We start from the raw sequence: 57,671 nt of genomic DNA, 5'->3' as shown, positions 1-57,671 counted from the left end.
TCTCAAAGCAATCATACAATCCTTACCCAGAACCAAAATAATCACCGAAACAGAAGATTATTTATATGCCGAATTTAAAAGTGCTTTAATGGGATTTGTCGATGATGTAGAATTTTATCTAGACCGTCAGGCTAATGTCATCCAAGTGCGTTCAGCCTCACGCTTAGGTCAAAGCGATTTGGGTGTTAATCGTCAAAGAATAGAAACAATTCGCGCCAAATTCAAATAATTTGCTTGTCCATTGCTAGGTAATTGGTAATGAGTTCTATCAGTTCCCCATTCTCAATTACCTATAAATATTACTTAAAATCAAGCATCTCAGGAATTACTACTCATTCCTAGACTAACCACATCTTGGATATAAGCATTTTTAGCAGATTGTGCTGTGAGAATTTGCTGATAAACCGCCTCATAACCATCAGTCATATGTTGCAGACTAAAGTGATTTTTGACATACTCTCGGCAAACATCACGGTCTAACTGGCTTACCTGATCAATAGCAGTCACAAAATCTGCCACATTATTGCAAAGAAAACCCGTTTTTCCGTGTTTAATCACTTCCACAGTAGACCCTAGTTTCATGGCAATCACGGGTGTACCTGCTGCCATTGATTCTACCATAACTAACCCAAAAGGCTCACGCCAAGTGATGGGGAAAAGAGTGGCGATAGCACCTCCCATCAGGGCATTTTTTTGGACATGATTCGCTTCACCTAAATACTCAATTTGCTGACCATCAATTTGGGGCTTGACTTGTTGCTCAAAGTATTCTGTGTCAACCACATCTACTTTCCCGGCAATTTTTAAATGATAACCTGTTTGTTTAGCAATGGCGATCGCTAAATGTGTACCTTTCTCTGGAGATATCCGCCCTAAAAACGCCAAGTATGGAGGATTATCAGGTTGGGGATGAAATTTATAACTGTCAACATCAATGCCATTGTAAACCGTTGCTACATAGTTTAACCCTAATCTGAGTTCTCTCTGGGCGTTGGAAATACTCACAAAAGGTTGATGTTTAGCATATTGAAATATCTTTTCGTTATCAGGGGTAAAAACACCGTGTAAGGTGTGAACCGTCGGTGTTTTAGTCAGATTCGCGTAGGGTAAAGCCGGACAGCACACATGGGAATGAATAATATCAAATTCCTCCGCCCGTTCATAGACAAAGCCTAGTTGTAGCATTTCATATATGTTATGTTCCTTGACATCTGGATCGAGACGTAAAGCACGGGGATGAACGGATACAAGCTTTGCCAAACTAATAGAATCTCCTGAAGCAAATAGCGTGACTTCATGTCCCCGTCGAACTAATTCATCAGTTAGTAATCCTACAACTAACTCAATGCCCCCATATGCTGGAGGCGGTACTCTCTCAAGTAATGGGGCAATCTGAGCAATTCGCATTACAAAACTCCTGCAAAATAAGCTGAAAACGAGATATATGTCTGCTGTTTCACTAAGTGCCTGTGAAGGATTTAATTAGCACTTTGAAATCAAAAACAATACCAATTTCATAAACACTTTCCTTTAAATTTTATTACGTATCTCCCATATAAAGATATTCCTCTCAAGAAGTAAATCCCCAATTCCCACTCTTGACAATATTAAAATTTTAAGTTATACAGAACACGTTCATCAGTTATAAAAAATCACAAACATCATAAACGTGCATATTTCTCCATCTAAAACAAAACCGCGTGTCTCCTGGCAGGCGGTTTTCACAGTAATTTTATCTATATTTATGTATTTGCCTATACTGGTGCTTGGCTTTTATAGCTTTAACCAGTCGCCCTACAGTGCAACCTGGCAAGGATTCACCCTCGATTGGTACTACAAATTATTCAGCGATGAGCGAATTTTATCAGCTTTGAAAAATAGTTTGATAGTGGCTTTTTGTGCGGTGGGTATTTCGGCTGTGTTGGGAACCTTAATGGCGGTAGGATTGGCACGTTATCAGTTTTTGGGGAAGAATTTGTATCGCGGTATTTCTTACCTACCGTTAATTATTCCAGATATTGCGATCGCAGTTGCTACTTTAGTATTTCTAGCAGCCTTTGCCATCCCTTTGAGTTTGTGGACAATTATTGCTGCTCATATAGTATTTTGCCTAGCTTATATTGGAGTTGTGGTTTCTTCCCGACTGACAAATTTAGACCCCAACTTAGAAGAAGCAGCACTAGATTTAGGCGCTACACCAATACAGGCATTTATTCAAGTATTACTACCGCAGTTAACGCCTGCTATTATAGCCGGCTGCCTACTAGCCTTTGTATTGAGTTTAGATGACTTTCTCATTGCCAGTTTCACATCAGGTAGCGGTTCTAACACCCTACCAATAGAAATTTTTAGTCGCATTAGAACAGGAGTCCAGCCTGATGTTAATGCCCTGAGTATTATCCTAATTACAGTCTCTGCAATTGTCGCCTTTATCGCGGAATTTATTCGTGCTTTTGATAACAATAAATAATCTGGATAATGTACACAATTAACAGGATAAAAAACCCTTGACAAATTCCAGAGTTTCACAATATTATTTCTCTTGTGATCAAAATATATAATCTCAGAAGTACTCCTATTTAAATAGTACCTAGAACAGAAAAATCAATAAAATGTCTGCATTAATCTTTTCCCCTATAAGTATATATGCAGATTTAGCCTTGTTCAGGTTTATTTGTCTAGATATGTATTCTGAATTTGATATTATTGGGGCTAACTTTGGATAAGATGCTATTTCCTCCTCATTATGCAAATTTGCCAAAATCCCAATTGCTCGAATCCATTCAACCCTGAAGGGAATATATTTTGCATGAGTTGCGGACAAAGCAACTTTGGCAAATTCCTGAGAAATCGCTATCGCGTATTGAGGCTTTTAGGTGAAGGCGGATTTAGCAGAACTTATGCAACTGAAGATGTAGATAGACTGAATGCTCCTTGCGTCATCAAACAATTTTTTCCTCAAGTTCAAGGAACAATTCAACGAAATAAAGCCGCCGAATTTTTCCGAGAAGAAGCATTTCGGTTGTATGAACTAGGAGAAAATCATACTCAAATTCCCAGATTATTAGCTTATTTTGAACAAGGTTCCAGCTTGTATCTTGTCCAAGAATTTATTGAAGGAAGAACCCTTTTACAAGAAGTTCGACAAAAACCCTTTACTGAAGAGCAAATTTATCAACTTTTAACTGATTTATTACCAGTTCTCCAATTTGTTCATGCTGCTAAAGTTATTCATCGGGATATCAAACCAGAAAACATTATTCGCCGTGACAGTGACGGTAAACCAGTATTAATTGACTTCGGGGGTGCAAAACAAGTAACACAAACAACTTTAGCCAGACAAGCTACAGTTATTTATACGATTGGTTATGCGCCATCTGAACAAATGGCGGGATTTCCTTGTCATGGAAGTGATTTATATGCATTGGGTGTAACTTGCGTGCGTCTGTTAACGCAATGTTTACCAGTACAAAATACTTATGGAGAAATTAATGATCCTCTTTATGATGCCATGAATGGTAATTGGTTATGGCAAGAAGAATTACAGAAAAAGGGGATTACTATCAGCGAAGAATTAAGCCGAATTTTAAATAAATTATTAAAACATTTAGCGAGTGAAAGATATCAAACAGCAACAGAAGTAATTAACGATTTAAATTCTCTGAAAAAATCGGTATTTGAACCAAAAATTGTCGATATTTCTGTACCTAAATTAATCAAATTACCACCACCAAAGAAAGTCACACCTCCATTACCCCCCTTAGAAACCTTTGAATTTGAAGTAGTTACAGTAGACACAGCAGGTAGAGAAGTTAACCGTGATTTCCCTACAGCCAAGTTTTTTGCCGAAAAATTGAGCCAAACCGTAACACTAAAAATGGTATCAATTCCCGGCGGTAGTTTTATGATGGGTTCGCCAGAGTTTGAAGGAGATGCTGACGAACGTCCTCAACACGAAGTGATTCTCAAACCATTTTTTATGGGTAAATATCCCATAACTCAAGCTCAATGGAAAGCCGTAGCCGCTTTACCTCAAGTTAAACAACCTTTAAATCCTTATCCCTCAAAATTTAAAGGACATAATCGTCCTGTAGAAAATGTATCTTGGTACGAAGCTGTAGAATTTTGCGCCAGACTCTGGGAAAAAACCGGACGTGAATATCGTTTACCCAGCGAGTCGGAATGGGAATATGCTTGTCGCGCCGGAACTACGACATCTTTCCACTTTGGCGAAATGATTACTACTAATTTAGTTAATTGTAGTAGTGATACTTATGGAATGGATGTCAAAAGCAAATACCGCAAAGAAACAACCGATGTCGGCAGTTTTCAGGTAGCTAATGCCTTCGGATTATATGATATGCACGGGCTGGTGTGGGAATGGTGTGCTGATACTTGGCATAATAATTATCATGGCGCACCTTGCGATGGAAGCGCTTGGGAAGTCGGGGGTGATTTTTATCGGCGGTTATTACGTGGCGGTTCTTGGAGTTTTAGTGCAGAGCTTTGTCGTAGTGCTAGCCGTAGTTGGAATGAGTCTGATGGTGGTTTGAGAATATGCGGTTTTCGGGTGGTATTTTCCGCAGCTTCTTAGTACCGGAGTGAAGTTAAAAGTTAAACATAAACAATACCTATTTTGTTTGTCAGAGTATATTTTTTGAGAAGAGAATCATGGTCAAGAATGTGCGGGTAAGGGCATATACCAAAGTTACCAAATGGTACAATTTAATCTACGTATCACTCATTACTGTAAGTTCGATCATTGTTTTGATATGTACCGCATTAGGGATATATACAGATGTCTCTGTTGTCGAAGTATTACGTTTAGTTACGGTTATATTAGCTGGAATCCTTGCAGTATTAGGAATAGCTCGGCAGAAGCTATGGGCAAAATGGTTAGCGATTGCCATCTATGGTTTATATATTTTCTTAGCAATCGAAGGCTTGGTGAATTCGTTTTTAGCAGAGGCTGCCTTTAAACTGTTCATAAGCTCCAATATATTGGTGGTTTCAAGGGTAGGGCGTGTAGTTGCAATAGTTACATCATTAATAGGAGTTGTACTGTTACTGAAAAAAACACGACCAAAAGAAGGTTTAGAAAAAACAGAGTGAAGTTAATCAATATTTGAATCAAAAGATACTGAACTTTTACAACCACTCGTCCCAATTTGTCCGCCAATGTAAGGGAATCAATACCAACACCTGGTGTTTTGCGGCAGTGGCTGTTTTATTCTAGAAATTGTGGTAGAGCTAGGTTGATGGGGAATATGTTAACTAAACGCAAAAGTCGCAGTATTGCAGCAATTTTAGCTTTATCCGGGACGGTGACTATTTCCGGGTTACATAAGTTTTATTTGGGACAACCTTTGTGGGGTGTGTTATATGTTCTGCTGTCTTGGACTCCTATCCCCAAGGTAGCCAGTGCTATTGAGGGAGTTTGGTATCTAGCGCAAGATGAAGCGGCTTTTGATCGTCATTTTAATTTGGGTAAGTCCGCAGTTAAGCACTCACCCCAAACGAGTCATCAGGTGGAGGCGATCGCTAAGGCTGTGCGTGAGTTGGATACTCTGCGTCAAGATGGATTGATTTCTGAGTACGAATTTGAGCAAAAGCGCCGCCAGCTGCTAGACCAAATTTCTTGATGTCAGCAAAAAATATGAATTGGTTACCTTTAAACCCCAAGTTGCAAAAACTCCGCGCTAAACTCCTCAATGACCCTTATTATCGCTTACAGTCTGGGGAGGAAATTCAATTGGCGGTAAAGTTGGGGATGCGGATTGATGCTAATCAGGCGACTGTGGATGATTGGTTACGGCTACCTGGTTTGTCAATTCACCAAGCGCGATCGCTTGTGGAACTTTCTCGCTCTGGTGTTAAATTTTACTGTATTGAAGATGTGGCGGCGGCTTTAGCTCTACCGACTCAGCGATTAGCACCATTACAGCCTCTGCTCAATTTTATTTACTATGACAACGAATCTCTCGATTATCCTAGTCAGTTAGTTAACCCGAATACGGCTACGGTTGAGCAATTAGTGCAAATTCCTTTTATGGATGTGTCTCTGGCGGAAGCTGTGGTACAAAATCGGCTATCAGCTGGGAGTTACCGTAATTTGGCTGATTTCGGGCGACGGTTGGATCTTCCTGGGGAGGCGATCGCCCAGCTGATGTATTTTTTACGCTTTTGATACAATACACCAACCTCACCCCCGACCCCTCTCCTTACTAAGGAGAGGGGAGAATTGGACATTTTTCGGAATCTCAGGGATTTACTGGAATTTTAGCAAATAAACAAATAAACGAACCACAGAGGCGCAGAGAACACAGAGAAATCAGGAAGAGAGAGGTTTATTTTGTTTTATTTGTCAATCCTAAATAAAGCCTATGCGATCAGGAGGCCAAAAGCGAAATGCTGCCCGACCAATGATATTTTGTCTCGGTAAAAATCCCCAGTAGCGAGAATCGTTACTGTCGTTGCGGTTATCTCCCATGACAAAAAACTGCTCTTCTGGGATTTGGACGGCGGGAAATGGTTGATTTGGCGGTTCGGCTATGTAGTTTTCTTCTAAGGCTTCTCCGTTCAGGTAAACTTTACCGTTAGTCACGTTGAGGATTTTACCTGGGAGACCAATGACGCGTTTAATAAAGGCTTGGTCTACTGGATATCCCCGGCGTTGCAGTTCTGCGGGAGGCTGAAAAACAATAATATCTCCAGCTGCGGGGGGGTGAAAACGATAGGAAACTTTTTCTACTACCAAGCGATCGCCTGTGTGTAAAGTCGGTAGCATGGAGTCTGATGGGATATACCGGGGTTCGGCGATAAATGTTCTAATTAGGATTGCTAAACATAAGGCGATCGCAATCAAAGTTAGATTTTCTTGCCAACTACTCCATCCTTTAGATGAGGTAGCAGCTGGTTTTGCATCACTTTCGTGAGGAGTCATAAAGATTTCAGCCAGTTCAAACAGTGGGACGAATACCTTGATTATTTTGACGCTAAAGGTATGCTTTTGACATTCTCACCCATTCCCAGGGTGAATATTTGCTTTGTTTACACTTTTGTGTGAATGAAAGCGTCTGTTAATTAGTGAAATAGATAGTGCTGATACTTCTAGGTGAAAACAGAATTAAATCTCAGCAATTGTTAGCATTTTTGAGTTGATAAGAATCAGATGACCACTATGCAATCTACGTTCTGGCGTTTTTCCTCCACTGTACTGACAACATTTTGCTTGTTGGGGTTGACAGGTGCTTCATCTGTTGATGGCAAAAATCAGGATGTAGAACTGAGAATTGGGATTGTGCAACGATTTGGCGAAAATCCCCAAGTCAAGTTGCAACTTGAACCCACAGCAGGCGATCGCTTACAGTTAAAATTTACAGCAGATAATCAGCAAAAAACCTTAGTCACCCAAAACCCCGTCAAGCTAGAAACAGTCATGGAACCTTTACCCAAACTGGAGGTAGAGGAGGTAGTGGTTTTAGGTACATACCGCACCTTTGAAACGGCGGAAGACAGCGCCAAAAATTGGCGTTCTCAGGGAATCGAGGTAGAAATAGCCCAACCAGAACGCTGGCAAGTTTGGGCGAAACGGGATGTTTATAATACTCCCTTGCTGCGGCGCTTGCTATTTGAGGGCGTACAAGCGTCTGGAAAGGACATGGCGTATATCGATACCAAAATTTTGTCAGAAGTGCCACGAGTCAGTTGGGAAGTGAATGGTAAGCGTTATAGCCCCAATAATTTAGAAATTAGTACAAGTAAAAACTTAATTCGAGTCAAAAAAGGCGAAAAACTCGAAAATAATCGTTTGTATCCAGGACGGTTGACTTTACAGCCCAATGCCTATGGTACATATACTTTAGTCAATGAAGTACCTTTAGAAAGCTATTTGCGGGGAGTTGTACCTCATGAAATTGGCACAAGTGCGCCCACCGCAGCCGTGGAAGCCCAAGCAATTCTCGCCCGGACTTATGCTTTAAGGAATTTGCGGAGATTTGTAACTGATAACTATCAGTTGTGTGCTGATACTCACTGTCAAGTTTATTATGGTTGGAGTGGCACAGTTCCCCGTACCGACCAGGCGATCGCTGCAACTAGAGGTATGGTTTTAACTTATAATAATCAGCTAGTCGATGCTTTGTATTCTTCCACCACAGGCGGCGTGACAGCTTATTTTAGTGATGTTTGGAATGGTGAAGATCGTCCTTATTTACGCCCAGTCGTAGACGCTGCTACTAACTTTTGGAATTTATCTGATCTGAGTTTAGCAGATGAAACCAACTTTCGGAAATTCATTAATCGGCGGGAAGGATTTAACGAAAGCGCCTGGAATACCTTTCGTTGGAACCGGGAAACTCCCATTGATGATATTAACCAACTCTTAAAAAGATTCCTGGAAATCAAAAATAGCCCCTACGCTAAATTTAACACTGTTGAGGCCATGTCTGTAGTCAAACGGAGCAAAAGTGGACGGATTCTTAAACTGGCGGTGAAGACAGATATTGGTATTTTCACTCTAGAGAAAGACGAAATTCGCAGCGCCTTTGCAGCTCCTAGAAGTACGCTGTTTTATATAGAACCCCTCAACAAAGGCACACCAGATTTGTGGGGATATGCTTTTATTGGTGGTGGATTGGGACATGGAGTTGGCTTAAGTCAAACTGGGGCGCAAAATTTAGCTAAACTCGGTTGGTCCAATTCCCAAATCCTGCAATTTTATTATCCTGGCACACAACTTCAAAGTCTGGGCAACCAGATCAAGTTTTAGAATTGGATCAAATCTCAGAAACCGGGTTTTGGCAAATTGACACGAGGGAAACTTAGTCTTCCCAGGTACAAAAACCCGGTTTTTATCACTCAAGCAGGGGTGCAAGGGCTTACCCCCCCCGCTAGATTAGTATTAACTCTTGCCAGAAAGAGATTTTTAATTCAGACAGTGAACTCTTAGTAGAGTTCTTCTTCTTTGTGAGTTTCGATTGTACAGTCAGAAGTTGGGTAAGCAACACAGGTCAGCACATATCCGCCTCCAATCTGGTCATCGTCTAAGAATGACTGGTCAGATTGGTCAACAGTACCGCTAACAATTTTACCTGCACAGGTTGAGCAAGCACCAGCACGGCAAGAGAAGGGTAAGTCAAGACCAGCTTCTTCGGCCGCATCAAGAATATAGAGATCGTCGGGACATTCTATTGTTTGGTTTAAGCCTTCGGCTTCGCTAATTAAAGTGACTTTGTAAACAGCCATGAAGTAATCCTCTCTTGTTCAAACGGCAGTATAAGTTATTCTGAAGCAAAGCATAGGGCTTTCCTCATCAGGTTAGCAGGTACTTTTTAATTGCTTCACTTCTGATACTACGAGAAAAATTACAGCTTTTAACTGAAAATCAACCCCGATTAGTAATGAAGTTGAGTTAGTTGATAAATATAAGTTTATTTTATGTATTAAAGGCCTTGGGTATAAACCCAGAATTTCGCATATTCTAAGCGTGGAATGTTAAAAACAGAACTGGTGAGGATCATGTATAATTCAGAGGCAGCTTTGGAAACAGCAAAAGTGCGTGTAGGCTTGGTGGGTACTGGATATGCGGCAAAATTACGGGCTGAGGCATTGGTGGGTGATGAGCGATCGCATCTTGTAGCGATCGCCGGTCATCAGCCAGAAAACACAGCAGCCTTTGCCCAAGAATACCAGACATTCGCGTTAACTTCCTGGGAACAATTAGTAGAACGCGAAGATATTGATTTGGTGGTAATTTCCACAATTAACCGCGATCATGGGGCGATCGCTCGTGCAGCACTTTTACAAGGTAAACACGTAATTGTCGAATATCCCTTGTCTGTAGATGTCACAGAAGCTGAGGAATTAATCGCCCTAGCTAAGTCCCAAAATAAACTCTTACACGTTGAACACATCGAACTCTTGGGTGGCTTACATCAAGCCTTGCAGCAAAACTTAGCTCAAATTGGCAATATTTTTTATGTTCGTTACAGCACCATCAATCCTCAGCATCCCGCCCCCCGGAAGTGGACTTATAACCATGAACTGTTTGGTTTTCCTTTAATTGGGGCGCTGTCGCGATTACATCGGCTCACCGATTTATTTGGTAAAGTCTTTGCAGTTAACTGTCATCAGCGATATTGGGAAACAGAACAGGATTACTATCAAACTTGTTTCTGCATCAGTCAACTGTGCTTTGAAAATGGACTGTTAGCACAAGTAGTTTATGGCAAAGGCGAAACCCTGTGGCAACCAGAACGCAAATTTGAAGTTCACGGCGAAAAGGGTGGTTTAATTTTTGATGGCAATACAGGATCTTTGATTCAATCTGGGGAAACAACACCAATAGAGGTTGGTACTCGTCGGGGTTTATTTGCTAAAGATACAACTATGGTGTTAGATCATCTTTTTCATGGCACTCCTTTGTACGTCACCCCAGAGGCAAGTTTATATACCCTCCAGGTTGCTGATGCTATCCAAAGAGCTGCACAGACAGGTTTAACTATATTTATGAGCGATTCTGCCGCCGAAAGTTTATGAAAATCGAACCAATTGTAATTTTATCTACACGAGAACTCGACAAAATGCGTCAAGCCGGACGCTTGGCGGGGCAACTTTTACAACACCTGGAACCAATGGTAAAGCCGGGAGTGACAACACTCCAACTCAATGATGAAGCTGAACGTTGGACGCAAGCGCACGGAGCTAAAAGCGCACCTCTGGGTTACAAAGGTTATCCCAAATCAATTTGTACCAGTGTCAATGAGGTAGTCTGTCATGGTATTCCGAACGCCAAGCAGATTCTTAAGGATGGGGACATCATTAATATCGATGTCACATTGATTGTTGATGGCTACCACGGCGATACATCCAAGACATTTTTAGTTGGTACTCCTTCCCCCAAAGCCCAGAAGCTGGTAGAAGTAACCGAAGAATGTCGCCGCTTGGGGATTGCGGAAGTTAAGCCTGGGGCAAAAATTGGCGATATTGGCGCAGCGATTCAAGAATATGCTGAAGCACAGGGCTTTTCTGTGGTGCGCGACTTTGTAGGACACGGGATCAGCAATATTTTCCACACTGCGCCCGATATTCCCCATTATGGTACACGGGGCAAAGGCAAACGTCTCAGACCAGGAATGGTGTTTACTATCGAGCCGATGATTAACGTCGGGACTTGGGAAGTTGAGGTTCTAGCTGATGGTTGGACTGCTGTAACTCGCGATCGCCAATTGTCGGCACAATGCGAGCATACTTTAGCTGTCACCGAAACAGGCGTAGAAATTCTCACCCTCGCTTAAGTTCAGTTATCAGTTATCAGTTATCAGTTATCATCGGCTAACAAAGAATGTAGAAACATTCCAAACAACTGGGGCGGGGTACAAGCTCCCCCCTGCCCCCTGCACCCTGCCCCCCTGCCTCTTCCCCCCTGCCCCCTGTACCCTGCTCCCCTGCCTCTTTTCACCGTCCTAACTTATTGGGAATACCTTCGCAACCGCCGGGAATAGTGGCTCTAGTGTTTTCCCCACCCCAAGTACAGCAGTACTGACGAGTGATTTCAGGTAGACGCTGGACATTGGTGAAATCGGCATTTTCCACTACAGCGCCAGTGTATTCGCCTGTTTCGTAATTTGGTGGCTCGTTGCGACTGCGGGGTGATGCTGTTGCGACTAAACCATAGAAGAAACGAGTCCCATTTAAATCAGCCCCACCCAGATTAGCACTATATAAGATGGTGCGGGCGAGGTTGGCTTTTACTAAGTCACAATTGCTGAGATTAGCGCGAACAAGATTAGCTTCACTCAGGTCAGTCCAACGTAAATCGTTACTAGAAAGGTCTGCTGCGGCTAACATCACGCCTAAATCGATGACGCGTAAGCCTTCTAGCCGGTCTTCTTCGTAACCCCCCATACCGTCGAGAATGGCTCTTCCTAAACGGCGATCGCGTTTGAGGGGAGTGAGCAATTTAGAACGGGAGAGAAAACGGATAATTTTGGCTTTACCACTGCCATCTACACTACTAAATATCGCGGCGGTACGTCCTTCTGCGATCGCCCGTTCTTGCGGCCAATCTTCTAATAATCCTTCTTCATCTAATACCAAATCTGAGACACCTTGGAAATAGGAATCTATGGTTTGCTGCTGGGTAATAATATTTTGCTGCACTGTGAGCAGGTTTTGCTGAATTGTCAAGTCTTTGGAAATTACATATTGTCGCCATGCGACATAAACAGCAACAATCGCAATGGAAATTTGCCCCAAAGCTCCAAACCATTCTGCTAAAGTACCAGAAGCTTCCCAGCCAATTTGCTTGATCCACATCTGCAAGCGATCGCCTAAACCAGTAAACTTCAATAAGCCGATTATCCCGACTACTAGCCCCACAAAGGCGACAAACAGGGTTCTATCTTGGGACAAAAACCACTTTTGCAGCACATATTGCCACCAAGGTAATAACATTGTCAGAGATAATATTAAAGTGATCACTGTTCCCAAAATGCCCAGCAGCCAGTTATTGATTACCAGCCCGAAAAAAGTGATGGCGATCGCCACTAAAGTAAATAGTAATGCCCTCGGCTTGACTGTGAATTTACTAATAGTGTATTTCTTGATTTGAGAATGAGCCTGTTGTAAGGCATCTCGATTTTGCGGAGATTGCAAAGACGCGATTGTGGTTAAATATTCTTGGGCGGCTAGTGTTTCTGGGGTTAAGTGATTTTCATCTGTACCACTATCAAAATCCTCTGCGGGTAAAGGTTCTGGATTTGGTGGATGGGGGGAGTTAGATTCAGTCATTATGCTTACTATTTTGACCCAACAGGTTGAGATTTGTTGTTTGGGAAATTAAGATCAGATTGACATCAAGCCTTGTTGTCAAGTTTCTCTGGGAAGTTATTTAAATTGAACTTAAAATAAATGAATATATTTTGTTTCCCTAATTATGATGTTTTAGTTATTTAGTAACACAATTTACCATGTAAGGAAAACTTAATTAAAAAATCAAATATTTTTTGATAGTATGATAAAACTTCAAGACATTTGAACATTGTTGTATGAATTGTGTATGTATAGCATGGTTTTCTGGCGTTGCTTAATTGCCTCTAGTGTGATGAGTTTATTCATGGTTGGCTGTGGTGATGGGACAGGAACATCAACAAAATATGCTACTCAAGTAGTACAAGAAATTAATGTTGCCCAACTACTAACAGAAGCTGAGGCTAGTCAAAAAGCGCAAAAATTATTTGATCAAGCTAATGGTTTACTAGACACGCAAGACTACCAAGATGCTGTTCAAGTATATGACAAAGCCATAGCTGTGCAACCAAAGAATCCTGACACTTGGATAAATCGTGGTAATGCCTTAACATCATTGCAGCAATACTCAGAAGCATTAGCATCTTACGAGCAAGCGATCGCCCTTCAACCCAATAAAGATGAAGCTTGGTATAACCGGGGTAATGCCTTAACATCATTGCAAAAATACCCAGAAGCGTTAGCATCATACGATCAAGCGATCGCCCTTCAGCCAACCAAACATGAAGCCTGGATTAACCGAGGAATTGTCTTGACAAAAATGGAAAAATACCCAGAAGCATTAGAATCTTATAATCAGGCGATCGCGATACAGCCCAACAAGCATCAAGCCTATTACAATAAAGCTTGTGCCTATGCCTTACAAGAAAATATTAACTTAGCAATTGAGAACCTGCAAAAAGCCATAGAACTGATTCCTGGGAAGTATGAAAAATTAGCAAAAACTGACCCAGACTTTGATAAAGTGCGTCATCATCAGCAGTTTCAAACAATCATTCAATAATGTTTGCCATAGCAAGTATGCACTGCATATATAGCAACCGCCAAGGACGTTAGGACATAAACTGATCATAAAAGTTAGACAACGAAAGGTTTTTACCCTACGGACCACAGACCACGGACCACTCCCCAGCTATATTGGGCGAAGTTTCACGGTGCAACTACAACTTGATTGCGTCCGGCGGCTTTGGCACGGTAGAGGGCAGCATCAGCAGCTTGTATCAGGGCTATGCCTGTTGTGCCGTGCTTCGGGAAGCCTGCGATACCCAGTGATATAGTGAGTTTACCCAAATGCTGTCCGTTGTAAGCAAGAGTCAGTTGAGCGATCGCCTCCCGAATCTCTTCTGCCTTAATGGTGGTTTCCTCTAGAGAAGATTCGGGCAGAATCAGAGTCATTTCTTCTCCCCCATAGCGACAGGCAATATCTGACCCACGCACAGTCTCTTTGAGCATTGCGCCAATGGTTTGCAGCACATAGTCCCCCACATCATGACCGTAGGTATCATTGAACCGCTTAAAGTAATCCACATCAATCATCACCACACTGATGGGGTGTTGGCGACGTTGGCCACGGGCAATTTCTTGAGTCAAAACTTCTTCGAGATAGCGTCGATTATATAAACCCGTGAGGGGATCGCGGATGCTTTGATATTGTAAGGTTTCGCGCAGATTGAGATTGGCGATCGCCAGAGCCACCTGTTCGGCAACAGTGCGAGCAATTTGTAGTTTAGCATCGGGTAGGGCCGTAGAGTTATTGGTACTCAGATAAAACAAACCCAAAGTCTCACCCTGGGCAATCATCGGGATGCACAGAGTGGTGGCGATCGCCTCATCTGCCGGGATATGCTGACAGCGCAGCCCTGATTGATGGTGGTTACAAGTATGTAACCTGCCCCGCCGCAAAGCCCAGCAATCCTGGGGGTGAAAGTCCGGTGCAGATTGTAGGGAATCGCCCCAAGAGGACACCATCTCCACGCGGTTACGAGACGAATTGGTAATAAACACTGCCCCGGAACAGTCAGGAAACAAGGGTTGTAACAAACTGCACAGAGCATTACAGGCTTCTGCCACCGTCAGGCTAGCTTGGAGAAAATCGCTGATTTCGCTCAAGATCAACATTTCTGCATGGCGTTGGTCAAGGTCGGCAACCCGTTCTTGCAGTTGTTGATTCACTTGCTGAATCGCCTGTTCCGATTGTCTGATTGCCGTTATATCCCGGAAGGTGACAGCAAAACCATCTTCTAGTTTGACCGCAATATTTTCAAACCAAGACTCAATGCCATCGTGGTTGTAGTAGAATTCCCTTTTATAAGGTTTCTCTGATTCCACCACATTGACATACTCATCAAATAGTCCTTCCTTTCGGTTTCCAGGCATTTCCACCAGTAACCGTTTACCAATCAGTTGCTCCGATGACCGCCCCACCATTTGACAGGCGGCGGGATTACTTAACAACCATTCAAAATCAATAATTATCCCCTGGTCATCACGTACCGCCCGAAACGCCATAATCCCATCCAAAGAACTATTTAAAACACTCGTCAGTTGGATCTGGGAAGATTTGAGTGCCTCTTGAACAGTGACAAGTTCGGTAATGTCGGTGAGTAAGCCAGTTATCCCCATGAAGTTGCTTTGGTCATCTAACATCGGTGTAGCTGAGACAATCGCCCACAGAGGAGTTCCATCCTGACGCTGAAACTTGAAGGGATGCTGTTCCTGAATGCCCTGCTCTCGCTTTTCTAGATAGATTTGGGCTTGGGGGCGGTCAGCCAGAGCAATCAAATCCATCAGCGTAGTACCTGCCATCTGGGCCGCAGTGTAGCCCATCATATCTGCCATCCTCTGGTTTACAAAGGTGGTTTTGCCCTCTGCATCCAGCATCCACACCCCTTCCATAGTCGTTTCAATGATGTTGCGATAGCGGGCTTCGCTGGCGGCTAGTTGCTGTTCACTGTATTTGCGATCGCTGATATCTTTGAGAAAACAATAATGCCCGATGAATGCGCCCTGCTCATCGTGGTTTGTAATCATGATCACCTGCTTGTAAAACAGAGAGCCATCCTGACGCACCCCTCTGGCTTCAACATCTACCTTGCCCGTTTGCAGCATGGTTTCATAGGCCGATTCCAGAGCCTGTAAATCCTCTGCATAAACTGTCAGCGTCCATATCTGACCGATTAATTGATCGGGTTCGTAGCCGCAAATCGCCGCATAGGCGGGGTTAACGCTGATGTATCGCCCGGTAACATCTAAACGGGCAATGCCTTCCACAACGTTTTCCAATACCAGGTTAATGTGGCGGATGTTATTTTCTGCTTGTTTGCGATCGGTAATGTCAATATGACAACCAATCATCCGAATGGGATAACGACGGTAATCCCACTCAATCACCTGTCCCGAACACATCACCCAAACCGTTGAGCCATCCTTGTGACGATATCTGACTTCGTTGTAGTAGGGAATCTCCCCACGACTTTGAATATGTTCCTCAACACCGACTAATGCCCTGGTTAAATCCTCTGGAAAGATCAGTTTTTGCCAAGTGTCTGGTAAATTTGGGAGTTCGTGATCATCGTAGCCAAACATTCGTTTAAAGCCGGGGCTGAAGTATGCTTGATTGTCCCGAATATTCCAATCCCAATAGCCTGCCAAAACGATATCTAAAATATTCTCCAGGAATTTGAGTTCATGGCTGACTTGTTCAGCCTGGCGCTCCATTGCTTCTACACGCTGATGTTCAATTTCCAGTTGTTTGCGTTCACTAATATCTTGCACCGTATAAGAAAATTGCGATCGCCCACTGTTGGCAATGCCGATAAATTGAACTACAGCTGACAAATAGTAAGTGCGAACCTCGGTTTTATGTTCATATTCAAATTGAACCGGCTGTTGCATTTCCTGGCTTTGGTGGTAGTGAAACAACCAACGCTGTATATGTTCTGATGGAACTCCAATTTCACTAGCCCATTTGTGGTCGAGGGCTGCGGGAGAAACCCCAAAAAACTGGAGATTGGCCGGGTTATGGTGTGTATGGAGAATGTCATTGTCTGACAATTCCACCACTCCCAGAATTAGGGGGGACGACTCATAGAAAATGCGGAGAATCGTTGCTTGCTCTTGGAGAGTTTTTTCCACCCGGCGTTGGGCTGTCACATCCCGCAAGATGGCGCGGGTGGCAATGGGTATCCCTGCTTGATAGCGGACATTGATACTACCTTCGAGGAGAATCTTCTGCCCTGTTTTACTAACAAAGGCAATTTCCCATCGCTCAACATAGTCAACTGCTCCCGATTGCAATTCCTGGAAGATCCCTTGACAATCCCGGAGACAGTCAGGGGCAATCAGGTTAAAGATAGTCAAGGCGGCAAGTTCATCGCGCTGGTAGCCTAGAGTGGTGAGCCAGGCGCGGTTAACATAGAGAAACCGCCCATCCTGCAACGAGACGCTCTGGATCAGGTCGCTGGCATTGTCAAAGAAATCTTCCAGTTGGGCGTTGCTCTGGCGCTGCTGAAGTTCGGCTTGGTTTCGTTCAGCTTCCAGGCGTTTGCGATCGCGAATATCCCTGGCAATTTTCGATGCGCCAATTACCACACCGTTTTCATCCCGAATCGGGGAAATCGTTAACGCTACATCTACTAAGCTGCCATCCTTGTGTTGCCGTTGGGTTTCATAGCTATCAACTCGCTCCCCTCGGTGGATGCGCTGTAAAATCAATGCGGCTTCAGACTGGCGCTCTACTGGGATCAACATTGTGATTTGCTGACCGATGGCTTCAAAGGCCGTATAGCCAAGTAATTGTTCTGCTGCCTGATTCCAACTGGTGATCTTGCCATCAAGGGTTTTGCTAATAATCGCATCCTGGGACGATTCCACAATCGCCGCCAGTTGAAATTGTTCGTCTCGGCTTTGGCGCAAGGCGATTTCTGCTTGTTTGCGTTGGGTGATATCAACGCCGGAGGGAATCAGATGAGTGATCTGCCCGGTGGCATCACGCAGGGGTTTGAGGGAAAAGTCGATCATGATGCGATCGCCTCCTTGCACCTGCACCGGAATATCAAACCCCACGGATTTTCCTTGGCTAGCTTGGGCGATCGCCTCACGAATTTGTGCCTGTGCATCCGTTGAGTAGCTCCACCAGTAGGCATCAGCAAAGAACTTACCAATTACATCCTCACGGGTGAGTCCAGCGACATCCAGGGGAGCTTGGTTGGCCTCAATCAACACCCCATCCAAGGTTAATACCCCCACAAAGGTTAACAAACTATCGAGAACCTGGTGTGAAAAAATTTCCCGTTGGTGCAGTGCTGTGGCGACCTCGTTGCACTCCTCCACTTTGGCTAAAAGTTCCTGATTAGCCTGCTCTAATTCCTGCGTGCGACTTGCTACCTGGGCTTGCAAATCTGCCTTTGCGGCTTGCAACTGTACTACCAAGTCTGCTTGATAAATGGCTATCCCCACATGGACGGCAATTTGCTGCAACCCGTCCATTTCTTCAGCTAACCACGGGCGGGGACCCGTACAGTTATGGACAATCAGCAAGCCCCAAAGCCCGAATGTACACAGCACTGGAACCACCAGGTTGGCTTTCACCTGAAACCCTGCCAAAAATTCGGCATGGCAAGGTGTGAGGTTGGCAGTAGCAACATCGGCGATCGCTCGGATTTGCTTTTCTTGATAGGGTTCCAGCCAGGAGGACTCAAAGCACTCATCATGCACCACCCGATCCAGCAATGACCACTGGGGGTCAGAAATGGCTTCTACCACCACTTGACCGCTCCCATCTGGGTCAAATTGGTAGAGTAGCACGCGATCGCACTTAACAAGCTGATGCACTTCGTCAGCAGTGGTTTGTAAAATCGTTGCCAGGTCTAAGGATTGACGGATCTTGAGAGCGATTTTTGCCCCCAGGTTATCCCAATTCAAGTCAACTGAGAGAACACGGCCATTTGGGTCATGAATATTGAGATTCAAGTAATCTTTTTCACCTGTCATCTTCAGAGGAAGAAGCACAATATTGAGTCTTCATATCATTTGCAATTGTCCATCAAAAATAATGTTCCTTTCTTAATTTTTGCACATTTAGGATGCTCTTTCTCGAAATTTTCACAGAGTCTATGAGCCATTTTGCTTCAATCAGTGAAAAATTATGATTTATCAATTTATCAAAATTTATGATGGGGGGTTTAAATCCCCCACCAACGCTTACCACTTATCGGCTTTGGGTTATGAGTTTTCAGTGGTAGTTAACGCCGACATAGTAGGGGGGTTAAAACCAATTATCAATCTTAACTGATAACTGTTCACTGTTCACTGATCAGCCTCCATTGGCAGACAAGAACAAACAAAATTGCGATCGCCAAAAGCCGCATCAATTCTGCCCACATTCGGCCAGAACTTATGTTCACGCGTCCAAGGCGCAGGGTAAGCAGCTTGTTCACGAGAATAGCCATGATTCCATTCTCCCGCAATCAAACTTTCGGCAGTATGGGGTGCATTCTTCAAGAGATTATCTTGAATATCCATCTTCCCAGATTCAATGGCCGAAATTTCCCCACGAATAGCAATCAACGCCTCACAGAAACGGTCTAACTCTTCCTTCGATTCGCTTTCGGTTGGTTCCACCATGATAGTCCCCGCCACAGGCCAAGAGACAGTGGGCGCATGGAAACCATAATCTATCAACCGCTTGGCAATATCATCGATTTCGATACTCGCAGATTTTTTGAGCAACCTTAAATCTAAAATACACTCATGGGCAACTAAATCATTTTTCCCCTTATACAGCACCGGATAGTAATCACTGAGTCTGTGGGCGATATAATTAGCATTGAGAATTGCCACCTTAGTTGCATGAGTCAAACCCTCAGCCCCCATCATGGCAATATACATCCAGGAAATCACTAAAATACTAGCACTACCCCAAGGCGCAGCTGCCACAGCCCCAATCTGAGAATGCTGATTTGTAGGTACAACAGGGTGTCCAGGAAGGAAAGGTACAAGATGTGCCGCCACACCAATGGGTCCCATACCAGGGCCACCACCACCATGAGGAATACAAAAAGTCTTGTGCAGATTTAAATGACAGACATCAGCGCCAATATCACCAGGACGACAAATACCCACTTGGGCATTCATATTAGCCCCATCCATATATACTTGTCCACCGTGACCATGCACAACAGCGCAGATTTCCTGAATTCCTTCCTCAAACACACCGTGAGTTGAAGGATAAGTCACCATTAAAGCCGCCAATTGCTGACTGTGCTTTTCTGCTTTTGCCTTTAAATCATTCAGGTCAATATTACCAGATGTATCACAAGCAACTGCAACCACCTTCATCCCACACATCACCGCACTAGCAGGGTTTGTTCCATGTGCTGAGGAGGGAATCAAACAAATATTGCGGTGTCCTTCCCCACGAGTTTCGTGATATTGACGAATTACTAAAAGTCCTGTATACTCCCCTTGAGAACCTGCATTCGGTTGGAGAGAAACTCCTGCAAATCCCGTAATTTCCGCCAACCAAGCCTCAAGTTGCTGGAACAGAATTTGATAACCCCGTGTTTGGGATGGTGGCGCAAAAGGATGAATCTTACCAAATTCCTCCCAAGAAACCGGAATCATCTCAGCCGTTGCATTCAACTTCATAGTGCATGAACCCAAAGGAATCATCGATGTCGTTAAAGATAAATCCTTAGTTTCTAGCTGATGCAGATAACGTAACAACTCAGTTTCTGAGTGATAGCGGTTGAATACAGGATGAGTCAGATATGTACTAGTACGGGGTAAGGGAAGATGAGAAGATGGGGATAATTCTTCTATGCTAAACGGGAGATTGTCTGTACCTGCGAAAATCTGCCAGAGGTCAATTAAATCTTCTGGTGTAGTAGTTTCATCTAAAGAAATACCCACAGATGTAGCATCGAAAATCCGCAGATTAATATTTCGCCCTTGACAAGCTTCCAGAATAGCTTTGACCGATTGTGTACCTAAATCCACTCGCAGCGTATCAAAGAAATATTCAGAACTAATGCTGTAACCCAGTCGCTTCAATCCTGCTGCCAAAGTCACAGTTAACTGGTGAACATTTTCGGCAATATTTCTGATACCATCAGCACCATGATATACAGCGTACATACTCGCCATCACTGCCAATAACACCTGAGCAGTACAGATATTACTCGTGGCTTTTTCCCTGCGGATGTGCTGTTCACGGGTTTGCAAAGCCAGACGTAAAGCGGGCTTACCCTGAGCATCTTTTGATACTCCCACAATTCGCCCTGGAACTTGCCGTTTATACTGTTCTTTCGTAGCGAAGTAAGCCGCATGAGGTCCCCCAAACCCCAAGGGAATACCGAAGCGCTGGGTACTTCCCACAGCAATATCAGCCCCAAATTCTCCTGGTGGTGTCAGTAAAGCTAAACTTAAAGGATCGGCGGCTACCGTCACCAATGCACCCTCAGCATGGGCTTTTTCAATAAAAGCGCGGTAGTCGTAAATCGTGCCATCACTGGCGGGATATTGCAGAACAGCCCCAAAAATCGGTTCAGCAAAATCATAAGTCTGATGATCACCGATAATGATCTTAATCCCCAAGGGTTTAGCCCTAGTTTTTAAGACATCGATAGTTTGAGGATGGCAATTCTCAGAGACAAAATAAGCATTGGCATGATTTTTGCACACACCATAACTGAGACTCATAGCTTCGGCTGCTGCTGTCGCTTCATCAAGTAAAGAAGCATTGGCAATTTCCAACCCTGTGAGGTCAATAATCATCGTCTGGAAATTCAGCAGCGCTTCCAGTCTTCCTTGGGCAATTTCTGGCTGATAGGGAGTGTAAGCTGTATACCAACCTGGATTTTCCAGAATATTGCGTTGAATTACCGGAGGGGTGATACAGTCGTAATATCCCGTACCGATATATGAACGGCACACTTGATTTTTAGCAGCAATTTGTTTTAATTTTGCTAGTGCTGCATACTCACTTTGGGCTGCTGGTAACTTCAGAGTTTTTTGCAACCGAATACCTTGCGGTACTGTTTTCTCAATCAGTGAGTCCAAATTTTGTAAACCCAAAACCTCAAGCATTCGCTGGATGTCATCAGTGTTAGGGCCAATGTGTCTTTGGGCGAAATTACTTGACTTTGGACTCCCTTGATTAACCATTGGTAAATGGCTTGATTTAGGAACAGGCGGGTAATGTACCACAAGTTGAACTCCAAACGGAACTATTTCATATTTTGCAACAAATATTCGTAACAAGTGGGAGTCCGTGATTAATTCCTTCTCTTTCTTCACTTGGCGCACTTGGCGTACTTCTCCCAAAGGGAGAGGCTAGCGCCAAGGCGGTTCGTTTAAAAAAAATTGATTTTGACAAAGTGTTTGAATTATAACTGAACCATATTTTCTCAGGAATTAGGGATAATTAAGGAAAAACGTATAGCCTTCGGCATAGCTTCCGCTTAACGCGTAGCGTGCGCGTAGCGCATACCACAGAGGACACAGAGAACACGGAGTCATGAGAGTTTCACCAGAGTTTTCGCGTAAGTCTTAATTCTTTGACAGCAGATGTCTATTGTGAAGTGGGGGAAAGTGAGGACGTAGGGGGAGTAAATTCAAGAATTCTTCCCCCTGACTCTTCTACTCGCCTTCTACTAGGGCGCGATACTCATCGGCTGTCAAAGCATCCAGCACTTCATCTGCATCATTGACACGTACTTTTAAGAACCAAGCTTCCCCATAGGGGTCCTCTGCTACTTCTTCGGGAGATTCAATTAAAGCTTCATTGCGTTCTATGACTGTGCCGGTCACTGGTGAATTTAGGTCTTCCACAGCTTTCACAGATTCAATAGTGCCAAAAGTTTCTCCCTTGGTAACAAGTTCCCCAATGTCAGGTAATTCTAAAAATACGACATCCCCCATTTGGTCTACGGCAAATTCAGTAATGCCAATAGTGCCAATTTCACCATCTAGCCGCACGTATTCATGAGTATCCAGGTATCTAAAATCCTGCGGATATTCAAAAGACATATTTGTTTTCCTTCGGTATCAAAATAATTGAGATTGAGTAACTCAAAACACATTATCAGCTAGTGACACGATTTTTGGAGCGATAAAAGGGACGTTTTACTACAACACCTGGGTAAACTTTGCCACGAATTTCTACAGATAGCTGTTCACCCACCTTTGCAAGGGTCGTGGGAACGTAGGCTAAGGCTATGGGATAACCCAATGTAGGCGATAATGTACCACTGGTAATTTCTCCCACGACTTCATCGGCTGATAAAATTGGGTAGCCATGACGGGCGATATTACGCCCTGACATTTGTAAACCGATTAATCGCTTCTGCACTCCATCGGCTTTTTGCTGTGCTAAAACTTCTCGCCCGATAAAATCACCTTTGGTATCGAGGTGAACTACCCAACTCAAACCTGCTTCTAAGGGGGTGGTGGTATCGTCGATATCTTGTCCATAAAGCGCCATTGCTGCTTCGAGTCGCAGGGTATCTCTAGCACCTAGTCCGCAGGGGGTAACGCCAGCTTGATGGAGTTTTTCCCACAATTCTACTCCCACATCTGGATCTAGCATGAGTTCAAAACCATCTTCGCCGGTGTAACCTGTGCGAGCGATAAAGGCAGGTTTACCCAGTATTGACGCTTGGAGGTGTCCAAAGGCTTTGATTGGTTCTAAATCTTCTTTAACTAAGGGCTGGAGATATTTAACTGCCTTTGTCCCTTGCACAGCAATTAACACTTTTTCTGGTGACAGGTCTTGAAATTCCACCTGATTTAAATCAAGCTGTTGCAATAACCATGCTTTATCTTTAGCTGTGGTTGAGGCATTGACAACAATTACAGCCTGTTGTAAACCAGTGGTATTTTCACCCTGATAATAAACAATGATGTCGTCAATGATTCCCCCTTGGGGATTTAACAATACGGTGTATTGCGCTTGACCTGGTTGCAATCGATTCAAGTCTGAAGGTACTAAACGCTGAAGTTGGTCAATGAGGTGTTTCCCTTGGAGGGTAAATTTGCCCATGTGGGAAATATCGAACATTCCAGCAGCGTTTCTCACGGCTTCGTGTTCTTTGCTAATACCAGTAAATTGTACAGGCATTTCCCAACCACCAAAGCTGGTAAAGCGGGCTTTGAGTTCTGCACTCCTTTGATATAGGGGGGTTCGCGCTAGGGCTTGGGTGATATCTTGTTGATTAGCCACAGGTATTTTTGCGATCGCACGTCAATATCTATATATCCTAAGAGATGGTTGATAGTTTGACAGGCTGGTATATTTAGACGTTCACTATTGAATAGTGCAATTGTTGAGTTTTGTTAATAAAAGATTATGAAGTATAGGCAACTACTGGCTAGCTGTGTTTTAGCTATGGTTCTGTTTTTGTTTCCCCTCTCGGCGCAAGCTGCTAGTTCTTCTAGCGTTAACAGTTATATGAGTGAGGAAGGTGAGGTTAAAGATTACTCTGGTCAAAACTTGGTAGGATCTGAGTTTACCAATGTGATTTTAGAGAATACTAATTTTAGCAATGCTGATTTCCGTGGCGGTGTGTTTAACGGTTCTCGGTTGGAGGGAGTAAATCTGCATGGTGTAGATTTTAGTGATGGTATTGCCTATTTAACACAGTTTAAGGGTGCTGATTTAACTGATGCGGTATTTACCAACGCCATGATGTTACGTTCGGTGTTTGATGATGTTGACATCACTGGGGCTGATTTTACCAATGCAATTTTAGATGGAACGCAGATTAAAAAACTCTGCACTCAGGCTAGTGGGGTGAATTCTCAGACTGGTGCGGATACTCGCGAGTCTTTGGAATGTAGATAAAAATTCGGTTGAATACGGAACCAGGCGACTGGAAGTCGCAGCTACACAGACAAAACCCGCCTACGCGGGTTAAAAATACTTGATTTTTTCTTAGTCCGCGCAGGCGGACTTTGTTTGTATAGCCGCGATTTCAATCGCCGGGGCTAGGTACTTACAGAACCTGTTTTAAGAAGGATACTAAATCGTTAGGTTGTAATGATTTGAGGGAATATCCCATCTATTGCTGTGCCGTTGCATCAGATGGCGTGACAATTGTCGCGGGGGATAGTTCCGGTAGGGTGCATTTTTTGCGGTTAGAGAGGTGTAATTCGTAGTTCGTAGTTCGTAATTCGTAATTCGTAATGAAGAAACTACATAAGATTATGAATGAGCGATAATTTCATTGATGGTAATGTTTACATCGGGAAAGGCTGTAATTGATAAACTTTGACCGCAAGTGAATTTTTGCATTACTTGATAACCTGCGGCTGTTGGTTGTTGATAAACTTCGACAATTTGGGCGTTAATATCTATTAACCAAACTTCCATGATTTTGGCTTCTGCATATAAAGGAATTTTCTCTTCCCGGTCATACATCACAGTGGAATCAGCTACTTCGATTAATAAAAAAATATCCTGGGGTTGGGGGTGTGCAGTTTCATAAAAATCATCACGGGGTTTGAGTAATGCTACATCTGGCTGCGGTTCTGATTTATTGGTCAAAATTATCGGATCTTGAATAGCAATGAGAACTCTATCCCCTAACTTACTATACAAAAGTTTATTTAAACACTTCACGCAAGCTGCGTGTTTTGTCCCTATGGGTGACATTTCAATGATTTCTCCCCGTATTAGTTCCACTCGGTCATCTTCTCTGAGAATTCCCGACTCAAGCATCTGATGATACTGCTGGACTGTGAATTTCCGTCTTAGCAATTGTACAGACATGATTACCTCCACTGTTGCCTGACCCTTATAATTATGATCTAAATTATGAACTCACAACCCAAATCACCTACTTCTAATCATCCCAGAGGACAGCCAAGGGAGTTTGAGCAAATCATTCACGAAAAAAGCCACAATTTTGTCGGTCGTGATTTTGTGTTTACGGCTATTGATGAGTTTATTCACCGTTACAACCGGGGTTATTTCACCATTATTGGCGCACCGGGTAGCGGTAAAAGTGCCATCCTCGCTAAATATGCAATAGATCATCCTCACGCTGTCTATTACAATGCTGAAGTTGAGGGGAAAAATTCTGTTGATGAATTTCTCAGGGTTGTTTGTCAGCAATTAAGCCACTGGTTGCATAGTTTAAGAACCCCACCCCAGCCCTCCCCGCAAGGGAGGAGGGAGCAAGAAGTTGAGTTTTTGAGTTTGTCTGGTGTTCTCCAGGAAATTAGTGAGCAGTTGGACGCTAATCAAAAACTGATTATTGCTATTGATGGGTTGAATTGTATCAACCGTAATAGTCAACCCCCTGGGACAAATCTGTTTTATCTGCTATATAAAACCTAGACAAAACTAGACTTTACTTTCTACTTCAACGGGAGCATGGGAGCAGTTATCCCTCAGTAGACTTTCACGCCTTAGCCAGACGCGATTGTGTTCCAATTAAGTTTCTGAAAAAGACTACCACCATCATTGCTTGGTTTTCGCGTCGGCAATAGTCTCAATTCAATACTTGATATCACCGTATTATATATCAAGTAGTTGATTTTTTCCTAAAATATATATTGATTTTTGTCAATATAAGTATAGTTTTGTCTATGAAATTGTCAACTTAGGACTTGCTCCCCCGCTATCTCCCGGATGGGGTCTATTTTCTGCTGTCTCGTCGTCCTTTTTTACGGGAAAGGTCGGGTTTATTAATTGAAGCGCCTTCACAATGTCTGGATTTGGCAGATCATCCAGAGGAGAATGGGCGGGATGTTCAAGCTTATATTCAAGGGAACCTAACCCCCCTAACCCCCCTTCCCTACGAGGGAAGGGGGGGAAAAGATGATGAGAATGATCCGCGTTGTGTCTTTCCTTTCGAGGGAATGGGGGGACAAGAAAATTACTCCCCTCTCGTTGCTGGGGAGGAGTTGGGGGAGGGGTCAAATCTGAAATCTTGGCTGAGTAATCACCATATCACTGAGCGGGAATTTTGCGATCGCCTCACCACTTCCAGCGAAAATAATTTTATGTACCTAACTCAAATTATGGGTGCAATTACTGATAATCTTTACTCAGAACCCTTTGAATACAATCAACTTCCCCCGGCTTTAGCAGCATATTATCAGCAACATTTACAAATGATGCTTCCACCTGCACAACAGCAGGAATTAAGCCACGCCATTCTGAATATATTAGCAACACAACAGCAACCAATATCAGCAGAGGCGATAGCGCAAGCGCTGACTTGTCAGTTCGCTGACATTCTCGATATCGATGAATTTACAGTTGAGGAAATACTAGAAAATTGGCTGGAGTTCCTGCAACGCCGAAGAACCGGATATCAAACCCAGTACCAACTTTACCATTCCAGCTTTCGTGACTGGATTATTCAAATATGGAGCTAAGCGGATTCGAACCGCTGACCTTCTCAATGCCATTGAGACGCGCTACCAACTGTGCTATAGCCCCTCGGATTCTTATCTATATTCTCTTAATATTTTAACTTTGTCAAGCCTGATTTATTAAATGTAAAGTATATCTTCTGTTACACAGGATTTGTTAAGAGACTTGTAACAAATAGGTCATACAGTGTCCCATGAGGAAATAAACTACCAACATAGCAGCAGCTGCAAGGGCTACCAATGTCCCAGCCAGCATTAGAGAGAACTCTTTATGCTCTACGGCTTTTTCCATGAGGTGCAGCGACCATGCTACCAGCGCCACGTCAAATAGTAAAATAACAATCAACATAATATTTCTTAATATTTATTCATACTTGTAAACCAATTTTAACACTATTTTAGAGAACTGTATCTAACTGATGATGGATGTGGTTAAATTTTGATGCAGTTTTTCAAATCAAGCACACAACCGTACTGGTACTGAATGAGCGTGCAAATAGTTCTTTATTTCTGCAACGCTTAATTGTCCGTAATGCAATAGTGATGCTAGTAATGCAGCTTCGGCTTTACCCTCAGTTAATGCTGTATAAATGTGTTCACAATTACCAGCGCCGCCAGAAGCAACCACGGGAACTTGCACAGATTCAGCGATCGCTCTTGTCAGCCCTAAGTCGTAGCCAGCTTGAGTACCATCAGCATCCATACTTGTCACCAGTAATTCCCCTGCACCTCGTCTTTCCACTTCCTGCGCCCAACGTAAGGCATCTAAACCAGTATTTTCTCTACCACCTCGCACATAAACATCCCAGCCTGGATTGTGAGGATCAATCCTGCGTCTGGCATCAATTGCAACCACTATGCACTGATTACCAAAGCGATCGCTTGCCCGATTTATTAAGTCTGGGTCACGTACCGCCGCAGAATTAATACTAACCTTGTCAGCGCCGGCTCGTAACAAAGCTTTAACATTTTCTAAGGTTTGAATTCCACCACCCACAGTTAAGGGAATGAAAACCTGTTCAGCAGTGCGGTACACCACATCAATAATCGTATCCCGGTCTTCATGAGTCGCCGTAATATCCAGAAACACTAACTCATCAGCACCGGCTTCGTTGTAAACCTTTGCTAGTTCCACCGGATCACCTGCATCCTTAAGGTCTACAAAGTTAACTCCTTTTACAACCCGTCCCGCCTTCACATCTAAGCACGGTAAGATTCTTTTAGATAACATAATAACTTTTTCACTCCTGGGTAATCGACTGGAATTTAATTCTAATTGGACGCGTGTAGTTCTCGCCGAAAATTTTTGCCCCTGATCTCTTATTTACTCGCAGCCATTGCGGCGTAGATAGCCCTCAAACAGTCCTCAAGTCAAAGTTGATAGCTGAATTATGGCGATAATCTCCTCGAAAAAACAGCCTCAAGAACCCAACGGACAACCAAAGAAGCCCCGTCGGGAGTCCACCCCCGCACCTGCAAAGGAGAACATTTTGCAACCGGAAGCTGCTACTGACGAACAAGGGAAGCAAGAAGAGAGTATCAGACCTCAGCAATTTGCTGATTACATTGGACAGAAAGACTTAAAGGATGTGCTAGATATTGCCATCAAAGCAGCTAAGTCAAGGGGTGAGGTGCTGGATCACTTGCTGCTATATGGACCTCCGGGATTGGGTAAAACAACAATGGCAATGATTTTAGCATCAGAGATGGGAGTTGACTACAAAATTACCAGTGCGCCCGCGCTAGAACGTCCCAGAGACATTGTAGGGCTACTAGTGAACCTCAAACCCGGAGATGTCCTGTTTGTTGATGAAATTCATCGTCTTTCCCGGATGACAGAAGAAATTCTCTATCCAGCGATGGAAGATTATCGTTTAGATATTACCGTGGGGAAGGGTGCTGGCGCTCGCATTAGAAGTATACCACTGAACAAATTTACGCTGGTGGGGGCGACAACCCGTGTCGGGGCGCTGAGTTCACCTTTGCGCGATCGCTTTGGCTTAGTTCAGAAGTTGCGCTTTTACGAGGTTGACGAACTCACCAAAATTGTGTTAAGAAGTGCCGACTTCCTCAAAACTCCTATTGCTGAAGATGGGGCGACAGAAATTGCTCGTCGTGCCAGAGGTACGCCCAGAATAGCAAATAGATTACTGAAGCGGGTGCGTGATTACGCGGAAGTTAAATTATCAGGTGAAATTACCGAAATAGTCGCATCGGAAGCATTGCAACTATTTCAAGTCGATCCCTGCGGTTTAGATTGGACAGACCGCCGAATGCTGAGTGTGATAATTGAACAATTCAATGGTGGTCCCGTAGGCTTAGAAACAGTTGCTGCCGCTACAGGTGAAGATACCCAAACCATTGAAGAAGTTTATGAACCTTACTTGATGCAAATTGGCTATTTAAGCCGGACTCCCCGTGGACGAATCGCCACCACCTCAGCCTATAAGCATTTAGGTTTTAAGCCGCCTAATGAACAGTTATCCTTATTGTAGTTAAGGAAATGGGAAGAGGCAGGGGGGCAGGGTGCAGGGGGGAAGAGTCAGAGGTTATTAATCGCTTTTCAACAGTTTTAAAGGTAAATATATCGATGATCAAGTTAATTGGGATTGTTTTGAGTTTGTTGCTGGTGTTGGGCTGGAGTACACCAGTTCTGGCAGTATCCGAAGTGCCTAGTATTACTCAAGAACAGTTAGAAGAAGGCAATGAAATAGCGAAAAAGGCTTTAAAAGCGACGAATAAGGGTGATTTTGCCACGGCTGAAACTTACTGGACACAGATTATTGAGCAGTTTCCCACTAATGCAGGCGCATGGAGTAACCGGGGAAATTCGCGGGTGAGTCAGAATAAGTTGCAAGCAGCATTGACAGATTATAACCAAGCGATAGAATTAGCCCCTAATGCCACTGATCCTTATTTAAATCGGGGTACAGCTTTAGAAGGATTGGGAAAATGGCAAGAGGCGATCGCGGACTATAATCATGTCTTAGAACTTGATCCTAATGATCCGATGGCATACAACAATCGGGGTAATGCCAAATCAGGATTAGGACAATGGCAAGATGCGATCGCGGACTATCAAAAGTCAATGGAAATTGCCCCAAATTTTGCCTTTGCGCGGGCTAACTACGCCCTCGCCCTTTATGAAACTGGTCAAATTGACGCAGCCATCCACGAAATGAAGAACATAGTCCGCAAATATCCCCAATTTGCCGATATGCGTGCCGCCCTCACAGCCGCTTACTGGGTAAACGGTAACCAAGGCGAAGCTGAAAGTAACTGGGTAGCAGCTTATGGGCTGGATAACCGTTACAAAGATATGAACTGGGTAACAAATATCCGCCGTTGGCCTCCCAGTATGGTGGCAGCTTTAGATAAATTTTTGCATCTTCAGTAACTTACAGCACTTTGCAAGTCAAGAAAGTACACATAATTAATATTATAAATATTGTGGGGTAGGGCAAAGATGCCCGCCCTTGTGTACCTCACTCAGATGAAATGTGTTGTATTAGTGGGCATGGAGCGATCGCACCACACCCCCATCGTTTTAAACTGAAGTAGTCTCAGGGACTAGCTGATTTTGCTGCTAGATAAATACTAGACAAAGCTAGACATTTACTTCTTACGTCAAAGGGAGCATGGGAGCGGTTATCCCTCGGTAAGCGTTCAAGGTTTAGCCAACCTCGATAAAACTATTGCTGCGTTTAAATCTCTGTCCATTGAATGCCCACAATTTTGGCAATTGTAAACTCTTTCTGAAAGTGGCATATCTTGAATATGTCCACAATTGGAACAGGTTTTGGTCGATGGAAACCAACGGTCAGCAATGATTATTTCACAACCAAACTTCTTAGCTTTGTATTCTAGCTGACGCTTGAATTCATAAAATCCGCAATCAGCAATTACTTGAGCTAATTTATGATTAGATAGCATCCCTGAAACATTCAAATTCTCTACGACTATCTTTGCGTGGTTTTTGCATAAGTAAGTAGTGATTTGGTGAAGGGTATTCTTTCTCAAGTTAGCTATCTTGGCATGGTGTCTAGCTAATGTAATTTTAGCTTTATACCTATTGTTGGAACCCTTGATCTTTCTGGCGAGTTTCCTAGAAAGTCTTTTAAGTTTTCTCAGGTTAGTTTTGTAGTGTTTGGGGTTAGGAAATACTACACCTGTAGAAAGAGTAGCTAATTCTTTTACCCCAATATCCACACCTACAACTTCATACTTTTTAAGGGTTGGTTCATGCTCTTGTTCATAAGCAAAGGCGATAAACCAACTGTCAGCAGTACGAGATATAGTGATTGATTTACAAGTGGTATGCGGTAAACCTTCGTAGGTCTTTATCCATCCAATTGTAGCCAATTTTATCGACTTGCCACCTACAGGTATAGGCTTTCCACCTGCATCAATAGTGAAAGAATCATTGCGTCCTTTCTTCTTAAAGTTAGGGTAATCACTCTTAGCACTGAAGAATCTAGAGAAAGCATCCCCTAAATTATCAAAAGCATATTGAGTTATTTTCTGACAAATACCTTTTTCTTTAATCCAATCAAATTCTGTTTTTACATGGTTATTAAAGAACTTTTTTAGTATATATTTATTGGGCTTAAATCCATCTTTGTAAAGTTGTCTCCAAGTAGCAAGACCCCAGTTATAAGTAAACCTCGCTATTCCTGCGTGTTTACTCATGATTATCTCTTGAGCCTTGGTTAATTTCAACTTTGTTTTGATGGACAAAAGCATTGTTCGACCTTCAACACTGTATTTCTTGTTTGTCCAACTCTGCCATGTCATGTACTGGTTTGTCAATGGCATTCTTGAGATTGGTTTTAATCTCTTTAGAGTAATTTCTTAGCCCGTACAATCTACAATAAAAGCAATGAATGATAGCCATTAAATCCTCTACTAATTCCTGTTGAGGAGATAATGATTCTTGATTAGCTACAATTATTTCGCAATTAACAGAGTTGGATAACTCCTGTATAAATTCAAAAGCAAAACGACACATTCTATCCTTATGAGCTATGACAATAATTGCGATTTCGCCTTGAAGCATAGACATCATAATTGATAAGAACTTCTTTCTTTTAAAGTTCAAGCCTCCGCCAATTTCCGATACCCATTCGTCAACAGCTAAACCCCTATTTAAACAAAATGTTTCCATAGCGGTGATTTGATTCCTCAATTCCGGTTTCTGTCCATTAGAAGAAACGCGACAATAAACGATATTTTTACGATGTTGCTCTGTGGGTTTTAATCCCTGAATAATCAATAAGTCGTTCTCTGTATAAAACCGATGCCCCGATGGTGTTCTTTTTGCTGGTAATTTTCCAGAATTGTCCCATCTTTGTAGTGTTTTAACAGAAACTCCAATTTTCTCGGCAAATTCATGTGGTTTAAACATAAATACACTTAGATATTTGTCTATAAGTGTATAAGTATGTCTATTTAATTGTCAACTTAGGATAGCTCACGCCTGCCCTTCACAACCATCTGCACACCTCCTTTAGGCCCAAACAGTAAGCCCTTACGCACTGGTAGCACTGGTTGAGTATTCGCCAATTCCATTTGCCAATTAGACAGCACTGTGGCTAACACCAGTTTCATCTCAAATAGGGCAAACGCCATACCAATACAGCGACGATTACCACCACCAAAAGGTATAAATTCTGAATTGGAAAACTGCCTTTCTAAAAAACGCTCTGGCTTAAATGTCTGGGAATCAGGATATAAATCTTCCCGATGATGAGTTAAATAAACACAGGGGATTAATAACGTCCCAGGCTCAAACTGATATTCCCCAATTTGTAGCGGTGATTTGACTAATCGACTCAAAAGCAACATCGCCACTGGGTAAAGACGCAGTGTTTCCGAACAAACTGCATTCAAATAAGGTAAGCGAAAAATCGCATTAGGGTCGGGTTTTTCTCCCAAAGTGTCTAACTCTTGCAATAATTTCTCACGCACCTGCGGCTGATGGTGAATCCAATACAAAGCCCAACTCAGTGCTGTAGCAGTAGTTTCGTGACCTGCGACTAACAAAGTCATCAACTCATCACGTAACTCCAAATCCGTCATTGGCTCACCCGCCTCATCACGAGTTGCCATCATCAAAGATAAAATATCAGTCCGGGATGAATCAAGCTGTGCTTTGCGTTCTTGAATCTCAGCATAAACGAGTTCATCAATTTGCTGCCGTAAACGCAGAAACTCTCCCCAAGGACTCCACGCCCCTAAATCCCGGCGCAGTGACGGGAACATCAGCAGCATTGACCGTAAAAGAGGTTTTTTGGGATTGAGGATAGCAATTAAAGCTTCCTTGATTTTTTCGTAACGTGGCCCTTCAGCTAGACCAAATACAGCCTTTAAAATTACTTGAAAGGAAATGGCTTGCATTGATGACAGCACAGAAACTGTTTCACCAACCTGCCATTTATTAGTTACTTGCTGGCTAATATCACGAATTAACTCACCATAAGCCAGCATTCGTTCACCATGAAAAGGCGGTGTTAATAGCTTGCGTTGTCGCTGGTGAGGCTTACCATCTAGGGATAGTAGTGATTGATTTCCCAATAAAGGCGATTTAAACCCAGCTGCTGCACCTGAGTCTAAATATTTGGGGTCGGTGCTAAAAATCTGCTGAATAGCTTGAGGGTTGCTGACGAATACTTGAGGAGTAGAAAGTGGTCCGACGCGGATGGTGAAAATATCACCATAGTTTTTAGCACAGTCTTCCATGTATTCCAAAGGGCTAGTCAGCCATCGATATGTCTGTAGCCAAGGGTGATTTTTGGGACCATCAGGTAGTTGAAGTGCAGGCATTTTAATTATTTTTCCAATGATTTGAAGCAAGAATAGTATTTATTCGCCACTAATTCATGCACCCATTGCTTGATTAATTTTAGCTAATTCGTAATTCGTAATTCAGGAAAGAGGTTTTTACCTTTTTCCTGACTACCTATCAGTACTACTTTTGTAACCAGACAGAGACTGAACCACCTGGACAGAAGAAATTTCCCCATCCATCATTGTTGGTATAGACTATTTCCTGAATATGTCCGGTAGCATCGTAAAACGCTTCATTCGGTCGAAACATATTCATCCACTTATTGCCGGCTTCACTGTTGGTCATCACCACAGCCATTGCTCCTGGATGTTCACTGTTACCCAAGCGCGTCCAACCAATAGTATGAGGATGATCAAAGTAATCGTGTTGGTCGCCAAAACCGTAGTCTCTACGTGCGCCGAGAAACTTATCAATTAAGAAGCGGTGAGAGTAAAGAGTAGCATCACGTCCTTTGTCGTGATATTGCGCTCCGTAATAGTCTGCATAAAAAACGCAAGGATAGCCTTCACGGCGCAGCAATATGAGTGCATAAGCTAGGGGCTTAAACCAAGGTTCAACGGGGGACTCTAGGGATTGACAGGGTTGTGTATCATGGTTTTCCACAAAGGTAACAGCTAAAGCTGGTTGTTCCTTCGCTAGGGTGCGGTTAAATATTGTCCGCATATCGAAACCACTACCTTGACGACTAGCTTGGTGAAACTTGAAATGTAGTGGTACATCAAACAACGACATTACCCCTGTAGTAGCTGCAAGATAACCGTGCAGTTCATCGATATTTTGAGACCAATACTCTCCACAGCTAAACAGTTGTCGCTGACTAAAATGAACTCGCAGATGATTGAGCCAATCGCGGAAAAATGAGGAACGGATATGTTTAACAGCATCAATCCGAAAACCATTTACGTTTGTGGTATCAACAAACCAACGCCCCCAATACATCAACTCGCCGCGCACGGGTTCCTCACCCATATCTAAGTCATTTGCTAACAAATAGTCATAGTTGCCATGTTCCGGGCTGACTTCTGTCTCAAACTCTCTGTTCTTAATGCGGTAAAGCTTATCAGCCTTTTGAGTGCCTGCATTGTAAGACAATGAATCAAAACACCACCAATACCACTTCATGCTGGAGTATTTATCTCCGCGACCGGAAAAGTGAAACTTCGTATAAGCATCAATTTCATACCAATCGCTGACTGGGCGGTTACGGTCATTCCAATCCATTTCCTGCGCCCAGATGCGTTCTGTTTCGTCTCCACCATCTTTATGATTGAGAACTACATCACCATAGATGTGCAAACCAGAACTTTGAGCGGTTTTAATGGCTTCTAGGTATTGTTCACGTGTACCGTATTTTGTCCGAACACTGCCTTTTTGATCGAACTCACCCAAATCAAACAAGTCATACACACCATAGCCGACATCATAACTGCCACCACTGCCTTTGTAAGGTGGCGGCAACCATAAGGCAGTAAAACCTGCATTAACTAGCTCATGAGCTGTTTTATCTAGCTGGTTCCAGAGATTACCATCATTGGGATTGTACCAATGGAAGTACTGCATCATTACGCCGTTGCTCATGCGATCGCCTACTTATGAAGTTTTGAGTTTACAGAGTTTTTACAACATCTCTGGTGCTAGCATATGTGATTTTTTTCACACATCTAAACATCACCCAATTTTCTTTATGTTTCAATAGCAACTTGAAATAATAGATAAGTAGGTAGGCTAATAGGGGAAAAAGGAAAAATTTTGGCTCTGATTTTCCTTCGTCCCGTTCCCTATCCCCTTATCCCCATTCCTTGTAATAATTCCTGTACCTTGACCGGATTTAGTTGTTCAACGTTACTTAAAACTATGGCTGCACCTGCTGCTAGTAGTGTTTGACTATAAGCATCACTATGGGCGGCTGTTTCTTGTACGTGCGGCGGTAAAATGCCTACACCAATCCAAATCCGGTGAGGATGCATCTCTCGCGCTTTCCTGACGGTATACATATCAGCTACGGTATCTCCCACGTAGATAATTGCTGACATCTTGTTTATTTCTGTCTCTAACAAGCCAATAGTGGCAAAAAGTCCTGTGGGGTCTGGTTTACCTGGTGCATCTTCCATTGCAATTAATACTGGCGACTGTAAACCCAGACGTTTGTGTAAAACATAGGTAGCAGAACCACGGGTAGCACCACTGAAAAATCCCCAGTAAATTCCTGCTTCTGTGAGTTGTTCTAAATAACTGGGCTGTAATAATAAAGGTTCATCACAGATATACCCATTCCAATTTTCTGGGTCGGTTCCTCGATAACGAGATTGAAAAAAGGCAACTATGGCGTTGTAATCTAGTTGCAATTGCTGGCGAGTTTGTCCAAGGGTTTCAAAGTGGCGGTAAATAAATTCTTGGGAGGCTTCCCAATCATTATTCCAGAGTCCTTCGGATTTTAGCTGGTCAATGTCTACTGGCGTGGGACGATAGGCTGTGTTGGTAAAATGCTCTACAGTGTCCGCCAGCGCTCGACGATAGGAATTGCCGACATCGCGCACAACGCCGTCAATATCGAAGATGACAATCGGTTTGAGTGAAGATTTTTCTGTCATGAAATTGGGAGATTAAAGGAACTTTTAAATTTTAATCGGTGATGGTTGAACAATTTGCGATGACTATTTGGTCATCAGGTGAGGTATTGAGTTAGAATAAGCGATCGCACAGCACATAAAAGTGGGCATCATTTCCACCCGTGCGATTAGCGACTTAGTAATAATCCCCAGATATTCCCCGGAGGTGTGATTGACCCAATTTATTCTCAAAATCCTTTGGTTAGACGAAAACGTTGCCCTAGCAGTGGATCAAGTTGTAGGCAAAGGCACAAGTCCTTTGACTAAGTATTTTTTCTGGCCTCGCAATGATGCCTGGGAAGAGTTAAAAAAGGAATTAGAGTCCAAACACTGGATTACTGACCTAGATCGTGTCGAATTGCTGAATAAAGCCACAGAAGTGATTAACTACTGGCAAGAGGAAGGCAGAAGACGACCGATGGCAGAGGCTCAATTGAAGTTCCCTGAAGTTGCCTTCACTGGTAGCGCCTAAAGAGTGCAACATCCTGAGCGCTAATTAGCTTTAACAGTAGAAGCCTTTCGCTTACCCGATAGGGAGGCGATGAGATGAATACGAGTGAGTGACGCATTGACCAACGAGCAAAATTGAGCTAGAGCGAAATCAGCAATGTTGGTCCTTCGCGGGCTTCGTGCCGTAGGCATTGAGGAATGAACACTTCTTGGTTTTTTTACCAAATAGATATAATTTTCCCAAATAGGTGTAGTCCAATTAAATGCTGAAAAGCAGCCTATTAAAAAAGTGAAAATTATCTCCAAAAGTCCCTAGGGCATAGGGCTTTAAAGCTCGGTCAATGTCTTCATAGAAGAGTCGCCGAGAAGCCCACACTCACCCGTTCCCGTAGCGTCTCGCAGAGAAGGGGAGTGTGTGGAGTATGTCACTAAAATATGTTGAGATTAGCAGCGCCCCAGGCGCTGTTTTTAATCAATTTTCCCGCTTTTTCAGGTAAATATAAGTTATATTATATACAATAGAGTGACTGCATCTCACAAGACAAGCTAAATATGTTATTTTTATCTCGTCAAGCTGTAATCACACCTTTGGTAGGTTGTTTGTGTCTTTTGGGAGTTGGCTGGATTCAATTTCCTCAATTACAAAGTTTGTTAAGAAGCAAACAAGATATCTCTTTAGATGTTCTAGAAAGAGAAATTAATACCCAAAGGATTCGGCTGAATTTTCTCAAAAGTATGCCCAGTTTTGGTTATGATAATCTGATCGCCAATGGGGTTTATCTGAGTTATTTGCAATACTTTGGTGATGATGAGGCTCGTGAAAAGACAGGTTATGGCCTGAGTCCAGAATATTTTGAAATTGTTTTAGAACGTGATCCACGTTTTTTAGCAGCTTATTTGAGTCTTTCTACTGGTGCTTCTATTTACGCTGGAATGCCAGAACGCTCTATAGCAATCATGGATAAGGGTTTACAGTCTTTGTCTCCCTGGGTTCCTCAAAGGTCTTATTATGTGTGGCGTTATAAGGGAATTGATGAGTTATTATTTTTAGGCGATACGCAATCTGCTGAGAAATCTTTTGCTACGGCGGCAAAATGGGCTAGCAATTTTTCAGACCGAGAAAGTCAATCTGTCGCTGCGATGTCTCGGCAAACTTCTATATTTTTAAGTCAAAACCCCAACAGTAAAAACGCTCAAATATCTGCTTGGACAATGGTATTAAATAATCAATTTGACGAGAAGACGACTCAAAGAGCAATTCGTGAAATTGAGGCTTTGGGCGGAAAGGTCACTAGTACCCCAGAAGGTAACATGATTTCATTCCCTCCCTCAGATGAATGAACCCCACCCCCAGCCCCTCCCCGCCAGCGAGGAGGGGAGTCAAGAGTTTTATATATTTAGATAGCAGGTTAATCTTATTTATTGGTATAACGGCAAACTCATAGAATCCCCAACCCTAGAATTAGATATTAATGATCCGGGGTTACTTTATGGGGCTACGGTATTTACAACGGTGCGGATTTATGGTAATTGCCTCGATAGTAGTTTAACTCACTGGGTGGCACACTGCGATCGCCTACTTTTTTCACTACAATCTTTTGGTTGGCTAGAACCAAACTGGAATCTGGTGCGTCAAGGTGCAGAAATTCTGGCGGAAAGTTTCCCGATTCTGAGAATTACTCTGTTTGCTGATGGCCGAGAATGGATAACTGGGAGGTTATTACCACAGGATTTAAGAGAAAAACAACAACACGGCATTACCACATCTGTGGCATTATCAAACTTTTATCGTAGTCTTCCTTCTCATAAAACTGGCAATTATCTGAGTGCTTGGTTGGCGAAGACTCACGCCCAACAGTTAAATTCTCAGGAAGCAATTTTAATAGATGGTGCAGGCAATTGGCTAGAAACTACCACAGGGAACCTTTGGGGATGGCAGAATGGTAGTTGGTGGACACCACCATTAACAGGGGGAATTTTGCCGGGAATTGTGCGAAAGCACCTGATGAAAAATCTGCCAATGGTGCGTGAGTCACCTTGGAATGCCGAGTTAGTGCAGGGATTTGAAGCGATCGCCTACACTAATAGTGTGGTAGAAATTATCCCCATTCATACCGTTGGGCAGCCCACAGGGTCGCTACAATATAATCCTTACCATTCTAGTTTTTCACAAATAAGGAGGCTTTTCTAACATGACAGCCGTACCGTTATGTTATACCTTAAGATAAGTTAACATAATTCTTAATAATGCCCTCTCATATCAGAGAAGCTACGCTAACTCACAAAAAATACCGGAGGATACACCTCAGTGAATAAAAGATGGAGAAATGCGGGGCTGTATGCACTGCTTTTTATAGTTGTCATTGCTCTAGGAACAGCATTCTTTGACAAAAAACCTCCCACTAGAGAAACATGGCGATACAGTCAATTTATTCAAGAAGTTGACCAAGGCAGAGTAGATAGAGTCAATCTGAGTGCAGATCGCTCCATAGCCTATGTTACCTCCAGAGATGGTGACAAAAAGGTAGTTAATTTAGTCAACGACCCTGAATTAATCAATAATTTGTCTGACAAGGGCGTTGATATTTCTGTAGTCCCCCAAACTGACGAAGGATTTTGGTTTAAAGCACTGAGCAGTTTATTTTTCCCTGTATTGCTTCTGGTGGGCTTATTCTTCTTACTACGTCGCGCTCAAAGTGGTCCTGGTAACCAAGCAATGAACTTTGGAAAATCCAAAGCCAGAGTGCAAATGGAGCCACAAACACAGGTAACCTTTGGCGATGTCGCTGGTATTGACCAAGCCAAGCTGGAATTAAACGAAGTAGTAGACTTTCTGAAAAACGCCGACCGCTTTACCGCAGTTGGAGCCAAAATTCCTAAAGGTGTATTATTAGTTGGACCTCCTGGTACAGGTAAAACCCTCCTGGCTCGTGCTGTAGCTGGTGAAGCGGGTGTACCCTTCTTTTCCATCTCTGGTTCTGAGTTTGTAGAAATGTTCGTCGGTGTGGGTGCTTCCCGTGTCCGCGATTTGTTTGAACAAGCGAAAACCAACGCTCCTTGTATCGTATTTATCGATGAAATTGACGCTGTAGGTCGTCAACGGGGTGCTGGTTTAGGCGGTGGTAACGATGAACGGGAACAAACCCTCAACCAGTTACTAACCGAAATGGATGGTTTTGAAGGTAATACAGGCATTATTATTATTGCTGCTACCAACCGTCCTGATGTCTTAGATGCAGCTTTGTTGCGTCCTGGTCGTTTTGACCGTCAGGTAGTTGTAGACCGTCCCGACTATGCTGGACGTAGCGAAATTCTCAAAGTTCACGCTCGTGGTAAGACCTTAGCCAAGGATGTGGACTTGGATAAAATCGCGCGTCGGACTCCTGGGTTTACCGGTGCAGATTTATCCAACTTGCTCAACGAAGCGGCAATTTTGGCAGCACGACGCAACTTGACCGAAATTTCAATGGATGAAATCAATGATGCCATTGATCGGGTGTTAGCTGGCCCTGAGAAGAAAGACCGGGTAATGAGCGAGAAGCGCAAAACCCTAGTAGCATATCACGAAGCTGGTCACGCCTTAGTTGGTGCTTTGATGCCTGACTATGACCCAGTACAAAAAATCAGCATTATTCCTCGCGGTCGTGCTGGTGGTTTAACTTGGTTTACTCCCAGTGAAGACCGGATGGATACAGGTTTGTATAGCCGTGCTTATCTGGAAAATCAAATGGCTGTAGCTTTAGGCGGTCGTTTAGCTGAAGAATTAATCTTTGGTGATGAAGAAGTTACCACTGGTGCTTCTAATGACTTGCAACAAGTAGCCCGTGTGGCGCGTCAGATGATTACTCGTTTTGGAATGAGCGATCGCTTGGGACCAGTCGCTCTGGGTCGTCAGCAAGGTAATATGTTCTTAGGCAGAGATATCATGTCAGAGCGTGATTTCTCCGAAGAAACTGCTGCTGCTATTGATGAAGAAGTGCGTAAACTGGTGGATGTAGCTTATATACGAGCTAAAGAAGTATTAGTTAACAACCGTCACATTCTTGATTTGATTGCGAAAATGCTGGTTGAAAAAGAAACTGTAGATTCCGATGAACTGCAAGAAATTTTGACCAATAACGATGTGAAAACTGCTGCTTTTGCTTAATTAACTTTGGTTGCAGTTTAACTAAAATGGGGTAGTTCTAGCGAGAATTACCCCATTTTTTTTATTTCACGCAGAGGCGCAGAGGCGCAGAGAGTAAAATGAGTTTTTGTTCGTATATCTAGGGTTATGGAGATGGTTTTTTGCTCACTAACGTGCCAGCTAAGATATCGTGTAGAGAACGGTTATATTTTTTAGATAGAAGAAATATCACATCAATTAAGCCAGAGAAAAACAACATTACTCTGAAGTCATCACTAAGAAAAATAGAGAACATAAAATATAACACATCAAAACTCAAGAAGATCAACACCATGAAGAATGCTTTAAGTGAAAACCTCGAAGTAGCTTGCCAAAAGGAAATTCTCTTTCCTTTTAAATCAGTCACAACTATTTGGCCAACCATTTTCCCCAAAGTGGCTTGTTTGACAGAACTCTCCAATAAAGCGAAGTAGAGCCAAGTAGGGATGATCCATCCAATGAACAATACCCATATGTTATTTAATGCTGCTCCTATTATGAACGGAATAATACCAATCAAAACAGTAATTAATATATCAATAAAATGTGCTAATGTTCGCCTTTTAAATACTGCATAAGGAGAGGAATTTCCTCCTTGATTAACTGCTGGAGATTCCGATGCTATTGTTTGACTAATTTGGTTATAATAATTGGCAGATTGATTATTTCCAGTATTTTGCTTCTCCTTCGGTAAACCAGTCTCAAATCCTGCTAATTCCTGCAATATTTCCTGAGTGTCTTGAGGTCGATTCCCTGGAAAGGGAGCCATGAGATAATCAATAAACTCAACTAATTTGTCGGAAATACCAGCCGCATGATCTCGCCAAATTAACTCCCCATTGCGGGAGTCTTCAGAAAAACTATCAGGAGATTTACCTGTTAGTAAATAAACAAAAGTTCGTCCCAAAGCAAAAAAATCAGATTGCGGTACAGCTTTCCCATTCATTTGTTCTCGTGGCGTATAACCTGCGGAAATAATTCCTGTAACTTGCTGTCCTGCTACTTTATTAATGAAGGTTTGCGTTACTTCCCGCGCTGTGCCAAAATCAATTAATACCAACTGCCCATTTGGGCGTATCATGATATTAGGCGGTTTAATATCACGATGGAAATACTGTTGTTGATGAACTTTGTGCAAAATTTCTGCTAACTGTTTCAACCATCGCACTGCTGCACGTTCACTGATGGGTTGATAGTGACGCTGGGTGAGATATTCTTCTAAATTCATCCCCTCAATTTTTTCCATCACCAGACAGTGAAGGGGTTCTTGATTTCTCGATAAATAAGTAAAGTAACCGCCGTCTGAATCAACTTTAGGAATACCAGGATGCTGTAATATACTCAAAACTTCTGCTTCTTTTTGAAACAGTTCTACAGCTTTGGGATGGGTATTAAACAGAACTTTCAGGACTTTTGCTGTCCCCGAATCATCTACCTCATAGGTGTTAGCAAAACCACCCCCACCCAGTGTGCGAATGACTCGATAACACCCTTCTAAAAGCAACTCAGAGCCACAAGATTGGCAAAATAGAGGTTGTCTTGTGTTTTGCGGCTGTGGACACTGAGGATTAATGCAGTAGCTCATGACTACCTAGAGGATACCCCTATTACTGTTGTCATGCTAAATATACCATTGCATTCAAGCAAGTAGGTATCTGAGAAAAAATCATCTTTCTCCCCTCCTCGCTTGCACCGGAGGGGCTGGGGGTGGGGTTATGCGACAACGGCGGGAGTTGTGACTTTTTCCGGTCTTTGGTGGGGAGGACGCATTTCTAAGCCCAGTAAATTCAGCATTTCTTTGTCAGCGTCATAATCAGGACAGGGAGTGGTGACTGTGAGCATTTGATTATCATCGCTCGAAAAGATGGAATTAGCTCCAGCCATAAAGCACAAGGCTTGTTCCACTTGAGACAATCTCGCCCTACCAGCACTCAGACGCACGTCAGAATTTGGCATGATTATTCTGGCTGTGGCGATCATGCGTACTACATCCCAAATGGGTACATCTGGTTGATTTTCTAAAGGTGTACCGGGGACTTGAGAAAGAATATTGATGGGGACTGACTCTGGATGAGGTTGTAAATTTGATAGAGTTTCTAACATCCCCACACGATCTTCGACACTTTCACCTAAACCGAGAATACCGCCAGAACATACGGTGACATTTGTCTGTCGGACATTATCAATTGTATTCAGGCGATCGCCATAAGTTCTCGTGGTAATAATCGTATTATAATATTCCTCAGAAGTATCCAAATTATGATTATAAGCATATAGTCCAGCCGCTTCTAAGCGTTTTGCCTGATTTGTGGTCAGCATTCCCAGAGTACAGCAGACTTCTAAACCCATATCGGTGACTTCTTTGACCATTTCCAGGACTGTCTCAAATTGCGAATTATCCCGCACTTCCCGCCAAGCTGCACCCATGCAAACGCGACTAACACCTGTTGCTTTGGCTTTTTGGGCAATATTCAGGACTGTTTCCTTCTCTAACAGTGCTTGGGGCTTGACTTCAGTTTGATAACGGGAAGACTGGGCGCAGTAGCCACAATCTTCAGGACAAGCACCTGTTTTAATGGAGATTAGCTTACAAACTTGTATTTTCGTTGAATCATGATATTGGCGATGCACGCTAGCAGCTTGATAAATCAGCTCTAGGAATGGCGTGTTGTATATCGCTTGAATCTCTGCCTTTTGCCAATTGTAGCGTATTCCCACCGACATCACTATCCTTCTTATAAACTGGATTGATCAAGAGCCATTTTCTTGGCTCCTTTAAAATACAGCGTTGGGATTAAAGAATCTCAATTTTATTGCTGTAGATATTAGAAATCAGCTTACCAAGATTTTGGTGATCTGGCAGATTGATTGTAAAAATTATTACTTTTATGAAATCAGAACTACCATTAATCACGAGCGATCGCCTGACCTTAAGAATTGCGATTAAAAAGGATATACCACAACTAATTAAATATTTCCAGGACAATAGAGATTATTTTACCCCATTTTATCCAATTTTATTTGATCATTTGTTTACAGAAGAGTATTGGCAATATCAAATTGAAAATAATGTCTTGGAGTTCATCCATGACCAATCATTAAAGCTGTTCATTTTTCCGCAAAAAAAATCCACAAAAGTGATTGGAACGATAAATTTTAGTAACTTTATCCGAGGCGCAGCGCATTTTTGCTATGTGGGATATAGTCTGGCGGAATCTGAGCAAGGTAAAGGCTATATGACAGAAGCCTTAAAAGTGGCGACTGAATATGTATTTGAAGAATTAAATTTTCATCGGATCATGGCTAATTATATGCCGCATAATCGGCGCAGTGGTAATGTTTTAAAAAGGCTCGGTTTTGTGGTGGAAGGATACGCTAGGGATTATTTATTAATTAATGGTAAATGGGAAGATCATATTCTCACAAGTTTAGTCAATCCTCATTGGAAACCAGAGGAGTGAGAAGAAGCAGGGGAGCACCGGAGCACCGGAGCAGGGGAGCACCGGAGCAGGGGGAGTTAACAACCTTCCTTTTCTCCCTTGCTTTTTTAGACTCAATCGGGTCTCAAGTCGTGAGATAATTCGATAATTCCTCTAGATCCGTCCATTCGTACACGTTGTCCATCTTGTAATATCCAAGTAGCATTGTGAACATCCATGATAGCGGGAATTCCGTACTCACGAGCGACGATTGCACCGTGAGAAAGTCGTCCCCCAGCCTCAGCAATTAAGCCCCCAGCCCTGACTAATAAAGGGGCCCAGCCGGAATCTGTGTAAGGTACTACCAAAATTGTCTCCCGGTTGATTTCTGGTAAATCTTGTAAATTTCTTACTATCTTGATTCGTCCTTCGGCTTGACCGTGACTGGCGGGAATACCCTGTAATACTTGGTCTGAGTAAAGAGAGGAGGGGGGTAGGGGATGGGGTGGTGTATGACCGTAAACTAAAAGGGGGATTTGATTGAACTGACTATCTTGATGGAATTGCGATCGCCTCAATTCTACTATCTCAGATAAATCTTTTCTCAGTTCTAAATCATCCCCAGCGACTAAACGCCGCACTTCATCTAATTCTAGAAAAAAGATATCCCCAGTTTGCTGAATTAAGCCGGATTTTAACCAAATTTTCTCTAAAGCGACAAATCTCCAGCGCAATTCAGCCAATAGCCGAGAATACAATTCGGTAACTCGTCCTTTAATATCTACTCGTCGCTGTACTACTCCTCGTTTGCGCTTGGCTGATAAAACCCGATTAATGGAATCTCCACCATCTGTCTCTGGTGGATTTTGCAATAACTGGACAAATAACTGCTTGATGGGTTGGGGGTTTTCCTTCCAGGTAGGAACAGCAATATTTGTCCCCACATCACTTAAATAACCGTAATCTTCCAGCAGTTCGCTAAATTCATCGAGAATTTGCTCACCCTCTGGGGTTTGTGCTAATTGCTCAAATACTAGATCCGGTTCACACTCAGGTAATATTTTTTTCGCATCTGCGGCTAAAGCAGTGAGCGATCGCAATGCTGCTACTTCTGGAGCTATACTGTTATCAATTTCCCCATCTTTGACGCGAAAAACTGCCTGTCTCAAGGCTGCACTCAAGGGTGCTAAAATGCTGTAATAAGTGCCACTGCGGAGCAATTCCAGAATAAAATCTATTCTTTCTAATAACTGGGGTGCGCGCAGTTCTTCTATAGATTCATGTGCTAATTGTGACATTCCGGGAATAAACTTTCGACTATAGTCCCGTTTAAAATCCTTTTCTAAGCTGAGTTCTTGCTTCAGCAGCCGCATTAATCCTGGTAAATTCGCCAAAGTGGTCTTTAACTGCGGTTTGCTCATCTTCGCGCCTCTGGTTAAAAATTCCAGACTTTCCGGTGGTAAACCCATCCGCAGAAAAATCTGTCCTAAGAGGGATGCATTAAAATAAGCTCTAGAATAATGCAGTGTGGCAGTTTCGCTAAAATCTAAACCCAAGGCGCGATCGCCTAAAACCAAAGTAAAGAAATCTCCCCACACGCCACAAGTCAAGGGGCGATTAATCGACCAGGTTAAGGGTTGAATCACGCCAGGTATGACTTCGGCGGCGATTTTCCTTGTCCAGATGGGTAATAAAGTTGTAATGGGTCGAGATTGCAAAACCCAGAGATTTTGACTGTCATAAGTCCACTCAATATCTTGGGGTAGACCGTGATACTGTTTTTCTAGTCGCCGGACTAAGTATACTACTTGTTTAATTAATGCTTGTGGTACTTGCCCGCTTCCTTCTACTTGCACAGAGGAAATATTCTCTGTTTCTACCACAAAAGCCCGATATTGTTCTGGCGTAACTTTGCCGGAAACAACTTGATTAGCGCTACCTGGTAATGCTTCAATGACAATGGCATCCCCTTGTTGGGTAATGGGATCACGACTGAAAGCTACGCCAGAATAAACGCTCTGTATTTGTTGTTGTACCAGCACAGCCATTGCAGTATCTGGTAAACCGCGATCGCGACGATATTGGACAGCCGAAGGATGATTGTAAGAAGCTTGAACTTGAGCGATCGCCCCTTGTAATTCCTGTTTGCTGGTAACATTTAAAACTGTTGTGTACTGTCCAGCCGCCGAAGCTTGTTCGGAGTCTTCCCCAATAGCCGAGGAACGCACCACTAAAGGAGATAAATCCGAAGGCTCAAGCATAGCAATTAAGCCTTGAGGATCATCCTCCGGGGACATTACCCATCCTTTCGGCACTGGATAGCCCCAGCGCTTAATTTGAGATAATGTAGCTGCTTTTTCTCCAAACACCGTAGCATCTAACTCGTCATCTAAAGTCAGAATCCGGCGATTACCGCGTAAATAAGTAAAAGCTGCTTGTGAGTCTGTATCAGCTTCTTCTGGGGGTAAATTCAAATCATCGGGAATTTTTGTGTAAATCCACCCCAAAACTCCAGCTAAGACAATAGCTGCCATGATTTTGGGCAAATTGTCAACATTTAGGAGGATCACAAACAAGGGAAACACGAATAAAACTCCGAATTTTACCAGTAGCTTAGATTGCAGAAGTGTAAAACTGATAATTGCCAATAAACTTGTGAATATTGCCACAAGGGGGTCATGGACGATAAATCCCCAAACCACGTTAGTTGTACCAGCCCCTCTGCCTACACCATATCTACCTAATACTAAGGCAATCAGGGCGATTAATTCCCAAACCGATCCTTCGGGAAAAAACACACGCGACAACAATACTGCCGCAATTCCTTTAATCGCTTCTGACAAAACCGCCAGAATACCTACCCATGTGCCGCCATGATAAAAAGCGGCTGAAACACTGATGTTTTTTGTGCCAATTTGTGATAATTGCCTGCCTTTGAGGGCGTAGGTAATCCAACCAATAATTGGTAACGCCCCCAAGACGGGACAGGCTATTAAAATAATTAAGGCTCCCCAAAGTTCAATCATTGTGAATTTTAGATTTTAGATTTATTTTCCCTCTAAAACCTGAAATCTCACATTCTCAAGTTCTCAAATTTTTGGATGGTGGTTGATGGACACTTGGCTGCGGTAGGAACCGTTGTTGCAAGTGTCCCTGACTGTTGCTAATTACTTAGTTTAGGGCATAGGCAGCTTGCAACGCCCAAAGAATCAAGGCAGCAATCGATCCCAATAGCAGCACAGTAGAGATGGTAACAACTTTGGGGGAATCTGCACCCTTAAATTTCATAATTCCGCGATTTAAATCGGACATAGCTTGTAAACCTCCTTTGTTACAGTGCTAATTTGTCCGTTTTGATTGTAGTCTTTCTATTTGCTGATCAAGCTAAATTACAGATAATATTTTGTTTAAGCTTTGCAACGTCATATTTTTTAACGCAAAGTTACGCGGAGGTTCACGCGGAGGTTCGCAGAGGTTTTTTACAGTTTGAGGGGAGGGGGTTTATAGGTGAAGTTAGCAATAATCTTGATTTTAGCGGTTGTGGGGTTATTTGTGCTGGTTGAGGTGGGTTTGCGATCGCTTTTTGGTTTTGGTCATCCTCTGATTTATCTTGCTGATCCGCATATTGGTTATTTGTTAGCCCCAAATCAACGCACTCGCCGTTTTGGTAATCGCATTGAAGTTAATCAGTATTCTATGCGAAGCCCACCTATGGAAAAGATACCCGCACTTTCTACTCTCCGGGTGCTAATTATTGGCGATTCTATTGCTAATGGTGGTTGGTGGACAGACCAGGATAATACAATATCTAGCCTGATTACTCGTTCTTTACAAGAAAAAAATATTAGTAATTTCCAGGATGTGGAAGTATTAAATGCTTCGGCTAATTCTTGGAGTCCCAGGAATGAATTAGCATATTTACAACGATTTGGCAACTTTAACGCGCAAATTGTCGTGTTATTAATTAATACTGATGATTTATTTGGGACTGCACCGACTTCTTTACCTGTGGGACGCGATCGCAATTACCCAGACAAGAAACCTCCCCTCGCATTGGTGGAAGTATGGCAACGGTATATTATTAAACCCAAGCCTATCCCGGAAATGCCAGATGTGCAGAAGGAAACGGGGGATATAGTGGGGATTAATTTAGAAGCCATTCGCCAAATTCAAGCATTCACTCGTGAAAACAAGAGCCAATTTTTGCTGCTGATGACTCCCTTATTACGAGAAATTGGTGAACCCGGCCCCCGTGACTACGAAATTACCACCCGTCAAAGAGTGATTGACTTTACGCAAGGGCAGCAAATTACGTATATAGATTTGTTACCATTACTTAACGCATATCCAGATGCAAAAGCCTTGTATCAAGATCATATCCACTTCAATTTGCAAGGTAATCAGTTTATCAGTCAAATTATAGAGCGATCGCTTTTACAGCACCTCACCCCCAACCCCTCTCCTTAGTAAGGAGAGGGGAGACTTTAATAAATCAGTCAACAGTGAACAGTGAACAGTGAACACGCCGATTTAGTCAGGGATTTCGACCCTATTATGTCTCTTGACTGATAACTGATAACTGATAACTGTTACAGCGCATCAATACACTGCTTAATTTTTTGCAATTGTGGCTGAGATTCAATGGCTTTGGCTAAATCGTGAGCATTGTGGTAGTAAGACAGCGCTAACTTTTTGCGTTTAGTCTTAGCGTAAAAGTTACCCATATTCAGGAGCGTGGAAATTTCCCCCAGACAATCACCAATTTCTTGATAAATAGCGATCGCTTGCTCATAATATTTCATAGCCTGACGGTTATTCGCTAAGATACCGTAGGTAAAACCAATGTTCTGTAGGGTTGTCCCTTCACCTGCGCGATCCTTGATCGCCCGACGGGTCAACAAAACTTGATAGTAAAGTAACAGAGCTTTTTTAGGTTCTCCCAAATCACCATAGACAGAAGCAATATTATTTAAGGTACTAGCTTCGCCCATCACATTCTTAACAGCGCGTTGAATGGGGAGCGCTGCTTGCAGAAATTCTAAAGCTCGCTCATACTGTCCTAAAGTGCTGTAAGCATAACCAATACCATTGAGGGTAGTGGCTTCACCAGAAAAATCTCCTAGTGTTCGACGCATGGACAAAACTTGGTATTGTATCAACAGCGATCGCTTTGGTTGCCCCAATTTGGTGTAAATTAGTGCTACATCATTGAGAGTAGAAACTTCGCCGGGAATATCTTGCAAATCTCGAAAGATTCCTAATGCTTGAGCAAAATACTCCAGCGATCGCGACAAACGTCCCAAACGGCTGTAAGTAGAACCGAGATTGCTTAATGCGATCGCCTCAGCTCGTCTGTTACCCAGTTCCGTAGCTACCAAACGTGCTTGCTGAAAACACTCCAATGCTTGTAGAGGTTGGCAACAACTCAGGTGAGCTAAACCAATATCATTTAATGTATGGCCTTCTCTGGCTCGGTCTGGAATTGATCTGGCTAACTGTAAATTCTCACTGGCAAAATTGAGATATTCTTGAAACTGACCCTGTTTGTAGTAGCGGCTAGCTTCGTTACGGCGTTGTTCCCACTCTTGGACTTGATTAAAAGCTTGCGTCATCTGACCCCGGTTACACTCTGCGATGAATTGGCAAGTGATCTTAGGGAATGTACCCTTTGGAGGATTCCCAACTTTGAGTTAATTGTTATATTCTACCGTGAGAGATAAAAAGTAAATAGATTTTCCATAAAAAAATATATCTATAGATAGTTGACTGGGGAATGGGCAGAAGAGGCAGGGGTGCAGGGAGCAGGGAGCAGGGGGGAGAAGACGGTAACTTCCCAATGACTAATGACTAATGACTAATGACCAATGACTAATGACCAATGACCAATGACCAATGACTAATGACTAATGACTAATGACGAATCCAGAGAGCCAACCCACCCCCACGACCACGAGCTGCAATAAAATCTGGTGTCACTAAAAAGAAAGCAAAAAAAGGTAATTTAGCGATAGACTGCTCATAAAAATCCTCAGATTGAGCTTGACCAGAGCGAATCTGCTTGTTGTAGACCATACGACCGAACAGGCTAAAAACCAAATAATTAAAGTCAAACGCCAATAAATTTTTCTTACCTAAATATTTGGCTGGTCCAGTCAGATGCAATAACAACGGTCCTAATTGTACCTGATTACCAATTTCCCCCTTGGTTGAATCTGGCTGTGAACTAAAAGAAATCTGGACGGCGACAAATTTCGGGACATACAAACCCTTCCCTAAAATAATTCCACCTCGTTTGCGAGCTTTTTTAGTCCCAGTAGCAAAGCAAAGTTGCCATTTACCCAGCAGCGATGCAAAGGGATAAGTTAGCCGTTCTTGTTTAGCAGCTGTTTCGGCTTGTAATAAGGCATTAACAACTGTTTGAGCAGTGGGACGTGCGCCCCCTTGTCCGCGATATGCAGCCACTGCTTGAGATAAGGTGGATGTGAAATCAGCCATTTATTTGAGTATATTTCTATTAAGAATTTTTTAAAATAGCTTGCAATTATAGCACAATGGAGTAACAAGTTTTCCTTAAAATCCCGGTTGCTGGCAACTCAAAAAATTGTCTTTGGTGTGGTTTGGGTAGAGTGCAAAACTGATATCTCAACTTGCTGACCTGTAGACATTGCGAGGTGACAACATGGATGCTAACAAAATCCTGAATCTTTATGCAGCAGGAGAACGCACATTTAATCGAGCCAATTTACATCAAATAAATCTTTGTGCTGCTAACTTGAGTGGTGTTAATTTTACTGAAGCTGACTTGAGTGGTGCTAACCTGACTCAAGCGAATTTGAGTGAATGTAACTTGAGTCGAGCAAATCTGACTGATGCTGATTTGAGTGGAGCAAATTTAAACGGTGCAAACTTGAGTGAAGTCAACTTAATTGGCGCTGAACTAATTAGAGTCAACCTACAGGAGTCTAACTTAAGTCGTGCAGATTTGCGGAGTGCAAATTTAGAAATTGCCAACCTGCTAGGTGCAAACCTCAGTGAAGCGGAAATGAGTGGGGCGAATTTAAGAAACGCTAATCTTAGGAGGGCTAATTTAATTGGTTGCAATATTAATGAAGCAGAACTCGATGGTGCAGACTTAACAGGAGCAATCATCAATGAGTTAGAGAAAGCTGAAGAAATATTGCATATAGGAATATCTCATAAATGGGTAACTTGGGCTGGTAGTTATTCCTATTCTTAGCAGTGCGGAATTTATCGAAGAACCTCACCCCCAACCCCTCTGGTTGCTAAGGAGAGGGGAGAATTTCAGAAACCCCAACCCCTTTCCTTGCTTTCGCGTAGCGTCTCCCTTTGGGAGAAGGAGAGGGGAGAATTTCAGATAAGTTCCAGAAGGGGCGAGATAAAAAACCAGATTTGCAATGCTAGAAATTCTAATAAACTAAAGGTGCTATGCCGCGCATCTGGCGCAAAGAATTTATACACTGTGGACAGTCACAGTTAAATAAGTCAACGGCCATATCACTTTCTTCGATATTAAACGCTAGCAAGCTATCTTGATTTTCACCAGCAAGCTCGTTTGCAGGTTCATATTCAGGGATTTGGGCTAATACGGAAGCTCTAGCACACACGGGACGCAATATATGGTAATTCTGTACACAGGTTAGTTTATCTGTGTTTTCTGTTTCTGGGTTAGCCGCCTGTGCTTGGTTAGCCATTGCTCCCATAGAAAGAATAGAACTAACTAACATGGGAGTCGAAAGCAAACTGAGTATAGTTTTTTTGTTCATGAGGTTTCCTTTTTAAACAATCCTGACTGCTTAGATTATCTGATCAAATCTTTCGATTCAAGCAAATGTCGATCAGGAATGCCAGCGAGTTGTACCATCTGATTGATCGATTAAAGTAGTGCCTAGTTCCTGCAATTGATCACGAATGCGATCGCTTGCGGCGAAATTCTCAGCTTTACCCGTTTTTGGGCGTTGCTGATTTGAAGTATGAACAGGATTTGTGATGATGTCAAAACCCCTGTAGAGACGTTCCATGGAACGTCCCTACATTTAAATTCATATTTGGTTTCAGCAACGCCCGTTTTTGTCACTGCTGAGAGCTTGGGATTAATTTACTTAAGACTCATAGTCCAGAATATTTATTGGTATATTTCCGAACAATATATTTAATTTTAATTTCTCATTTATTCCTGAATGTAGAGACAAGAATTTTCCCATCTCTACATCTACAGCACAAGCTACATAGATTTAGCTCTATGACAACTATTTAATGAAAGTTAGCATTGTGGCGGATCAAATTCATAAATTCTTCGCGCGTTCTGGAATCTTCTGCAAAAACTCCACGCATAGCACTACTAACAGTCCAAGAACCTGGTTTTTGCACACCGCGCATGACCATACACATATGGGTAGCTTCCACAACGACTGCTACACCTTGGGGTTTGAGTAAACCTTGCAATGCGTCAGCAATTTGGGTGGTGAGACGTTCTTGTACTTGTAAACGTCGTCCATACATTTCACAAATGCGGGCGATTTTAGATAAACCGATGACTTTGCCGTTGGGAATGTAGGCGACATGAGCGCGGCCAATAATGGGCAGGATATGATGCTCACAGGAACTGAAAATATCGATGTCCCGAACCAACACCATTTCATTGGCATCTTCTGTAAAAACTGCTCCGTTTAACAGTTCATCCAAAGAATCAGTGTATCCCTTTGTGAGAAACTGCAAGGCTTTCATCACCCTTTTGGGAGTGTCTTTGAGTCCTTCGCGGTCTGGATCTTCTCCTAATCCAATCAACAAAGTCCGCACAGCCTGCATCATTTCTGCTTCTGTTACTTTTGGCTGCTTTTGAGCAGTTAAAGACGATATTACCTGATCGGCAGAAGTTAGATCGGGACGAATCGATAAAGTCATTTTTTGAGTTTTGTAGGAATGTTTTGCTGAATTAGTCAGTTGTGAGATTTCGGTGGGCATTGACCATTGACTACCCCTGACTAATGAATGAGTGTAACATAACTTTACACGCTCTCATCATACCAAACATTTATGCAAATGAGAGTGAATTTCATTGGTTTTCAAGTTTCTGCCAATAAAAACTAGCTGATTTTTTGGTTGAGAATACCAGTCATCGGCGTGTAAATTATAACGCTGTCCACTAAGTTGGAAGATATGACGCAGATCACTGTCATTAAACCAAAGTATGCCTTTAGCTCGAAATACTCCGGCTGGCATTTGTTCTGTGAGGAAAGCTTCAAACTTGTGAACATCAAAAGGGCGATCGCTTTGGAAGGAAATAGAGATAAAGCCATCATTATCTAAGTGATCAGAGTGATGGTGATGATGTTCGTGATCATGGTGATCATGTTCATGATGATGCTCTTGGTGAGCATCTTGTTCCGCAATAGATATATACTGTGATTGGGGTGTTAGCTGTGTATCCAAAATCAATGCTAAAGGCACTTCCCCATATTGGGTAGGCAGAATCTTCGCCCCCGCTTTCACCTCATGGATGTAACTTTCGACTTCTTTAACTTTTTCTGGAGTAGCAAGATCAACTTTATTCAGAAGAATAATATCGCCATAAGTGATTTGTTTTAAAGCCGATTCACTCTGAAAATGTTCAGCATCAAAAGCGTCTACATCTACCAAAGTAATAATAGAATCGAGATTAGTTAAATCTCTGAGTTCCGTGCCTAAAAAGGTAAGAATAATCGGTAGAGGGTCAGCTACACCAGTAGTTTCAATTACCAGATAATCAATGCGTTCTTCTCTTTCTAGTATGCGATAAACAGCATCAACTAAGCCATCATTGATAGTACAACAAATACAACCATTGCTGAGTTCCATCATGTCTTGATCTACCGAAACCAGCAATTGGCTATCAATGTTAATATCGCCAAACTCATTGACTAAGACAGCAACCTTTAAATTTTCTTTATTTTTGAGTATTTGATTGAGAAGAGTAGTTTTACCACTTCCTAAAAACCCAGTAATTAGAGTCACCGGCATTCCCCGTTTAGGAATCTCCGGTGTGACGTTGGTTGCGGATGGTGTGAGAGTAGTCATATTACTTCTGATTGGATAACAGAACTAACCATAGCCATAAAATAATGAGAATCGTTATCATGATAGCGCAAAAAAAACCCATTGCTGAATTTAAATTTTTTTAACTCTCTTCCTCTCTGCGCCTCTGCGCCTCTGCGTGACACTAATTTCTTACAAATCTGCATCCTTAAGCGATCGCCTAGCCAATTTAGTGTAAGTTTTAACAGTATCCACAGGCATTTCCAAATCCTCAGCTATCAGCTTCAAAGACTCGCCCATTTCGCGCCGTGCCAAAATTGTAGCCCAGGTTGCCGCTATTTTATCAGTGCGATCGCCCCCAGAGCGTTTGCGTTGAGCCGTAAAAATAGCAGTTAACTCCTCAATGCGTTCTCCCAGGAGATTTGTAAGTAACTGCGTCGGACTGCTGGCTTCTGGTTCCACCCAACTTAGAGAAGTTTGTCCTAAACCAAAAGTCGTTTTATGTCCGGTTCCACAATAGGGAGCGAGTTTAACCAAAGCATAAAACAACTGGGTAAACTCAGTATTAGCCAAAGCAGCTTTACTTAACCCGCAGGAAATCGCCCCAGTAAAACCGGTCACTGATCCCCGTTTACCAGCAGCCACCTTCACAGATTCCAAGCGGTGTTGATGAATAATCACATTTTCGTCAATCCAATCGAGAAAATCAGCTTGTGATATGGGGATTTGGGAAAAATCATTCCAGCGCCGCAGGTAGCTATGAAAGAGATTCACAGGTACAGGGAGGGGGAAATGATGACCTTTGCGGCGAAAGCTGGTAGGTGAGATAAAGCTGAGATTGACCTGAGAGTATTTTGCTGGTGGTTGTAATAGTTGGGCGTAGGTGGTGGGTGGATGAGCGATTCTCACCTGTTTTATCTGTAGAGTAGCACCTCTTAAATTGAGGGTTTGTGGCAATTGGGTTAACCATAGTTGGAGAAACTCAGCCACCTTTGCAGATAAAGCGTTGACTTGCCAGTGTAAAATTTGGTTTGCTTCTAGTTGTAATTGTTTACCCGTGGGAAGTAGTTGACTTTCTAAAGCTGAGATATTGAAGGGTTTTTCTGACTCACCATCATGGAGATAGGCCGAAAGGTCTGGGTCAAGTTGTCGCACTTGGTCAAGAAACCAAGCATGGAGGGCGATGGTGTATTGGGAGTAGAGGGAACTGGTGGTAAGTGCTTCGAGGTCAAATTCTAATCCCACCAATTCGGTGTTATCTGCCCATGTGGGAAGTGTTGCGGTAGGTGATGATTTGGGCTTTTGTTGACGATTGGTAGGTTTAGCTGTTCTGACCATTACCGAGTTCTATGCAAGTGTTGTTGAGTATTTTACTCTGTTTCCGTCCCCTTGCGGGGAGTATATAAGCGGAAAGCTAAGGAAATGGTGAGCTAAATGCTCACCATTGTTTTTACCTTATTATTAAATCTTCTCTTTAGCTCACCATTGTTTTTACCTTATTATTAAATCTTCTCTCAAGATTAACGCTGGATAAGTAACTCTAGTTTGCTCATTGCAGTACCACAGATTGCGGTATAGCCAGACCCAAGGCAAATGCCCTTCAGGTGCGGAGATGTCGTAAATTAAATCACCTTCACCAATATAATTGCCAAAGTATCCCTTTGTGTACCACCCAACTAATTTGCAATACTTCTCCCAAGTCCCATTGCGGTAAGTGCGTGTTCCTCCCACTTCCAGATATTTTTTCTTCTGAGCAGAAAAGCCGAAGCGTCCTTGCTTTGGGAGCAACGCGATTTTGTGAAGTTGGGTCAAAAAGTAGCGATCGCTAATCATCTTTTTTCAGTACAAAGTAATTTTATTTACAATATATAAACGTATTTACACGATAAATTATCTTGATGAGATATCTCAAAAAGATTGCTAGTAAATCATTTGACGATTATTTCCAAAATTTTCTGTAATATCTCTTGAATGTTTGGTATCAATTACAGCAGAAAATAAATTAAAGGAAGAATTAAAGTATAAAATTTATTACCCAGTTGGGGATTTGATCAAAGAATTAAAAATAGAATCACAAAAATTATCCCAAGTTTTAGCTATCCATTGACAACGCAGATGTAACATAATTTCTGCATTATTTTGTAACCAAAACTTACTGTTTCCTTTCATGCGTAAATTAACAACTTGACGAATTAAACTTTCAACTGCGCCACTACCAAGAGGAAGCTTTTGAGATGCCACCTCGTTATATTTTAACAGCCTCCTTCTATAGGCTTTTAAAATATAATTTCGCTCTCGCACTAAAATTTTACAGCGTTCTCCAGTCGCGCCAGAGATAAATTCACCCATGTTTCTCATTAAATCTAGCGTTTGCCCTTTCTTTAAAGCTTTTCGAGCTTTTTTAAACCATAATTGACTTTCATTATCTGTACTAAAAGCAGCATCAGCAAAATCTTTTAAATGTGATACAGCGTGATACAAATCTAATAATTGATAAGTTTCGGATGGACATTTTAGCTTTTTTAATAACGGGGGAATGTGTATCCATATCCACTCTGCACCATCGGCAATCAATAACACCTGTTTAGCTTGGCTTATCCCCAAATTTACTAAGTACATTTCTAAAATTTTCAGAAACTCTTTATAACCGGAATATGTGCCATCATTAGTAATAGGTATTGCTGATGTTCTAATTTTTTTACCTTGTTCATTTACGACATAAATTGTTAGTAACTTTGGCTCCATCCATTCACCGACAAAGCCATGACGGTTTGTTTTGCTACTGGGTCTACCTTTTTTATTAAACCTAATTTTAGTTCTTCCACCATCTACAGCGATGACAACTCGTTGGTCTTTGAGAACATTACTATCAGATAAGTTATCCATCTCCAGATGTAATATTTTCGATTGGCGAAGATTAATACCAATTTTACCAAAAAGGTAAGTCAGACGTTCGA

Annotated in this window: 50 protein-coding genes, 1 tRNA gene and 1 pseudogene (1 of these 52 running past the window's edge); 22 read left to right on the top strand and 30 right to left on the bottom strand. The window is 42.7% G+C overall.

Annotation, left to right across the window (positions count from 1 at the left end):
* Positions 1-229 carry the 3' portion of a DUF1499 domain-containing protein gene (locus NSP_RS14750; RefSeq protein ID WP_006196932.1) on the top strand. It extends 185 nt beyond the left edge of the window, so 229 of the gene's 414 nt are visible here — the last part of the coding sequence; the start codon falls outside the window, past its left edge; the stop codon is at positions 227-229.
* An 89-nt stretch (positions 230-318) separates the two neighbouring features.
* On the opposite strand, the gene NSP_RS14745 is transcribed toward NSP_RS14750, so the two are convergent.
* Positions 319-1,407: a glycosyltransferase family 4 protein gene (locus NSP_RS14745; RefSeq protein WP_006196931.1), complete on the bottom strand. Its 1,089-nt coding sequence runs from the start codon at positions 1,405-1,407 to the stop codon at positions 319-321.
* Positions 1,408-1,744: 337 nt separating this feature from the next.
* On the opposite strand from NSP_RS14745, the gene NSP_RS14740 reads away from it, so the two are divergent.
* The 5 genes from NSP_RS14740 (at position 1,745) to NSP_RS14715 (ending at position 6,187) form a co-directional block, all read left to right on the top strand.
* Complete coding sequence (locus tag NSP_RS14740) at positions 1,745-2,470, top strand: ABC transporter permease (protein ID WP_006196930.1); 726 nt, start codon at positions 1,745-1,747, stop codon at positions 2,468-2,470.
* 276 nt (positions 2,471-2,746) lie between these two features.
* Positions 2,747-4,594 (top strand): bifunctional serine/threonine-protein kinase/formylglycine-generating enzyme family protein, encoded by a 1,848-nt coding sequence (locus tag NSP_RS14730; protein ID WP_173403290.1) that lies wholly within the window; start codon positions 2,747-2,749, stop codon positions 4,592-4,594.
* Between the two features lie 77 nt (positions 4,595-4,671).
* Positions 4,672-5,112, top strand: coding sequence for a hypothetical protein (locus tag NSP_RS14725; protein ID WP_006196928.1), 441 nt, complete (start codon positions 4,672-4,674; stop codon positions 5,110-5,112).
* 155 nt (positions 5,113-5,267) lie between these two features.
* Positions 5,268-5,642, top strand: a complete 375-nt coding sequence (locus NSP_RS14720) for an NINE protein (protein ID WP_006196927.1) — start codon at positions 5,268-5,270, stop codon at positions 5,640-5,642.
* Between the two features lie 14 nt (positions 5,643-5,656).
* Positions 5,657-6,187, top strand: coding sequence for a ComEA family DNA-binding protein (locus NSP_RS14715; RefSeq protein ID WP_231859476.1), 531 nt, complete (start codon positions 5,657-5,659; stop codon positions 6,185-6,187).
* 183 nt (positions 6,188-6,370) lie between these two features.
* Here NSP_RS14715 and lepB read toward each other — a convergent pair whose 3' ends face one another.
* On the bottom strand, positions 6,371-6,943 hold the full coding sequence (gene lepB / locus NSP_RS14710) for a signal peptidase I (RefSeq protein ID WP_006196925.1): 573 nt from the start codon (positions 6,941-6,943) through the stop codon (positions 6,371-6,373).
* A 237-nt stretch (positions 6,944-7,180) separates the two neighbouring features.
* Here lepB and NSP_RS14705 point away from each other — a divergent pair, with 237 nt between their 5' ends.
* The gene (locus tag NSP_RS14705; protein WP_017804185.1) at positions 7,181-8,770 is read left to right on the top strand and encodes a SpoIID/LytB domain-containing protein; all 1,590 of its coding nucleotides are present in this window, start codon (positions 7,181-7,183) and stop codon (positions 8,768-8,770) included.
* A 176-nt stretch (positions 8,771-8,946) separates the two neighbouring features.
* On the opposite strand, the gene NSP_RS14700 is transcribed toward NSP_RS14705, so the two are convergent.
* Positions 8,947-9,246 carry a ferredoxin gene (locus NSP_RS14700; RefSeq protein WP_006196923.1) on the bottom strand — a complete coding sequence of 100 codons (300 nt, stop codon included), beginning with the start codon at positions 9,244-9,246 and terminating at the stop codon, positions 8,947-8,949.
* A 273-nt stretch (positions 9,247-9,519) separates the two neighbouring features.
* Between NSP_RS14700 and NSP_RS14695 the strand changes: the two genes are divergently transcribed.
* Both NSP_RS14695 and map read left to right on the top strand, forming a co-directional pair.
* Positions 9,520-10,539, top strand: a complete 1,020-nt coding sequence (locus NSP_RS14695) for a Gfo/Idh/MocA family protein (RefSeq protein WP_173403289.1) — start codon at positions 9,520-9,522, stop codon at positions 10,537-10,539.
* Positions 10,536-11,297: a type I methionyl aminopeptidase gene (gene map / locus NSP_RS14690; RefSeq protein WP_006196921.1), complete on the top strand. Its 762-nt coding sequence runs from the start codon at positions 10,536-10,538 to the stop codon at positions 11,295-11,297. Before NSP_RS14695 ends, map begins: the two co-directional genes overlap by 4 nt.
* Before the next feature lie 160 nt (positions 11,298-11,457).
* Here map and NSP_RS14685 read toward each other — a convergent pair whose 3' ends face one another.
* On the bottom strand, positions 11,458-12,795 hold the full coding sequence (locus NSP_RS14685; RefSeq protein ID WP_173403347.1) for a pentapeptide repeat-containing protein: 1,338 nt from the start codon (positions 12,793-12,795) through the stop codon (positions 11,458-11,460).
* Positions 12,796-13,069: 274 nt separating this feature from the next.
* On the opposite strand from NSP_RS14685, the gene NSP_RS14680 reads away from it, so the two are divergent.
* Positions 13,070-13,813 carry a tetratricopeptide repeat protein gene (locus NSP_RS14680; RefSeq protein ID WP_017804184.1) on the top strand — a complete coding sequence of 248 codons (744 nt, stop codon included), beginning with the start codon at positions 13,070-13,072 and terminating at the stop codon, positions 13,811-13,813.
* A 146-nt stretch (positions 13,814-13,959) separates the two neighbouring features.
* Here the strand turns inward: NSP_RS14680 and NSP_RS14675 are convergent, their stop codons facing one another.
* The 4 genes from NSP_RS14675 to gcvT form a co-directional block, all read right to left on the bottom strand.
* The gene (locus tag NSP_RS14675; protein WP_006196918.1) at positions 13,960-18,801 is read right to left on the bottom strand and encodes a PAS domain S-box protein; all 4,842 of its coding nucleotides are present in this window, start codon (positions 18,799-18,801) and stop codon (positions 13,960-13,962) included.
* 315 nt (positions 18,802-19,116) lie between these two features.
* Complete coding sequence (gcvP, locus tag NSP_RS14670) at positions 19,117-21,975, bottom strand: aminomethyl-transferring glycine dehydrogenase (RefSeq protein WP_017804183.1); 2,859 nt, start codon at positions 21,973-21,975, stop codon at positions 19,117-19,119.
* Positions 21,976-22,449: 474 nt separating this feature from the next.
* Positions 22,450-22,839: a glycine cleavage system protein GcvH gene (gcvH, locus tag NSP_RS14665; protein WP_006196915.1), complete on the bottom strand. Its 390-nt coding sequence runs from the start codon at positions 22,837-22,839 to the stop codon at positions 22,450-22,452.
* Between the two features lie 55 nt (positions 22,840-22,894).
* Positions 22,895-24,031 (bottom strand): glycine cleavage system aminomethyltransferase GcvT, encoded by a 1,137-nt coding sequence (gcvT, locus tag NSP_RS14660; protein WP_006196914.1) that lies wholly within the window; start codon positions 24,029-24,031, stop codon positions 22,895-22,897.
* A gap of 126 nt (positions 24,032-24,157) precedes the next feature.
* Between gcvT and NSP_RS14655 the strand changes: the two genes are divergently transcribed.
* A complete protein-coding gene (locus NSP_RS14655) occupies positions 24,158-24,652 on the top strand; it encodes a pentapeptide repeat-containing protein (protein WP_006196913.1) in 495 nt (164 codons plus the stop codon).
* Positions 24,653-25,012: 360 nt separating this feature from the next.
* Here NSP_RS14655 and NSP_RS14650 read toward each other — a convergent pair whose 3' ends face one another.
* Positions 25,013-25,579, bottom strand: a complete 567-nt coding sequence (locus NSP_RS14650; RefSeq protein WP_017804182.1) for a Uma2 family endonuclease — start codon at positions 25,577-25,579, stop codon at positions 25,013-25,015.
* Positions 25,580-25,624: 45 nt separating this feature from the next.
* Between NSP_RS14650 and NSP_RS14645 the strand changes: the two genes are divergently transcribed.
* Together NSP_RS14645 and NSP_RS24240 are read left to right on the top strand one after the other, a co-directional pair.
* Positions 25,625-26,149 carry an ATP-binding protein gene (locus NSP_RS14645; RefSeq protein WP_006196911.1) on the top strand — a complete coding sequence of 175 codons (525 nt, stop codon included), beginning with the start codon at positions 25,625-25,627 and terminating at the stop codon, positions 26,147-26,149.
* A 272-nt stretch (positions 26,150-26,421) separates the two neighbouring features.
* Positions 26,422-27,195 carry a hypothetical protein gene (locus tag NSP_RS24240; protein WP_006196910.1) on the top strand — a complete coding sequence of 258 codons (774 nt, stop codon included), beginning with the start codon at positions 26,422-26,424 and terminating at the stop codon, positions 27,193-27,195.
* On the opposite strand, the gene NSP_RS14635 is transcribed toward NSP_RS24240, so the two are convergent.
* The 3 genes from NSP_RS14635 to hisF form a co-directional block, all read right to left on the bottom strand.
* Positions 27,187-27,259: transfer RNA gene (locus NSP_RS14635), tRNA-Ala, on the bottom strand. The two genes, NSP_RS24240 and NSP_RS14635, sit on opposite strands and share 9 nt — an antisense overlap.
* 90 nt (positions 27,260-27,349) lie before the next feature.
* Entirely contained in the window at positions 27,350-27,541 is a 192-nt protein-coding gene (locus NSP_RS14630) for a hypothetical protein (RefSeq protein ID WP_006196909.1), read from the bottom strand.
* A 108-nt stretch (positions 27,542-27,649) separates the two neighbouring features.
* Complete coding sequence (gene hisF / locus NSP_RS14625) at positions 27,650-28,423, bottom strand: imidazole glycerol phosphate synthase subunit HisF (RefSeq protein ID WP_006196908.1); 774 nt, start codon at positions 28,421-28,423, stop codon at positions 27,650-27,652.
* 160 nt (positions 28,424-28,583) lie between these two features.
* Here hisF and ruvB point away from each other — a divergent pair, with 160 nt between their 5' ends.
* Both ruvB and NSP_RS14615 read left to right on the top strand, forming a co-directional pair.
* Positions 28,584-29,687: a Holliday junction branch migration DNA helicase RuvB gene (gene ruvB, locus NSP_RS14620; RefSeq protein WP_006196907.1), complete on the top strand. Its 1,104-nt coding sequence runs from the start codon at positions 28,584-28,586 to the stop codon at positions 29,685-29,687.
* A 95-nt stretch (positions 29,688-29,782) separates the two neighbouring features.
* On the top strand, positions 29,783-30,589 hold the full coding sequence (locus NSP_RS14615; protein ID WP_006196906.1) for a tetratricopeptide repeat protein: 807 nt from the start codon (positions 29,783-29,785) through the stop codon (positions 30,587-30,589).
* A gap of 269 nt (positions 30,590-30,858) precedes the next feature.
* Here NSP_RS14615 and NSP_RS14610 read toward each other — a convergent pair whose 3' ends face one another.
* The 5 genes from NSP_RS14610 to NSP_RS14590 all read right to left on the bottom strand — a co-directional run bounded on the left by NSP_RS14610 (position 30,859) and on the right by NSP_RS14590 (position 36,630).
* Positions 30,859-31,935, bottom strand: a complete 1,077-nt coding sequence (locus NSP_RS14610; RefSeq protein WP_017804181.1) for an RNA-guided endonuclease InsQ/TnpB family protein — start codon at positions 31,933-31,935, stop codon at positions 30,859-30,861.
* Positions 31,936-31,945: 10 nt separating this feature from the next.
* On the bottom strand, positions 31,946-32,596 hold the full coding sequence (locus NSP_RS14605) for an IS607 family transposase (RefSeq protein ID WP_006197530.1): 651 nt from the start codon (positions 32,594-32,596) through the stop codon (positions 31,946-31,948).
* A gap of 56 nt (positions 32,597-32,652) precedes the next feature.
* On the bottom strand, positions 32,653-34,014 hold the full coding sequence (locus NSP_RS14600; RefSeq protein ID WP_006198092.1) for a cytochrome P450: 1,362 nt from the start codon (positions 34,012-34,014) through the stop codon (positions 32,653-32,655).
* Between the two features lie 145 nt (positions 34,015-34,159).
* Positions 34,160-35,617 (bottom strand): alpha-amylase, encoded by a 1,458-nt coding sequence (locus NSP_RS14595; RefSeq protein ID WP_042202761.1) that lies wholly within the window; start codon positions 35,615-35,617, stop codon positions 34,160-34,162.
* Positions 35,618-35,817: 200 nt separating this feature from the next.
* The gene (locus NSP_RS14590) at positions 35,818-36,630 is read right to left on the bottom strand and encodes a TIGR01548 family HAD-type hydrolase (RefSeq protein ID WP_006198090.1); all 813 of its coding nucleotides are present in this window, start codon (positions 36,628-36,630) and stop codon (positions 35,818-35,820) included.
* 190 nt (positions 36,631-36,820) lie between these two features.
* Between NSP_RS14590 and NSP_RS14585 the strand changes: the two genes are divergently transcribed.
* The 4 genes from NSP_RS14585 (at position 36,821) to ftsH3 (ending at position 41,245) form a co-directional block, all read left to right on the top strand.
* Entirely contained in the window at positions 36,821-37,120 is a 300-nt protein-coding gene (locus NSP_RS14585) for a 30S ribosomal protein PSRP-3 (protein ID WP_006198089.1), read from the top strand.
* 530 nt (positions 37,121-37,650) lie between these two features.
* On the top strand, positions 37,651-38,439 hold the full coding sequence (locus NSP_RS14580; RefSeq protein WP_006198088.1) for a hypothetical protein: 789 nt from the start codon (positions 37,651-37,653) through the stop codon (positions 38,437-38,439).
* A gap of 76 nt (positions 38,440-38,515) precedes the next feature.
* On the top strand, positions 38,516-39,289 hold the full coding sequence (locus tag NSP_RS14575; RefSeq protein WP_173403346.1) for an aminotransferase class IV: 774 nt from the start codon (positions 38,516-38,518) through the stop codon (positions 39,287-39,289).
* A gap of 117 nt (positions 39,290-39,406) precedes the next feature.
* Positions 39,407-41,245: an ATP-dependent zinc metalloprotease FtsH3 gene (gene ftsH3 / locus NSP_RS14570; RefSeq protein ID WP_006198086.1), complete on the top strand. Its 1,839-nt coding sequence runs from the start codon at positions 39,407-39,409 to the stop codon at positions 41,243-41,245.
* A 124-nt stretch (positions 41,246-41,369) separates the two neighbouring features.
* On the opposite strand, the gene NSP_RS14565 is transcribed toward ftsH3, so the two are convergent.
* Both NSP_RS14565 and bioB read right to left on the bottom strand, forming a co-directional pair.
* On the bottom strand, positions 41,370-42,848 hold the full coding sequence (locus NSP_RS14565; RefSeq protein ID WP_006198085.1) for a protein kinase domain-containing protein: 1,479 nt from the start codon (positions 42,846-42,848) through the stop codon (positions 41,370-41,372).
* A 128-nt stretch (positions 42,849-42,976) separates the two neighbouring features.
* Positions 42,977-43,987: a biotin synthase BioB gene (gene bioB / locus NSP_RS14560; RefSeq protein WP_006198084.1), complete on the bottom strand. Its 1,011-nt coding sequence runs from the start codon at positions 43,985-43,987 to the stop codon at positions 42,977-42,979.
* A 164-nt stretch (positions 43,988-44,151) separates the two neighbouring features.
* Here bioB and rimJ point away from each other — a divergent pair, with 164 nt between their 5' ends.
* On the top strand, positions 44,152-44,724 hold the full coding sequence (gene rimJ, locus NSP_RS14555; protein ID WP_006198083.1) for a ribosomal protein S5-alanine N-acetyltransferase: 573 nt from the start codon (positions 44,152-44,154) through the stop codon (positions 44,722-44,724).
* A gap of 92 nt (positions 44,725-44,816) precedes the next feature.
* On the opposite strand, the gene NSP_RS14550 is transcribed toward rimJ, so the two are convergent.
* Both NSP_RS14550 and NSP_RS26945 read right to left on the bottom strand, forming a co-directional pair.
* A complete protein-coding gene (locus NSP_RS14550) occupies positions 44,817-47,708 on the bottom strand; it encodes a glycerol-3-phosphate acyltransferase (protein ID WP_006198082.1) in 2,892 nt (963 codons plus the stop codon).
* Between the two features lie 145 nt (positions 47,709-47,853).
* Positions 47,854-47,994 (bottom strand): hypothetical protein, encoded by a 141-nt coding sequence (locus NSP_RS26945; protein ID WP_006198081.1) that lies wholly within the window; start codon positions 47,992-47,994, stop codon positions 47,854-47,856.
* Between the two features lie 195 nt (positions 47,995-48,189).
* On the opposite strand from NSP_RS26945, the gene NSP_RS14540 reads away from it, so the two are divergent.
* Positions 48,190-49,149: an SGNH/GDSL hydrolase family protein gene (locus NSP_RS14540; protein ID WP_006198080.1), complete on the top strand. Its 960-nt coding sequence runs from the start codon at positions 48,190-48,192 to the stop codon at positions 49,147-49,149.
* Positions 49,150-49,271: 122 nt separating this feature from the next.
* Here the strand turns inward: NSP_RS14540 and NSP_RS14535 are convergent, their stop codons facing one another.
* Positions 49,272-50,294, bottom strand: a complete 1,023-nt coding sequence (locus NSP_RS14535) for a tetratricopeptide repeat protein (protein ID WP_006198079.1) — start codon at positions 50,292-50,294, stop codon at positions 49,272-49,274.
* Positions 50,295-50,592: 298 nt separating this feature from the next.
* Positions 50,593-51,177, bottom strand: coding sequence for a hypothetical protein (locus tag NSP_RS14530; RefSeq protein WP_006198078.1), 585 nt, complete (start codon positions 51,175-51,177; stop codon positions 50,593-50,595).
* Positions 51,178-51,361: 184 nt separating this feature from the next.
* Here NSP_RS14530 and NSP_RS14525 point away from each other — a divergent pair, with 184 nt between their 5' ends.
* Positions 51,362-51,919 carry a pentapeptide repeat-containing protein gene (locus NSP_RS14525; RefSeq protein WP_006198077.1) on the top strand — a complete coding sequence of 186 codons (558 nt, stop codon included), beginning with the start codon at positions 51,362-51,364 and terminating at the stop codon, positions 51,917-51,919.
* Between the two features lie 190 nt (positions 51,920-52,109).
* Here NSP_RS14525 and NSP_RS14520 read toward each other — a convergent pair whose 3' ends face one another.
* The 7 genes and pseudogenes from NSP_RS14520 to NSP_RS24815 form a co-directional block, all read right to left on the bottom strand.
* Positions 52,110-52,466: a hypothetical protein gene (locus NSP_RS14520; RefSeq protein WP_006198076.1), complete on the bottom strand. Its 357-nt coding sequence runs from the start codon at positions 52,464-52,466 to the stop codon at positions 52,110-52,112.
* Positions 52,467-52,538: 72 nt separating this feature from the next.
* Entirely contained in the window at positions 52,539-52,721 is a 183-nt protein-coding gene (locus NSP_RS14515) for a hypothetical protein (protein ID WP_006198075.1), read from the bottom strand.
* Between the two features lie 232 nt (positions 52,722-52,953).
* Positions 52,954-53,604, bottom strand: a complete 651-nt coding sequence (gene folE, locus NSP_RS14510) for a GTP cyclohydrolase I FolE (protein ID WP_042202763.1) — start codon at positions 53,602-53,604, stop codon at positions 52,954-52,956.
* A 117-nt stretch (positions 53,605-53,721) separates the two neighbouring features.
* A complete protein-coding gene (locus NSP_RS14505; protein WP_006198073.1) occupies positions 53,722-54,756 on the bottom strand; it encodes a CobW family GTP-binding protein in 1,035 nt (344 codons plus the stop codon).
* A 150-nt stretch (positions 54,757-54,906) separates the two neighbouring features.
* Positions 54,907-56,052 carry a CRISPR-associated endoribonuclease Cas6 gene (gene cas6, locus NSP_RS14500; protein ID WP_006198071.1) on the bottom strand — a complete coding sequence of 382 codons (1,146 nt, stop codon included), beginning with the start codon at positions 56,050-56,052 and terminating at the stop codon, positions 54,907-54,909.
* Between the two features lie 153 nt (positions 56,053-56,205).
* On the bottom strand, positions 56,206-56,547 hold the full coding sequence (locus tag NSP_RS14495) for a GUN4 domain-containing protein (protein ID WP_006198070.1): 342 nt from the start codon (positions 56,545-56,547) through the stop codon (positions 56,206-56,208).
* Positions 56,548-56,745: 198 nt separating this feature from the next.
* Positions 56,746-57,671: pseudogene (locus tag NSP_RS24815) on the bottom strand (ISLre2 family transposase); the annotation flags it as partial.

Source organism: Nodularia spumigena CCY9414, assembly GCF_000340565.2.
Taxonomy (GTDB): Bacteria; Cyanobacteriota; Cyanobacteriia; order Cyanobacteriales; family Nostocaceae; genus Nodularia; species Nodularia spumigena.
Note: the sequence above shows the minus strand (reverse complement) of the source record. Positions and strands in the feature narration are given on the sequence as shown.

Coding starts and splice junctions, on each gene's coding strand:
- NSP_RS14745 (WP_006196931.1), bottom strand. CDS start 1,407: ATGCGAATTGCTCAGATTGCCCCATTACTTGAGAGAGTACCGCCTCCA.
- NSP_RS14740 (WP_006196930.1), top strand. CDS start 1,745: ATGTATTTGCCTATACTGGTGCTTGGCTTTTATAGCTTTAACCAGTCG.
- NSP_RS14730 (WP_173403290.1), top strand. CDS start 2,747: ATGCAAATTTGCCAAAATCCCAATTGCTCGAATCCATTCAACCCTGAA.
- NSP_RS14725 (WP_006196928.1), top strand. CDS start 4,672: ATGGTCAAGAATGTGCGGGTAAGGGCATATACCAAAGTTACCAAATGG.
- NSP_RS14720 (WP_006196927.1), top strand. CDS start 5,268: ATGTTAACTAAACGCAAAAGTCGCAGTATTGCAGCAATTTTAGCTTTA.
- NSP_RS14715 (WP_231859476.1), top strand. CDS start 5,657: ATGAATTGGTTACCTTTAAACCCCAAGTTGCAAAAACTCCGCGCTAAA.
- lepB (WP_006196925.1), bottom strand. CDS start 6,943: ATGACTCCTCACGAAAGTGATGCAAAACCAGCTGCTACCTCATCTAAA.
- NSP_RS14705 (WP_017804185.1), top strand. CDS start 7,181: ATGCAATCTACGTTCTGGCGTTTTTCCTCCACTGTACTGACAACATTT.
- NSP_RS14700 (WP_006196923.1), bottom strand. CDS start 9,246: ATGGCTGTTTACAAAGTCACTTTAATTAGCGAAGCCGAAGGCTTAAAC.
- NSP_RS14695 (WP_173403289.1), top strand. CDS start 9,520: ATGTATAATTCAGAGGCAGCTTTGGAAACAGCAAAAGTGCGTGTAGGC.
- map (WP_006196921.1), top strand. CDS start 10,536: ATGAAAATCGAACCAATTGTAATTTTATCTACACGAGAACTCGACAAA.
- NSP_RS14680 (WP_017804184.1), top strand. CDS start 13,070: ATGGTTTTCTGGCGTTGCTTAATTGCCTCTAGTGTGATGAGTTTATTC.
- NSP_RS14675 (WP_006196918.1), bottom strand. CDS start 18,801: ATGACAGGTGAAAAAGATTACTTGAATCTCAATATTCATGACCCAAAT.
- gcvP (WP_017804183.1), bottom strand. CDS start 21,975: ATGGTTAATCAAGGGAGTCCAAAGTCAAGTAATTTCGCCCAAAGACAC.
- gcvH (WP_006196915.1), bottom strand. CDS start 22,839: ATGTCTTTTGAATATCCGCAGGATTTTAGATACCTGGATACTCATGAA.
- NSP_RS14655 (WP_006196913.1), top strand. CDS start 24,158: ATGAAGTATAGGCAACTACTGGCTAGCTGTGTTTTAGCTATGGTTCTG.
- NSP_RS14650 (WP_017804182.1), bottom strand. CDS start 25,579: ATGTCTGTACAATTGCTAAGACGGAAATTCACAGTCCAGCAGTATCAT.
- NSP_RS14645 (WP_006196911.1), top strand. CDS start 25,625: ATGAACTCACAACCCAAATCACCTACTTCTAATCATCCCAGAGGACAG.
- NSP_RS14630 (WP_006196909.1), bottom strand. CDS start 27,541: ATGTTGATTGTTATTTTACTATTTGACGTGGCGCTGGTAGCATGGTCG.
- hisF (WP_006196908.1), bottom strand. CDS start 28,423: ATGTTATCTAAAAGAATCTTACCGTGCTTAGATGTGAAGGCGGGACGG.
- ruvB (WP_006196907.1), top strand. CDS start 28,584: ATGGCGATAATCTCCTCGAAAAAACAGCCTCAAGAACCCAACGGACAA.
- NSP_RS14615 (WP_006196906.1), top strand. CDS start 29,783: ATGATCAAGTTAATTGGGATTGTTTTGAGTTTGTTGCTGGTGTTGGGC.
- NSP_RS14610 (WP_017804181.1), bottom strand. CDS start 31,935: ATGCTTTTGTCCATCAAAACAAAGTTGAAATTAACCAAGGCTCAAGAG.
- NSP_RS14605 (WP_006197530.1), bottom strand. CDS start 32,596: ATGTTTAAACCACATGAATTTGCCGAGAAAATTGGAGTTTCTGTTAAA.
- NSP_RS14600 (WP_006198092.1), bottom strand. CDS start 34,014: ATGCCTGCACTTCAACTACCTGATGGTCCCAAAAATCACCCTTGGCTA.
- NSP_RS14595 (WP_042202761.1), bottom strand. CDS start 35,617: ATGAGCAACGGCGTAATGATGCAGTACTTCCATTGGTACAATCCCAAT.
- NSP_RS14590 (WP_006198090.1), bottom strand. CDS start 36,630: ATGACAGAAAAATCTTCACTCAAACCGATTGTCATCTTCGATATTGAC.
- NSP_RS14580 (WP_006198088.1), top strand. CDS start 37,651: ATGTTATTTTTATCTCGTCAAGCTGTAATCACACCTTTGGTAGGTTGT.
- NSP_RS14565 (WP_006198085.1), bottom strand. CDS start 42,848: ATGAGCTACTGCATTAATCCTCAGTGTCCACAGCCGCAAAACACAAGA.
- bioB (WP_006198084.1), bottom strand. CDS start 43,987: ATGTCGGTGGGAATACGCTACAATTGGCAAAAGGCAGAGATTCAAGCG.
- rimJ (WP_006198083.1), top strand. CDS start 44,152: ATGAAATCAGAACTACCATTAATCACGAGCGATCGCCTGACCTTAAGA.
- NSP_RS14550 (WP_006198082.1), bottom strand. CDS start 47,708: ATGATTGAACTTTGGGGAGCCTTAATTATTTTAATAGCCTGTCCCGTC.
- NSP_RS26945 (WP_006198081.1), bottom strand. CDS start 47,994: ATGTCCGATTTAAATCGCGGAATTATGAAATTTAAGGGTGCAGATTCC.
- NSP_RS14535 (WP_006198079.1), bottom strand. CDS start 50,294: ATGACGCAAGCTTTTAATCAAGTCCAAGAGTGGGAACAACGCCGTAAC.
- NSP_RS14530 (WP_006198078.1), bottom strand. CDS start 51,177: ATGGCTGATTTCACATCCACCTTATCTCAAGCAGTGGCTGCATATCGC.
- NSP_RS14525 (WP_006198077.1), top strand. CDS start 51,362: ATGGATGCTAACAAAATCCTGAATCTTTATGCAGCAGGAGAACGCACA.
- NSP_RS14520 (WP_006198076.1), bottom strand. CDS start 52,466: ATGAACAAAAAAACTATACTCAGTTTGCTTTCGACTCCCATGTTAGTT.
- NSP_RS14515 (WP_006198075.1), bottom strand. CDS start 52,721: ATGGAACGTCTCTACAGGGGTTTTGACATCATCACAAATCCTGTTCAT.
- folE (WP_042202763.1), bottom strand. CDS start 53,604: ATGACTTTATCGATTCGTCCCGATCTAACTTCTGCCGATCAGGTAATA.
- NSP_RS14505 (WP_006198073.1), bottom strand. CDS start 54,756: ATGACTACTCTCACACCATCCGCAACCAACGTCACACCGGAGATTCCT.
- cas6 (WP_006198071.1), bottom strand. CDS start 56,052: ATGGTCAGAACAGCTAAACCTACCAATCGTCAACAAAAGCCCAAATCA.
- NSP_RS14495 (WP_006198070.1), bottom strand. CDS start 56,547: ATGATTAGCGATCGCTACTTTTTGACCCAACTTCACAAAATCGCGTTG.